At 74.1% G+C, this 54,338-nt stretch carries 58 protein-coding genes and 4 tRNA genes (2 of these 62 cut by a window edge); 47 read left to right on the top strand and 15 right to left on the bottom strand.

Features of this window, described 5'->3' with window-relative positions; genetic code table 11:
* Positions 1-843 carry the 5' portion of a homocysteine S-methyltransferase gene (mmuM, locus tag ACT7CP_RS14485; protein ID WP_445442735.1) on the bottom strand. 60 nt of this gene lie to the left of the window's left edge, so the window shows 843 of its 903 coding nt (coding positions 1-843); its start codon is at positions 841-843; its stop codon lies beyond the left edge, outside the window.
* Positions 844-998: 155 nt separating this feature from the next.
* Between mmuM and ACT7CP_RS14480 the strand changes: the two genes are divergently transcribed.
* Positions 999-1,508 carry a MarR family winged helix-turn-helix transcriptional regulator gene (locus ACT7CP_RS14480; RefSeq protein WP_041464758.1) on the top strand — a complete coding sequence of 170 codons (510 nt, stop codon included), beginning with the start codon at positions 999-1,001 and terminating at the stop codon, positions 1,506-1,508.
* Between the two features lie 64 nt (positions 1,509-1,572).
* Positions 1,573-2,271, top strand: a complete 699-nt coding sequence (locus ACT7CP_RS14475; RefSeq protein WP_445442734.1) for an HAD family hydrolase — start codon at positions 1,573-1,575, stop codon at positions 2,269-2,271.
* A 21-nt stretch (positions 2,272-2,292) separates the two neighbouring features.
* On the opposite strand, the gene ACT7CP_RS14470 is transcribed toward ACT7CP_RS14475, so the two are convergent.
* The 3 genes from ACT7CP_RS14470 to ACT7CP_RS14460 all read right to left on the bottom strand — a co-directional run bounded on the left by ACT7CP_RS14470 (position 2,293) and on the right by ACT7CP_RS14460 (position 4,268).
* Positions 2,293-3,576 (bottom strand): uracil-xanthine permease family protein, encoded by a 1,284-nt coding sequence (locus ACT7CP_RS14470; protein WP_413961695.1) that lies wholly within the window; start codon positions 3,574-3,576, stop codon positions 2,293-2,295.
* 109 nt (positions 3,577-3,685) lie between these two features.
* Positions 3,686-4,087, bottom strand: coding sequence for a hypothetical protein (locus ACT7CP_RS14465; protein ID WP_445442733.1), 402 nt, complete (start codon positions 4,085-4,087; stop codon positions 3,686-3,688).
* Positions 4,071-4,268, bottom strand: a complete 198-nt coding sequence (locus ACT7CP_RS14460) for a helix-turn-helix transcriptional regulator (protein WP_413961693.1) — start codon at positions 4,266-4,268, stop codon at positions 4,071-4,073. Before ACT7CP_RS14460 ends, ACT7CP_RS14465 begins: the two co-directional genes overlap by 17 nt.
* Positions 4,269-4,359: 91 nt before the next feature.
* On the opposite strand from ACT7CP_RS14460, the gene ACT7CP_RS14455 reads away from it, so the two are divergent.
* From ACT7CP_RS14455 to ACT7CP_RS14435, 5 genes are all read left to right on the top strand, one after another.
* Positions 4,360-6,342 carry a M13 family metallopeptidase gene (locus ACT7CP_RS14455; protein ID WP_445442732.1) on the top strand — a complete coding sequence of 661 codons (1,983 nt, stop codon included), beginning with the start codon at positions 4,360-4,362 and terminating at the stop codon, positions 6,340-6,342.
* Between the two features lie 10 nt (positions 6,343-6,352).
* On the top strand, positions 6,353-7,261 hold the full coding sequence (locus tag ACT7CP_RS14450) for a serine hydrolase (RefSeq protein WP_445442731.1): 909 nt from the start codon (positions 6,353-6,355) through the stop codon (positions 7,259-7,261).
* Between the two features lie 71 nt (positions 7,262-7,332).
* The gene (locus ACT7CP_RS14445) at positions 7,333-8,085 is read left to right on the top strand and encodes a histidine phosphatase family protein (protein ID WP_445442730.1); all 753 of its coding nucleotides are present in this window, start codon (positions 7,333-7,335) and stop codon (positions 8,083-8,085) included.
* Between the two features lie 70 nt (positions 8,086-8,155).
* Positions 8,156-9,139, top strand: coding sequence for a 1,4-dihydroxy-2-naphthoate polyprenyltransferase (locus tag ACT7CP_RS14440; protein WP_445442729.1), 984 nt, complete (start codon positions 8,156-8,158; stop codon positions 9,137-9,139).
* A 50-nt stretch (positions 9,140-9,189) separates the two neighbouring features.
* A complete protein-coding gene (locus ACT7CP_RS14435) occupies positions 9,190-9,507 on the top strand; it encodes a hypothetical protein (RefSeq protein WP_445442728.1) in 318 nt (105 codons plus the stop codon).
* A gap of 55 nt (positions 9,508-9,562) precedes the next feature.
* Here the strand turns inward: ACT7CP_RS14435 and ACT7CP_RS14430 are convergent, their stop codons facing one another.
* Entirely contained in the window at positions 9,563-9,844 is a 282-nt protein-coding gene (locus ACT7CP_RS14430) for a DUF1905 domain-containing protein (RefSeq protein ID WP_445442727.1), read from the bottom strand.
* An 89-nt stretch (positions 9,845-9,933) separates the two neighbouring features.
* Positions 9,934-10,299: a DUF4229 domain-containing protein gene (locus tag ACT7CP_RS14425; protein ID WP_445442726.1), complete on the bottom strand. Its 366-nt coding sequence runs from the start codon at positions 10,297-10,299 to the stop codon at positions 9,934-9,936.
* Between the two features lie 137 nt (positions 10,300-10,436).
* Here ACT7CP_RS14425 and ACT7CP_RS14420 point away from each other — a divergent pair, with 137 nt between their 5' ends.
* Both ACT7CP_RS14420 and menD read left to right on the top strand, forming a co-directional pair.
* A complete protein-coding gene (locus ACT7CP_RS14420; RefSeq protein ID WP_413961685.1) occupies positions 10,437-10,853 on the top strand; it encodes a PLD nuclease N-terminal domain-containing protein in 417 nt (138 codons plus the stop codon).
* 6 nt (positions 10,854-10,859) lie between these two features.
* Positions 10,860-12,632 carry a 2-succinyl-5-enolpyruvyl-6-hydroxy-3-cyclohexene-1-carboxylic-acid synthase gene (gene menD, locus ACT7CP_RS14415; protein ID WP_445442725.1) on the top strand — a complete coding sequence of 591 codons (1,773 nt, stop codon included), beginning with the start codon at positions 10,860-10,862 and terminating at the stop codon, positions 12,630-12,632.
* A gap of 43 nt (positions 12,633-12,675) precedes the next feature.
* Here menD and ACT7CP_RS14410 read toward each other — a convergent pair whose 3' ends face one another.
* A complete protein-coding gene (locus ACT7CP_RS14410) occupies positions 12,676-13,950 on the bottom strand; it encodes an isochorismate synthase (protein ID WP_445442724.1) in 1,275 nt (424 codons plus the stop codon).
* Positions 13,951-14,154: 204 nt separating this feature from the next.
* On the opposite strand from ACT7CP_RS14410, the gene ubiE reads away from it, so the two are divergent.
* From ubiE to ACT7CP_RS14385, 5 genes are all read left to right on the top strand, one after another.
* Complete coding sequence (gene ubiE, locus ACT7CP_RS14405) at positions 14,155-14,889, top strand: bifunctional demethylmenaquinone methyltransferase/2-methoxy-6-polyprenyl-1,4-benzoquinol methylase UbiE (RefSeq protein ID WP_413962575.1); 735 nt, start codon at positions 14,155-14,157, stop codon at positions 14,887-14,889.
* Between the two features lie 35 nt (positions 14,890-14,924).
* The gene (locus ACT7CP_RS14400) at positions 14,925-15,998 is read left to right on the top strand and encodes a polyprenyl synthetase family protein (protein WP_413961679.1); all 1,074 of its coding nucleotides are present in this window, start codon (positions 14,925-14,927) and stop codon (positions 15,996-15,998) included.
* Positions 15,999-16,088: 90 nt separating this feature from the next.
* The gene (locus tag ACT7CP_RS14395) at positions 16,089-17,459 is read left to right on the top strand and encodes an FAD-dependent oxidoreductase (RefSeq protein WP_445442723.1); all 1,371 of its coding nucleotides are present in this window, start codon (positions 16,089-16,091) and stop codon (positions 17,457-17,459) included.
* A gap of 123 nt (positions 17,460-17,582) precedes the next feature.
* A complete protein-coding gene (locus ACT7CP_RS14390) occupies positions 17,583-18,266 on the top strand; it encodes a prepilin peptidase (protein WP_445442722.1) in 684 nt (227 codons plus the stop codon).
* Between the two features lie 123 nt (positions 18,267-18,389).
* Positions 18,390-18,878, top strand: a complete 489-nt coding sequence (locus ACT7CP_RS14385; RefSeq protein ID WP_445442721.1) for a MarR family winged helix-turn-helix transcriptional regulator — start codon at positions 18,390-18,392, stop codon at positions 18,876-18,878.
* A gap of 54 nt (positions 18,879-18,932) precedes the next feature.
* Here the strand turns inward: ACT7CP_RS14385 and cls are convergent, their stop codons facing one another.
* Both cls and ACT7CP_RS14375 read right to left on the bottom strand, forming a co-directional pair.
* Positions 18,933-20,402 carry a cardiolipin synthase gene (cls, locus tag ACT7CP_RS14380; RefSeq protein WP_445442720.1) on the bottom strand — a complete coding sequence of 490 codons (1,470 nt, stop codon included), beginning with the start codon at positions 20,400-20,402 and terminating at the stop codon, positions 18,933-18,935.
* 90 nt (positions 20,403-20,492) lie between these two features.
* The gene (locus ACT7CP_RS14375; protein ID WP_413961674.1) at positions 20,493-20,981 is read right to left on the bottom strand and encodes a YajQ family cyclic di-GMP-binding protein; all 489 of its coding nucleotides are present in this window, start codon (positions 20,979-20,981) and stop codon (positions 20,493-20,495) included.
* Positions 20,982-21,161: 180 nt separating this feature from the next.
* Here ACT7CP_RS14375 and ACT7CP_RS14370 point away from each other — a divergent pair.
* The 5 genes from ACT7CP_RS14370 to ACT7CP_RS14350 all read left to right on the top strand — a co-directional run bounded on the left by ACT7CP_RS14370 (position 21,162) and on the right by ACT7CP_RS14350 (position 25,475).
* Positions 21,162-21,243, top strand: a tRNA-Tyr gene (locus ACT7CP_RS14370).
* 112 nt (positions 21,244-21,355) lie between these two features.
* Positions 21,356-22,342, top strand: coding sequence for an aldo/keto reductase (locus ACT7CP_RS14365; RefSeq protein ID WP_413961673.1), 987 nt, complete (start codon positions 21,356-21,358; stop codon positions 22,340-22,342).
* A gap of 79 nt (positions 22,343-22,421) precedes the next feature.
* Positions 22,422-23,168 carry a YoaK family protein gene (locus ACT7CP_RS14360; protein ID WP_445442719.1) on the top strand — a complete coding sequence of 249 codons (747 nt, stop codon included), beginning with the start codon at positions 22,422-22,424 and terminating at the stop codon, positions 23,166-23,168.
* Between the two features lie 62 nt (positions 23,169-23,230).
* Positions 23,231-24,040 carry an inositol monophosphatase family protein gene (locus ACT7CP_RS14355; protein ID WP_413961671.1) on the top strand — a complete coding sequence of 270 codons (810 nt, stop codon included), beginning with the start codon at positions 23,231-23,233 and terminating at the stop codon, positions 24,038-24,040.
* A 226-nt stretch (positions 24,041-24,266) separates the two neighbouring features.
* The gene (locus ACT7CP_RS14350; RefSeq protein ID WP_413961670.1) at positions 24,267-25,475 is read left to right on the top strand and encodes a peptidoglycan DD-metalloendopeptidase family protein; all 1,209 of its coding nucleotides are present in this window, start codon (positions 24,267-24,269) and stop codon (positions 25,473-25,475) included.
* 72 nt (positions 25,476-25,547) lie between these two features.
* Here the strand turns inward: ACT7CP_RS14350 and ACT7CP_RS14345 are convergent, their stop codons facing one another.
* Entirely contained in the window at positions 25,548-27,287 is a 1,740-nt protein-coding gene (locus tag ACT7CP_RS14345; RefSeq protein WP_445442718.1) for a glycoside hydrolase family 13 protein, read from the bottom strand.
* A 156-nt stretch (positions 27,288-27,443) separates the two neighbouring features.
* Here ACT7CP_RS14345 and ACT7CP_RS14340 point away from each other — a divergent pair, with 156 nt between their 5' ends.
* The 7 genes from ACT7CP_RS14340 to ACT7CP_RS14310 all read left to right on the top strand — a co-directional run bounded on the left by ACT7CP_RS14340 (position 27,444) and on the right by ACT7CP_RS14310 (position 31,708).
* Positions 27,444-28,382: an aldo/keto reductase gene (locus ACT7CP_RS14340; protein ID WP_445442717.1), complete on the top strand. Its 939-nt coding sequence runs from the start codon at positions 27,444-27,446 to the stop codon at positions 28,380-28,382.
* Between the two features lie 110 nt (positions 28,383-28,492).
* Positions 28,493-28,564: transfer RNA gene (locus ACT7CP_RS14335), tRNA-Thr, on the top strand.
* Positions 28,565-28,605: 41 nt separating this feature from the next.
* Positions 28,606-28,679 (top strand) — tRNA-Met (locus tag ACT7CP_RS14330).
* Positions 28,680-28,890: 211 nt separating this feature from the next.
* On the top strand, positions 28,891-29,079 hold the full coding sequence (locus tag ACT7CP_RS14325) for a hypothetical protein (protein ID WP_307505856.1): 189 nt from the start codon (positions 28,891-28,893) through the stop codon (positions 29,077-29,079).
* A 586-nt stretch (positions 29,080-29,665) separates the two neighbouring features.
* Positions 29,666-30,115, top strand: a complete 450-nt coding sequence (locus ACT7CP_RS14320) for an FAS1-like dehydratase domain-containing protein (RefSeq protein ID WP_413961667.1) — start codon at positions 29,666-29,668, stop codon at positions 30,113-30,115.
* A complete protein-coding gene (locus ACT7CP_RS14315) occupies positions 30,112-30,546 on the top strand; it encodes a MaoC/PaaZ C-terminal domain-containing protein (protein WP_445442716.1) in 435 nt (144 codons plus the stop codon). Before ACT7CP_RS14320 ends, ACT7CP_RS14315 begins: the two co-directional genes overlap by 4 nt.
* Before the next feature lie 7 nt (positions 30,547-30,553).
* Entirely contained in the window at positions 30,554-31,708 is a 1,155-nt protein-coding gene (locus tag ACT7CP_RS14310; RefSeq protein ID WP_445442715.1) for a UDP-N-acetylmuramate dehydrogenase, read from the top strand.
* A gap of 27 nt (positions 31,709-31,735) precedes the next feature.
* Here the strand turns inward: ACT7CP_RS14310 and ACT7CP_RS14305 are convergent, their stop codons facing one another.
* Positions 31,736-32,953 carry a pyridoxal phosphate-dependent aminotransferase gene (locus ACT7CP_RS14305; RefSeq protein WP_413961664.1) on the bottom strand — a complete coding sequence of 406 codons (1,218 nt, stop codon included), beginning with the start codon at positions 32,951-32,953 and terminating at the stop codon, positions 31,736-31,738.
* A gap of 189 nt (positions 32,954-33,142) precedes the next feature.
* Between ACT7CP_RS14305 and ACT7CP_RS14300 the strand changes: the two genes are divergently transcribed.
* The 6 genes from ACT7CP_RS14300 to ACT7CP_RS14275 all read left to right on the top strand — a co-directional run bounded on the left by ACT7CP_RS14300 (position 33,143) and on the right by ACT7CP_RS14275 (position 36,856).
* Positions 33,143-33,215, top strand: a tRNA-Trp gene (locus tag ACT7CP_RS14300).
* A gap of 86 nt (positions 33,216-33,301) precedes the next feature.
* Positions 33,302-33,574, top strand: coding sequence for a preprotein translocase subunit SecE (gene secE, locus ACT7CP_RS14295; protein WP_012039478.1), 273 nt, complete (start codon positions 33,302-33,304; stop codon positions 33,572-33,574).
* A gap of 195 nt (positions 33,575-33,769) precedes the next feature.
* Positions 33,770-34,792 carry a transcription termination/antitermination protein NusG gene (gene nusG, locus ACT7CP_RS14290; RefSeq protein WP_413961663.1) on the top strand — a complete coding sequence of 341 codons (1,023 nt, stop codon included), beginning with the start codon at positions 33,770-33,772 and terminating at the stop codon, positions 34,790-34,792.
* 53 nt (positions 34,793-34,845) lie between these two features.
* Positions 34,846-35,277 (top strand): 50S ribosomal protein L11, encoded by a 432-nt coding sequence (gene rplK, locus ACT7CP_RS14285; RefSeq protein WP_012039476.1) that lies wholly within the window; start codon positions 34,846-34,848, stop codon positions 35,275-35,277.
* Positions 35,278-35,376: 99 nt separating this feature from the next.
* Positions 35,377-36,063, top strand: coding sequence for a 50S ribosomal protein L1 (gene rplA / locus ACT7CP_RS14280; protein ID WP_413961662.1), 687 nt, complete (start codon positions 35,377-35,379; stop codon positions 36,061-36,063).
* 193 nt (positions 36,064-36,256) lie between these two features.
* Entirely contained in the window at positions 36,257-36,856 is a 600-nt protein-coding gene (locus tag ACT7CP_RS14275) for a GNAT family N-acetyltransferase (protein ID WP_445442714.1), read from the top strand.
* 15 nt (positions 36,857-36,871) lie between these two features.
* On the opposite strand, the gene ACT7CP_RS14270 is transcribed toward ACT7CP_RS14275, so the two are convergent.
* Positions 36,872-37,828, bottom strand: coding sequence for an NADP-dependent oxidoreductase (locus ACT7CP_RS14270; protein WP_445443993.1), 957 nt, complete (start codon positions 37,826-37,828; stop codon positions 36,872-36,874).
* 246 nt (positions 37,829-38,074) lie between these two features.
* Between ACT7CP_RS14270 and ACT7CP_RS14265 the strand changes: the two genes are divergently transcribed.
* Positions 38,075-38,656, top strand: coding sequence for an AAA family ATPase (locus ACT7CP_RS14265; protein ID WP_413961660.1), 582 nt, complete (start codon positions 38,075-38,077; stop codon positions 38,654-38,656).
* Between the two features lie 45 nt (positions 38,657-38,701).
* Here the strand turns inward: ACT7CP_RS14265 and ACT7CP_RS14260 are convergent, their stop codons facing one another.
* Positions 38,702-39,364 (bottom strand): YqaJ viral recombinase family protein, encoded by a 663-nt coding sequence (locus ACT7CP_RS14260; protein ID WP_373425978.1) that lies wholly within the window; start codon positions 39,362-39,364, stop codon positions 38,702-38,704.
* A gap of 183 nt (positions 39,365-39,547) precedes the next feature.
* On the opposite strand from ACT7CP_RS14260, the gene ACT7CP_RS14255 reads away from it, so the two are divergent.
* From ACT7CP_RS14255 to ACT7CP_RS14215, 9 genes are all read left to right on the top strand, one after another.
* A complete protein-coding gene (locus tag ACT7CP_RS14255) occupies positions 39,548-39,802 on the top strand; it encodes a hypothetical protein (RefSeq protein ID WP_445442713.1) in 255 nt (84 codons plus the stop codon).
* A 10-nt stretch (positions 39,803-39,812) separates the two neighbouring features.
* Positions 39,813-40,763: a TOMM precursor leader peptide-binding protein gene (locus tag ACT7CP_RS14250; RefSeq protein WP_445442712.1), complete on the top strand. Its 951-nt coding sequence runs from the start codon at positions 39,813-39,815 to the stop codon at positions 40,761-40,763.
* A complete protein-coding gene (locus ACT7CP_RS14245) occupies positions 40,751-42,022 on the top strand; it encodes a YcaO-like family protein (RefSeq protein WP_445442711.1) in 1,272 nt (423 codons plus the stop codon). The genes ACT7CP_RS14250 and ACT7CP_RS14245 overlap by 13 nt, the downstream gene beginning before the upstream one ends.
* A gap of 76 nt (positions 42,023-42,098) precedes the next feature.
* Positions 42,099-43,094, top strand: coding sequence for a SagB/ThcOx family dehydrogenase (locus ACT7CP_RS14240; protein ID WP_445442710.1), 996 nt, complete (start codon positions 42,099-42,101; stop codon positions 43,092-43,094).
* Positions 43,087-44,064, top strand: coding sequence for an ABC transporter ATP-binding protein (locus tag ACT7CP_RS14235; RefSeq protein ID WP_445442709.1), 978 nt, complete (start codon positions 43,087-43,089; stop codon positions 44,062-44,064). Before ACT7CP_RS14240 ends, ACT7CP_RS14235 begins: the two co-directional genes overlap by 8 nt.
* Positions 44,061-44,843, top strand: coding sequence for an ABC transporter permease (locus tag ACT7CP_RS14230; protein ID WP_445442708.1), 783 nt, complete (start codon positions 44,061-44,063; stop codon positions 44,841-44,843). The genes ACT7CP_RS14235 and ACT7CP_RS14230 overlap by 4 nt, the downstream gene beginning before the upstream one ends.
* Positions 44,844-44,944: 101 nt before the next feature.
* Positions 44,945-46,027, top strand: a complete 1,083-nt coding sequence (locus tag ACT7CP_RS14225; protein WP_445442707.1) for a sugar phosphate isomerase/epimerase family protein — start codon at positions 44,945-44,947, stop codon at positions 46,025-46,027.
* Positions 46,024-46,962, top strand: coding sequence for a TolB family protein (locus ACT7CP_RS14220; protein WP_445442706.1), 939 nt, complete (start codon positions 46,024-46,026; stop codon positions 46,960-46,962). The genes ACT7CP_RS14225 and ACT7CP_RS14220 overlap by 4 nt, the downstream gene beginning before the upstream one ends.
* Positions 46,963-47,174: 212 nt before the next feature.
* Positions 47,175-48,203, top strand: coding sequence for a TerC family protein (locus ACT7CP_RS14215; protein WP_445442705.1), 1,029 nt, complete (start codon positions 47,175-47,177; stop codon positions 48,201-48,203).
* 75 nt (positions 48,204-48,278) lie between these two features.
* Here ACT7CP_RS14215 and ACT7CP_RS14210 read toward each other — a convergent pair whose 3' ends face one another.
* Complete coding sequence (locus ACT7CP_RS14210; RefSeq protein ID WP_445442704.1) at positions 48,279-48,971, bottom strand: ABC transporter ATP-binding protein; 693 nt, start codon at positions 48,969-48,971, stop codon at positions 48,279-48,281.
* A 53-nt stretch (positions 48,972-49,024) separates the two neighbouring features.
* Positions 49,025-50,494, bottom strand: a complete 1,470-nt coding sequence (locus ACT7CP_RS14205) for an ABC transporter permease (RefSeq protein WP_445442703.1) — start codon at positions 50,492-50,494, stop codon at positions 49,025-49,027.
* Between the two features lie 183 nt (positions 50,495-50,677).
* Between ACT7CP_RS14205 and ACT7CP_RS14200 the strand changes: the two genes are divergently transcribed.
* The 5 genes in view from ACT7CP_RS14200 to ACT7CP_RS14180 are tightly spaced (at most 52 nt apart) and all read left to right on the top strand, a layout consistent with a single transcriptional unit that may run on beyond the window.
* On the top strand, positions 50,678-51,448 hold the full coding sequence (locus ACT7CP_RS14200) for a response regulator transcription factor (RefSeq protein ID WP_445442702.1): 771 nt from the start codon (positions 50,678-50,680) through the stop codon (positions 51,446-51,448).
* Between the two features lie 41 nt (positions 51,449-51,489).
* Positions 51,490-53,088 carry a sensor histidine kinase gene (locus ACT7CP_RS14195; protein WP_445442701.1) on the top strand — a complete coding sequence of 533 codons (1,599 nt, stop codon included), beginning with the start codon at positions 51,490-51,492 and terminating at the stop codon, positions 53,086-53,088.
* 1 nt (position 53,089) lies between these two features.
* Positions 53,090-53,365, top strand: coding sequence for a hypothetical protein (locus ACT7CP_RS14190; protein WP_445442700.1), 276 nt, complete (start codon positions 53,090-53,092; stop codon positions 53,363-53,365).
* Between the two features lie 51 nt (positions 53,366-53,416).
* The gene (locus ACT7CP_RS14185) at positions 53,417-53,959 is read left to right on the top strand and encodes an amino-acid N-acetyltransferase (protein ID WP_445442699.1); all 543 of its coding nucleotides are present in this window, start codon (positions 53,417-53,419) and stop codon (positions 53,957-53,959) included.
* A 52-nt stretch (positions 53,960-54,011) separates the two neighbouring features.
* Positions 54,012-54,338, top strand: the 5' portion of a protein-coding gene (locus ACT7CP_RS14180) for a hypothetical protein (RefSeq protein WP_445442698.1). 333 nt of this gene lie beyond the right edge of the window; the window shows 327 of its 660 coding nt (coding positions 1-327); its start codon is at positions 54,012-54,014; its stop codon lies beyond the right edge, outside the window.

Genomic DNA, 54,338 nt, shown 5'->3' with positions numbered 1-54,338 from the left:
GACGAGCGAGGCGCCCGCCCGGATCCACGCCTCGACGGACGGCAGAGCCGGGTCGCCGTGCCAGCCGCGTGCGACCGCGTCCCAGCGCTCGCCGGAGTTCGGGTAGACGACCACGGGTCGGTCGGTCGCGCTCCGGGCCGCGGCGATCGCGGCCGGCACCTCGTCCGGGTGCGCGCAGTTGATCCCCACGGCGACGACCTCGTCCGCCTCCTCCGCCAGCGCGAACCCCTCGCGCATCGGCTCGCCCGAGCGCAGCCGGCCGTCGGCCACCGTGAACGCGAGCCAGACGGCGGTGCCCGAGCCGCGCGCGAGGTCCACCAGGGCGGCGCCCTCGTCGAGGCTCGGGATCGTCTCGCAGGCGAGGAGGTCGGCGCCCGCGTCGGCGAGCACGGCGAACCGGGGCGCGTGCCAGCGGCCGAGCTCCGCGCGCGTGAGGCCCGAGGATCCGCGGTACTCGGACCCGTCGCCGAGCGTCGCGCCGTACGGGCCGACCGACGCGGCGACCCACCGCTCGCGCGGAGTGCCCGCGTCGTCCCGGGCGACCCGGTCCCGGGCCTCCGCGGCGAGCCGCACGCTCGCGCGCAGCAGCTCCTCGGTCGCGGCGGCGTCCAGGCCGCGCTGCGCGAAGGCTGCGAAGCCCACCTGGTACGACGCCGTGATCGCGACGTCCGCGCCTGCCCGGAAGTACTCCTCGTGCGCTGCGCGCACCGCATCGGGCTCGTCAGCGAGCACGCGCGCGCTCCAGAGCGGATCCGACAGGTCGTGCCCGCGCGCCTCGAGCAGCGTGCCGAGGCCGCCGTCGAGCACCAGCGGGCGGTCGGGGAGGGGGAGCGGCCGGGTCATGCGGACATCCTGCCGGAGGGGCGGCCGGATCGGCGGTCCGCGACGTCGCGCGACGCGGCCCCGCCTGCCGCACCGGCCTTCGCGCGTCCTGCGGTCGCCGGCGGGCCCGCGACGCCCCGCTCCCCGGTACCGTGGACGCGACGGTGGGAGTCCCGATGAAGGATGACGACGACGTCGACCTGGTGATCGACGCGTGGGGTGCGGCCATGCCCGACGTCGACTTCGCGCCGCTCGACGTGGTGTCGAGGCTCCGGCGCCTGCTGCCGCAGATGCAGCGGATCCGCGAGGGCGCGTTCGCCGCCGAGGGCCTCACGACGAGCGAGTTCGAGTTCCTCTCCGTGCTGCGTCAGCAGGGCGACGCCGGCCTCACGCGCGCCGGGCTCGCCGAGCGGCTCGGCACCGACACGGGCAGCCTCGTGCACCGGGTGAACCGGCTGACCGCGCGCTCCTTCATCACGCGCGAGGAGGATCCGGCGGGCGGCCGCAGTCGGCTCGTGGTCCTCACGCCGTTCGGCATCGAGCGTGTCGACCGGGCGATGCGCCGCCTCGTGGCCGACGAGGACGAGGTGCTCGCCGACCTCAGCCGCGAGCAGATCGCGACGCTCATCGACAGCCTCCGCGTCATCGCCCGCACCACCGAGCGGGTCCGCGCGCGCCGCTCCTGACCGCCGGTGCGGCCCGGCGTCCACCCCCTGGCCGGCCGGATCCGTGCCGGAGCACGATGGACGCATGGCCGACACCGATCGCATCCCGCCCGCCGTCCTCTTCGACATCGACGAGACCCTCATCCACACGGGCGGCTCCGGCGCCCGCAGCTGGGCGATGGCGTTCCGCGACCTCCACGACGTCGAGGCCGACATCGGCGAGCACTCGTCGGCGGGGGAGACGGATCCGCAGGTCGGCACCGCCACCTTCCGCGGCGTGATGGGCCGGGATCCCCAGCCCGCCGAGCTCGCGCGCCTCTACGCCTCCTACCTCCGGCACCTCGCCGACGACATCCGCGCCTCCGAGGGCTACCGCGTGCTCGACGGCGCGGAGGCGCTGCTCGACCGGCTCGCCGACGCGGGCGTCGTGCTCGGCGTCGTCTCCGGCGCGATGGAGGGCGCGGCCCGCACGAAGATGGAGCCCGCCCGCCTCGGCCGGTTCTTCGTGTTCGGCGCCTACGGATCCGACTCGCCCGACCGGGTCGACGTGGTGCGCCGCGCCATCGCGACCGCCGGCACCCTGCGCGGCGCCGGGCCCGCGCGCGAGGAGGTCCTCGTCGTCGGCGACACCCCGAACGACATCACGTCCGCGCACGACGCGGGCGCCACGGCGGTCGGCGTCGCGAGCGGCCACTACTCGGCCGACGAGCTCCGCGACGCGGGTGCGGACCTCGTGCTCGACTCCCTGGAGGACCCGGCGCTGGAGCGGCTGCTCGGGCTCTGATCGCGGCCGGCCGCGCGGCCGCTAGTCGGTCCCGCGCAGCCGCGCGACCGTGTGCATCACGTGGTAGACGACGATCGCGGCGATGGTGCCGAGCGCGATGCCGTTGAACGAGACGGTGCCGAGCGTGAAGGTGAAGGGCGCGATCGCGACGATGAGCGCGGTCGCCGCCGTGAGCTGGTTGACGGGCTTCGAGAAGTCGACCCGGTTGTCCATCCAGATCTTCACGCCGATGATCCCGATGAGGCCGTAGAGCGCGGTGGTCACGCCGCCGAGCACGCCGGCGGGGATCGTGTTGATGACGGCGCCGACCTTGGGGGAGAGGCCGAGCAGCACCGCGAACGCGCCCGCCACCCAGTACGCGGCGGTCGAGTAGACGCGGGTGGCCGCCATCACGCCGATGTTCTCGCCGTAGGTCGTGGTGCCGGATCCGCCGCCGAGGCCCGCGACCACGGTCGCCAGGCCGTCGGCGAGGAGCGCGCGGCCGGTCAGCTTGTTGACCGACCCGTCGGTCATCTGCGCGACGCCGCGGATGTGGCCGACGTTCTCCGCGACGAGCACCAGCACGACGGGCAGGAACGCGGGCAGCAGCGACCAGAACTGCGGCGTGATCTCCGGTGCGTGGAACTCGGGCAGCCCGATCCACGCGGCGTCGGCGATCGCCGAGAAGTCGACCTCGCCGCGGATCACGGCCACGACGTACCCGATCACCACGCCGAGCACGATGGAGAGCCGGCCGAGGATCCCGCGGAACAGCACGGTCGAGAGGATCACGGCGGCGAGCGTGATGGTCGCCGTCACCGGCGCCACCACGAAGTTGTCGCGGGCCGCGGAGGCGAGGTTGAAGCCGATGAGCGCCACGATCGCGCCGGCGACCACGGGCGGGAGCAGCGCGTCGATCCAGCCGGTGCCCGTGAGCTGCACGATCCCGCCCACCACCGCCAGCAGGATCCCGACCGCCACGATGCCCGCGAGCGCCGCGCCGATGCCGCCGCCGCCCGACGCCGTGGCCGCGTTGGCCGCGAGGATCGGCGCGATGAACGCGAACGACGACCCGAGGTAGCTGGGCAGCCGGTTCTTGGTGATCAGGAGGAAGAGGAGCGTCCCGATCCCGGAGAAGAACAGCGTGGTCGTGGGCGGGAAGCCCGTGAGCACGGGCACGAGGAAGGTCGCGCCGAACATGGCGACCACGTGCTGCATCCCGAGCCCGATGGTGCGCGGCCAGGTGAGGCGCTCGCCGGGGCCGACGACCGCGGAGGCGTCCACCGCCTTGCCGTCGCCGTGGAGGGTCCAGATCTGTCGGGCCATGCTCGCCTGCTTCCGCGCGGGTGTGTGGGGAGACGCCCCGATCCGCGAGCGTACCGACGCCGTGTTGCGGCGGCGTTTCGGCGGGCGGATCCGGCGGCTCGGCGCGCGCTCAGCCCCGGCGGACGGCGATCCGGTTGGCCACGCCCCACACGAGGGCGAGCACGATCATCTGCCCGCCGATCCACCAGTCGATGTCGCCCATCATCGTCCGGACGAGGAAGGCGCCGCACGAGAGGAGGATCGCGGCGACGCCGACGGCGGCGAACCCGCGCTGGGCGAGCTGCCGGTCGCGCTCGTCGCGGTACTCGAGCCCTTCGATGCGCGTTGCGTCACTGGCCTCCGGCTGGGCCGCGACGACGGCCTGGATCAGGCCGACGACGGCGAACGCGGCGAGGAAGATCGCTCGATCCGCGTACCCGGCGATGAGAGCGACGACTGCAGCCAGCAGGAATGCGCCCACGATCACGACGTTCACGCGGGAGATCCCGCGCCGTTCAGTCGACTTCGACATGGAAGACCTCCTCGACGGTCCGGTGGAAGAAGCGGGCCGTCTTCACGGCGAGCCCGAGCGACGGGTCGTAGCGGCCCGTCTCGATCGCGTTGACGGTCTGGCGGGAGACGCCCAGGGCGTCGGCGAGGGCCTGTTGCGAGAGGCCGGCCGCGGTCCGGAGCTCCCTCACCTCGCTGCGCATGGATGACAAGCTAGCTTTACGTGGGAGAGGTGTCAAGCGCGCTTGACACCGCGTCCGGGAGGGCCGCAGCGGGGACGCCTAGGCTGGCCGCATGAGCGCCGAGACACCTCCGACCGGGATCCGCACCGACGAGCTGGACGAGGGGGTCAGGCCCCAGGACGACCTCTACCTCCACGTCAACGGCCGCTGGCTCGACCGCACCGAGATCCCCGACGACAAGGCCCGCTGGGGCTCGTTCCACCAGCTCGCGGAGGCGGCCGAGGAGGCCGTGCGCGTGATCATCGAGGAGGCCGTCGACGCCGCGCCCGGCACCGAGGAGCGCAAGTTCGGCGACCTCTTCACGAGCTTCATGGACGAGGAGCGGGTCGAGTCGCTCGGCGTCGAGCCCATCCGCGACCAGCTCGACGCGGCGGCCGCGGTCACCGACGTGCCGTCCTTCCTCCGCACGCTCGGCGAGCTCGAGCGGACGAACGTGAGTGGCCTCCTCGGCCTCTTCGTCGACAACGACCCGGGCGATCCCGAGCGCTACGTCGTGCAGGTCGAGCAGGGCGGCATCGGCCTCCCCGACGAGAGCTACTACCGCGAGGAGGGCCACGCCGGCATCCGCACGGCCTACCGCGCCTTCGTCGAGCGCATGCTCGGCCTCGCGCAGCTCGACGACCCCGCCGGCCGCGCCGACCGGATCCTCGACCTCGAGACCCGCATCGCCGCCGCCCACTGGGACAACGTCCGCACCCGCGACAGCCAGGCCACCTACAACCTCGTCACGTGGGCAGAGCTCCGCGCGCTCGTCGCGCAGGCGTCCGGCGCCGACCTCGACGTCTGGCGCGACGCCCTCCAGGCCCCCGCAGCCGCGCTCGACGAGGTCGTGCTCCGCGAGCCGAGCTTCGCCGAGGGCCTCGGCGCGCTCCTCACCGCCGACGAGATCCCGGCGCTCCGCGACTGGCTCACCTGGCAGGTCGTCCGCTCGAACGCGGCCCTCCTGCCGAAGGCCTTCTCCGAGGCGTCCTTCGACTTCTACGGCCGCACGCTCACCGGCGCGCCGGAGCAGCGCGTGCGCTGGAAGCGCGGCGTCTCGCTCGTCGAGGGATCCATGGGCGAGGCCATCGGCCGGATCTACGTCGACCGCCACTTCTCCCGCACCGCGAAGGCCGAGATGGACGTGCTCGTCGGGCACCTCGTCGAGGCCTACCGCGACTCCATCTCCGGCCTCGACTGGATGACGGCGGAGACCCGGGGGCGTGCCCTGGAGAAGCTCGACAAGTTCACCCCGAAGATCGGCTTCCCGGACCGCTGGCGCGACTACTCGGCGCTCGAGATCGACCCGACGGACCTCGTGGGCAACGTGCGTGCCACCGCCCGCTTCGAGACGCGCCGTGAGCTCGCCAAGATCGGCGCGCCGCTCGACCGCGACGAGTGGTTCATGACGCCGCAGACCATCAACGCGTACTACAACCCCGGCTTCAACGAGATCGTCTTCCCGGCCGCGATCCTGCAGTTCCCGTTCTTCGACGAGGCGCGCGATCCGGCCGCGAACTACGGCGCGATCGGCGCGGTCATCGGCCACGAGATCGGCCACGGCTTCGACGACCAGGGCTCCCGCTACGACGGCGACGGCCGCCTCACCGACTGGTGGACCCCGGCCGACCGCGCGGCGTTCGAGGAGCGCACGGCGTCGCTGATCCAGCAGTACGACGCGCTCGTGCCCGCGCAGCTGACGGCCGAGGGCGCCCCGCACGTCAACGGCGCGCTCACGATCGGCGAGAACATCGGCGACCTCGGCGGCCTCTCCATCGCGTGGAAGGCGTACCTCCTGTCGCTCGAGGGCGCGGAGCCGCCGGTGATCGACGGCCTCACGGGCGCGGAGCGCTTCTTCCTCTCCTGGGCGCAGGCCTGGCAGCAGAAGGGCCGCGACGCCGAGGTGATGCGCCTGCTCGCCATCGACCCGCACGCGCCGAACGAGTTCCGCTGCAACCAGATCGTCCGCAACATCGACGCGTTCTACGCGACGTTCGACGTGCAGCCGGGCGACGGCCTGTGGCTCGACGAGGAGGCCCGCGTCACCATCTGGTGACGCGCGGAGGATGGCCCCCACCGGCGAGGCTCCGCGGCACCGCCCCCGGCACACCGGGGGCGGCGTCGCGCGCCATCGCGGGCACGAGCCCGCGCCGTCGTTCCGGCCCGCCTTCCGCGCGCTCGGCGGCCTCGCCCTCGACGGGATGCGGGTCGCGGCCCGCGCCACCGACCTCGACTCCGGCGACGTCGTGCTCGCGGTCGACGACCACGTGGCGCTGCCCGCCGCGGGCCTCGGCCGCGTGCTGCTCCTCGTGGAGCTGTCGGCGCGCATGACCTCGGGCGACCTGTCGCCGCTGCACCTCGTCGACCGGCGGCGGGACGACGAGGGCGGCACGGCGGGCCTCTGGCGCCACCTCGTGGTGCCGTCGCTGCCCGTCACCGACCTCGCGTCGCTCGTCGGCGCGACCGGCGACGCCGCCGCGACCAACGCGCTCCTCGGCCTCGTCGGCCTCGACGCGGTGCGCACGCGCGCCGAGTCGCTCGGCCTCCGCCGCACGGCGCTCCTCGACGTGGCGCGCGGCAGCCGCGGGCCGGACGACGCCCCGCAGCTCTCCGTCGGATCCGCCCGCGAGCTCGCCTCGCTCTTCGCCTCGCTCGTGCACGGCGAGGTGGTGGACGAGGAGACGAGCACGCGCGTCGTCGGCTGGCTGGCGCTCAACACGGACCGGTCGATGGTCGCCGCCTCCTTCGGGCTGGACGCGCTCGTCAGCCGCGGCGGCGAGCACGGCATGGCGCTCGTCGACTGCACGGGCGTCGACGCGGGCGTGCGCGCCGAGGCCGGCGTGCTCCGCGGGCCGCGCGGCGCCGTCGCGTACGCCGTCATGGTCCACTTCGACGACGCGGACCTCCGCGCCCGGCTCGCCGTGCGCGACGCCCTGAGCGTCGTGGGGCTGGACCTCCTCGAGCACGTGCACTGAACCCGCGGGATCCGCCGGGCGTAGAGTCGGATGTCGCCCGCCCCCCGCCCGGACGACGGAGGAGACCCCGCATGACCGGCATGAACCCCGCCACCGCCAAGCGCCTCGCCCGCGACGACGTCGCGCCGATGTACGCGGAGGTGGACGCCGCGATCGCCCGCGCGGAGATCCCCGGCACCCCCGAGTGGCAGGAGAAGGTGCGCGGCCGCATCGTCATGGTGCGCCACGGCCAGACCGAGTGGAGCGTCAACGGGCGCCACACCGGCACGACCGACATCCCCCTCACGGAGACCGGCGAGGAGCAGGCGCGGGCCGTCGGCGCGGTGCTCTCGGGCACGGAGTTCGGCCTCGTGCTCGCCAGCCCGCGCTCGCGCGCGCTCCGCACCGCCGAGCTCATCGGCTACCGCGAGCAGGCCGAGGTCGACGACCGGCTCGTCGAGTTCGACTACGGCGCGTACGAGGGCCGCACGACCGCCGACATCCAGTCGGAGCGCGGCCACTGGGACCTGTGGACCGACGGCGTGCCCGCCGGCGACAGCCCGGGCGAGACGTCCCAGCAGGTCCGCGACCGTGTCCTCCAGGTGCTCGAGCGGGTCCTGCCGGTGCTGGAGTCCGGCCAGGACGTGCTGCTCGTCGCGCACGCCCACGTGATCCGCGCGCTCGCCGTCGCCTGGGTCGGCCTGCCCCCGGAGGCCGGCGGGATCCTCACCCTCTCGACCTCGACGCTCAGCGAGCTCGGCTTCGAGCACGGCCGCCACGCGATCATGCGCTGGAACTGCCCCGCCACCGGCTGGGCGCCGTCGCCCGCGGGCGGCAGCCGCTAGCGCTCGGCACCAGCACGGCGGGCCCCGTCGGCGCGGCCGCGCATCGGCCCGCCGCGTAGGATCGCCCCTCGTGGCACAGAAGAAGAAGCGCACCCGCACGGCCCCCTCGTCCTCCGCCCGCACCCGTCCGGGATCCCCGGCGAAGGCGCGCTCGGGGAACCCGGCACAGGTCCGGAAGGCGACGGCGCGCGACTGGATCTCCGGCGCCCGCATCCGCACCCTCCCGCTCGCCGTCGCCCCCGTCGCGATCGGCGCGGGAGCCGCCCGCGCGCTGGGCCCCGACGAGGGCGTCGACCTCCGCCTCGCGCTCCTCTGCCTCGCCGTCGCGGTGCTGCTGCAGGTCGGCGTGAACTACGCCAACGACTACTCCGACGGGATCCGCGGCACGGACGCCGTCCGCGTCGGCCCCGCCCGCCTCACCGGATCCGGCGCCGCGAAGCCCCGCACCGTGCTCACCGTCGCGCTGGCGTTCTTCGGCCTCGCCGCCGTCGCGGGCCTCGTCATCGTGCTGATCACCGGCCACTGGTGGCTCCTCGCGGTGGGCGCCGTCGCGATCGTCGCGGCCTACTTCTACACCGGCGGGAAGAAGCCCTACGGCTACGCCGGCCTCGGCGACGTGGTGGTCTTCGCCTTCTTCGGCCTGGTCGCGACCGCGGGCACGCAGTTCATCCTCATCGGCCGGATCACGGGCGAGGGCTGGCTGGGCGGCGTCGCGGCGGGCGGCTTCGCGTGCGCGGTGCTCATGGTCAACAACATCCGGGACATCGAGCAGGACGGGAAGGTCGGCAAGCGCACCCTCGCGGTGCGGCTCGGCCCGCGCGGGTCGCGCATCGTCTACTGCGTCGAGATCGCGATCGCGTACGCGGTCGTCGTCTTCTTCAGCCTCTTCTACCCGAAGGCGCTGCTCGTGCTGTTCACGCTCGTGCTCGCGCTGCCGGCCGCGATCATCGCCTGCACCGGCCGCACCCCCAAGGAGCTGATCCTCTCGCTGCAGCTCACGAGCATGGCCGCCCTCACGTTCGGCCTCGGCCTCGGGGCGGCGTTCGCGTTCTGAGCGGGGACGCGCCGACCGGGCTGGCGGACGCCCTCGCGGCGACGCACGAGGTGGCGGTCGTCGAAGGCATCGGCCTGATGCTCCGCCCGCGGTCGGGCACCAGCGGGCGGGCCGTGCTGGTGGTGGACGCCCCCTTCACGGCGTGGTGGGGCGCGCTCGTGGTCGCGGATCCCGGCGGCGCGCCTGCCCGGCTGCTGTCGGCGCTCGCCGCTGCCGACGCCGATGCGCGGCCGACGGAGCGCTACCGGGTGCTCGACGGGGACGCGCTGGTGCCGTCGGTCCGGCCGCGCGGCCCGGTGCTCCGCGACACCTCGCCGCCGTCGGCGGGCGGCCGCTGGGTCGCGTACGTGCCACACGACGGCGAGTGAGCGGATCCGGATCGCGACGGTCGGCGCGACGGCGCGGGCGCGGGCCGTCCGGCGATCAGGTCAGGCGCTCGGTCAGGTGGACGGCGACCGGATCCCCGAGGTCCTTGCCGAGCTTCCTCCGCAGCTTCGCGCTGATCGACAGCATGTGACCACCCGTGCCGGTCGGCAGGAGGCCGGCTGTGAGCGGCTCGCCGTCCACGGTCGCGACGACCTTGACCGCCTTGCCCGTGCCGAGGAGCTCGACCGAGCCGGGCACCTCGACGCAGGACCAGAGGTCGCCCTTGACGGTGACGCCGATGGGCGCCGTGAATGCGAGGTCGAGGGGGCCGGGGCTCACGGGTGCGGATCCTCCTCGACGTGGCGGCTGATGCGGGCACGAGCGTACCGGGAGCCGGTGCTTCGGCTCCAGCCCCCGAGGGGGCTGCGTCAGCTGCGCTCGGCCTCGCCGTCGGCGCGCGGGGTAGCGGCACTCGAGGCGCCGGCGTCGCGCGCGGCGGCGTCGGGGGATCCGGCGGCCCGCGCCCGGCGCTCGGCGGCGTCGACCGCGGCGTCCTCGGAGTCGTCGTCCGCGACGGGCTTGCGGCGGCCCGCGGCGACGGCCTCGAGGTCCCGCGCCATGGCCTCGCGCTGGGGGCGCAGGAAGATGTACGACCCGCAGAACGACACCACCGCGCCGATGACGGCGGCCAGGGGCCAGAAGTCCGGGCTCACCGCGACCACGAGGCCGAACGGGACGGCGAACAGGAGGATGCGGACGACGGTGTAGACGAGCCAGTAGCGACGGGAACTCACCGGGTCAGCATAGGTCGGACGGCTGGGCGGAGCCTCGGCCTCCCGCGCGACGCCGCCCAGCCGGAGCCCGGCCCGCGCCCCCTTCCCGCTCGCTGGACGCCCGGCTACCTCCCCGGTTGCGGAGCTACCATCGGGAGATGCCCCGCCTGCTGATCGGTCTCGCCGTCGTGATCGTGTTCTTCACGGTCTTCGTCATCGTGGACACCTCCCTGACGCCGCGGACCCGCATGCGCGGTCTCCCCAAGCCCGCCTGGATCGCGGTGGTCGTCCTCGTGCCCCTCATCGGCGGCATCCTCTGGCTCACCATCGGCAAGGACCGCACGGACCTCGCCCGATCCTCCGGTCGCCGCCTCGGTCCGGACGACGACCCCGACTTCCTCTCCGGCCTCGGCCGCACGCGCTCGGAGGAGGAGCGGATCCGCCGTCTCGAGCAGGAGCTCGCCGACCTCGACAGCGACGGCCCCGACACGCCGCCCGCCCCGGGCGCACCCGGCGGATCCCCGCGCCCCAGCCCGGACGACGACGACCGCGCGCCGGGCCGCCGGGACGCCTGACCGCCGGTGACCACCACCGACTCCCGACCCGCCCGCCCGTCCTCCACCGCACCCCGCACCGGCAACCCGTCCACGGACCGGGCCATCGCGATGATGCTCGCGCTCGTGCGCGAGGGCGTCACTGACGTGGTGCTGTGCCCCGGATCCCGCTCCCAGGCCCTCGCGCTCGTCGCGGCCGAGCTGGAGCGCGTCGAGGGCGTGCGCCTGCACGTCCGCATCGACGAGCGGGCCGCCGGGTTCCTGGCGCTCGGGCTCGGCGTCGAGTCCGGCCGGCCCGCGCCCGTCATCACCACGTCCGGCACCGCCGTCGCGAACCTGCACCCGGCCGTCCTCGAGGCGTGGCACTCGGGGGTCCCGATGCTGCTCCTCACGGCCGACCGGCCCGCCGAGCTCCGCGGCATCGCGAGCAACCAGACCACCCGCCAGCCGGGGATGTTCGGCGACCGCGTCGTCGGCGTCGACGTGCCGGCGCCCGAGGAGACCGACGACGACCTCGCGCGCGACGCCGTCATCGCGCGCGACGCGTACCGCCGGGCGCGCGATGAGCGGACGCCCGTGCACGTGAACGCCGCCTTCCGGGATCCGCTGAGCGTCCGCGTGCCGGACCTGGCCGAGGCCGCCGCGGAGGCCCGCGCCGATGCCGATGCCGACGCCGGTGGTGCCGCCGATGCCGGTGCCGCCTCCGCGCAGGCCGCCGACGTCCTCGACCTCCCGCACGGCCCGCGCACGCTCGTCGTCGCCGGGCACGCCGCGGGCGAGGCCGCCGAGGCGCTCGCGCGCGCCGGAGGCTGGCCGCTCGCCGCCGAGATCTCCAGCGGATCCCACTTCGGCCCGAACCTCGTCGTCTCCTTCCGCGAGCTGCTCGCCCGCCCCGGCTTCGGCGACCGCGTCGAGCGCGTGGTCGTGTTCGGGCACCCCACCCTCACGCGCGAGGTCCCGCTGCTCGTGGGGCGCGACGACGTCGAGGCGATCGTCGTCGGATCCACCGGCGGCGAGGACTACGACCCGCGCCACCGCGTCACCGCCCACCCGGCCGCCGTGCGCGTGGTCGGCGAGCCCGCGGATCCGACGGGGGCCCGCCGCTGGCTCGGCACCTGGGTCACGGAGAGCCGGGCGATCCTCGACGAGGCGACCGACGCCGACGCCGCGCCGCTCGTCCCCGCCGGCATCACGCCCGCCGAGCGCCGCGAGTTCGCGCGCGCGGAGCTCGCCGCGGTGCGCGCCGACGTCACGCGCCGCCACCTCGTGCGCGCCGTGTGGCAGGCCACCTGGCCGCACGACCGCCTCGTGCTCGGGGCGTCGCGCCTCATCCGCGAGGCCGACCGCGCGCTCCCCGGCAAGCGCGTGCGCGTCCACGCCAACCGCGGCCTCGCCGGCATCGACGGCACGATCTCCACCGGCCTCGGCGTCGCGCTCGCCTCGCAGGCAGGACCCGGCACCTCCGCCGCGGGCGTCACGCGCGTGCTCGTGGGCGACCTCACGCTCCTGCACGACGTCGGCTCGCTGCTCCTGGGCACGGGCGAGCGGGTCCCGCGGATCCAGGTCATCGTCGGCAACGACGGCGGCGGCACGATCTTCGACGGCCTCGAGGTGTCGCGCACCGCCGCGCCCGACGCCATCGACCGCGTCATGTTCACGCCCCAGCGGGTGGACCTCGCGTCCCTCGCGCGCGCCTACGGCTGGACCCACCTCCGCGCGGCCACGCACGGTGAGCTGGAGGCGGCGCTCACGACCGTGTCCGACGCGCCGCTCCTCATCGAGGTGCCGCTGGTCCGGTAGCGCGGCGCGCTCGTCACTTCTCGTGCGCCGCCCTGGAGCGGGACTAGCCCAGCGCCTCCACGACGGGCCGGAACTTCATGGCCGTCTCGGCGCGCTCGCGCTCCGGGTCGGATCCCGCGACGATCCCGGCGCCCGCGTGCGCGACGATGGCGCCCGACGGATCCACCTGGGCCCCGCGCAGCGCGATGGCCCACTCGCCGTCGCCGTCGGCCGCGACCCAGCCGACCGGCCCGGCGTACCGGCCGCGGTCGGCGGGCTCGAGCTCCGCGATCAGCTCCAGCGCCGCGGCGGTGGGGTGCCCGGCGACCGCGGCCGTCGGGTGCAGCGCGCCCACGAGGTCGAGCGAGGAGGATCCGTCGCCCAGCGTCCCCGTGACGTCGCTCGCCAGGTGCCACAGGTTGGGCAGCTTGAGCGTGAAGGGCGCGTCGGTCGTCCGGAGGTCGCGGCTGTGCGGGCGGAGGGCGTCGAGGACGCTGTCGCGCGCGAACGCGTGCTCCTCGTTGTCCTTGGGGGAGGCGGCGAGGCCGGCGGCCGCGGCGGCGTCGGCCCGCGCGTCCGTCCCGCGCGAGACCGTGCCCGCGAGCACGCGCGCCCCCACGGTGCCGCCGCCGACGCGCACGAGCGTCTCGGGGCTCGCGCCGATGAGGCCGTCGACCGCGTAGGTCCAGCAGTCCGGGTAGCCGAGCGCGAAGCGGCTGAGGGCGAGGCGGAGGTCCCCGCCGAGGGGGAGGCGGCCCACGAGGTCGCGCGCGAGCACGACCTTCTTCAGGTCGCCGGCTGAGATGGCGGCGACGGCGCGCGCGACGGCGGCCTGGTAGTCGTCGGGGCCCATGGATCCCGGCCGCAGGTGCAGGCGGTACTCGGCGCCGGATCTCTCGGGCACGGGGATCGCGCCGGCGGCGAGCGCGTCGAGGGGGGAGGCGACGTCGTCGTCCTCCTGGTCGGCCAGGCGGATCCGCGTCACCCACGACACCCCGTCGCGCCGGCCGACGACGACGCGCGGCACGACGAGCACGCTCGCGGCCTCCGAGTCGTCCGCGAAGGCGAAGGCGCCGAACGCGATGAGGCCGGTGCCGGGGATCCCGAGCGGATCCGTCACGGTCGCGCCCGCGGCGACCTCGCGCCACGCGGCGGCGGCCTCCCGCACGCGGTCGGGCCCGTGGAACTCGAGCCGGAGCGCCTCGCCGATGCCGCCCATCCCGGATCCGTGCCGCAGCCACAGGAGGGGGTGGCGGGCGTCGAGGAGGGGGACGAGCCGGGCGATGGAGTCGACGGGGGTGGTGTCGACGAGGAGCGCTCGGACGCGGGTGGCGGTCACGGACGCCAGCCTACCGCCGGGGATCCGGGCCTCCCGGGGACGCCCGAGGCACCGCCCGACGCGCCCTGGAGGGCCCGCCGACCGCTCCCCGGGCCGCCCGTCCACCCCGCGCGGCCGCCTCCCGCCCCCGTCCTCTGATCGGCCCCTGGGCATCCGACCGCCGCCCATCGCGTGCCCAGCGCGCCCGAATAGACTGGGTGCGTGATGCGAGCAGACCTCAGCAAGAAGCCCGGCCAGGTGTCGGCCATGTTCGACGAGGTCTCGAGCGCCTACGACCGCACGAACGCCCTCCTCTCGGTCGGCAACGACCAGCTGTGGCGCATCGCGACCACGCGGGCCGTCGCCCCCGTCGCGGGCGAGCGGATCCTCGACCTCGCGGCCGGCACGGGCACCTCGAGCGCCGCGCTCGCCGCCTCCGGCGCCCACGTCGTCGCCGCCGACTTCTCCGAGGGCATGCTCGAGGTCGGCCGCCGCCGGCACGCGGGCAACCCGCGCATCGAGTTCGTGCACGCCGACGCCACCGACCTCCCCTTCGACGACGACGCGTTCGACGCCGTCACCATCTCCTTCGGTCTCCGCAACGTGGTCGAGCCGAGGAAGGGCCTCGACGAGCTCCTCCGCGTGCTCAAGCCCGGCGGCCGCATCGTCATCTGCGAGTTCAGCACGCCGCCCGCGCCCCTCGTGCGCCGCGGCTACGACCTCTACATGAAGACGGTCGCGCCGGCCCTCACGAAGCTCGTGAGCTCCAACGCCAGCGCCTACGAGTACCTCAACGAGTCGATCCAGGCCTGGCCCGACCAGGAGACGCTGAGCTCCTGGCTCCGCGCCGCCGGGTTCGCGTCGGTCGAGCACCGCGACCTCACCGCGGGGATCGTGGCGCTGCACCGCGGCGTCAAGCCCGCCGGCCGTCACGCCGCTCCCCGTCCCGCCGCGTCCTGACCGCGCCTGAACCTCCACAGACAAGGACGCCGATCATGAGTCCGAGCCTCCCGCTCGCCCGGCGCGGCACCTCCGTCGCCTCCCACGCGAGCCTCACCGAGCGCCTCTTCGCGTCCTCGGACGACCGCCGCATGGCCCGCAGCATCGACGACGGCCTCGCGCTCGTCGAGGAGCAGCTCCTCCGCGAGGTGCGCTTCGCCGACGACGTGGCCGACGTCACCACGCGCTACCTGCTCGACGCGGGCGGCAAGCGCGTGCGCCCGATGCTCGCCCTCCTCATCGCCCAGCTCGGCGAGGGGAACACGCAGCAGGTCGTGGACGCGGCGGTCGCCATCGAGATCACGCACCTCGCGTCGCTTTACCACGACGACGTCATGGACGAGGCGGACATGCGCCGCGGCGTCCCGAGCGCGCAGGCCGTGTGGGGCAACTCCGTCGCGATCCTCGCGGGCGACCTCCTGTTCGCGCGCGCCAGCAAGATCGTCGCCGACCTCGGCCCCCGCGCCATCCGCCTCCAGGCCGCCACGTTCGAGCGCCTCGTGCTCGGGCAGCTGCACGAGACCATCGGCCCGCGCGAGGGACAGGATCCCATCGCGCACTACCTCGACGTCCTCGCCGACAAGACCGGATCCCTCATCGCCTGCGCGGCGCAGATGGGCGTCATCTACTCCGGCGCGGACCCCGAGCTCGAGTCCGCCGTGCTGGCGTTCGGCGAGCGCACGGGCGTCGCGTTCCAGCTCGTGGACGACGTGCTCGACCTCGCCGACCAGCCCGAGGAGACCGGCAAGCTCGCCGGCACCGACCTCCGGGCCGGCGTCTCGACGCTCCCGCTCCTCTACCTGACCCGGCTCGCCGCCACCGACCAGGGCGCGGCGACGCTGCTCGCCCGCATCCAGCGGGACGTGGAGCACGAGGAGACGCCGGAGTCCGAGGCCGACCTCACCGCCGCCATCGCCGAGCTCCGCGACCACGAGGTCACGGCGCGCACCATCGCGGAGGCCCACCGCTGGGCCGCCGAGGCGGTCGAGGCCCTGGCCCCCCTCCCGGAGGGGCCGGTCAAGAAGGCGCTCACGCGCTTCGCCGACACCATCGTCGAGCGCACGCGCTAGCTGCCGCTCGTCCCCGCCGGCTCTCGCGGGGATCCGCACCACCACGCCCCCACCGCCGGAACGGGGACGACGACGAACAGAAGGACACCAGTGACCAAGCTCAGGCTGGCCATCGTGGGCGCAGGGCCCGCGGGCATCTACGCGGCCGACATCATCCTGAAGGCCGAGAAGCAGTTCGACGTCTCCATCGACCTCTTCGAGCGCCTCCCCGCGCCGTACGGCCTCGTCCGCTACGGCGTCGCGCCCGACCACCCCCGCATCAAGGGCATCATCGGTGCGCTCCGCGACGTGCTCGACCGCGGCGACATCCGGATCTTCGGCAACGTCGACTACGGCCGCGACATCACCCTCGAGGACCTGCAGCGGCACTACAACGCCGTCATCTTCTCCACGGGCGCGATCCGCGACGCCGAGCTCGACATCCCGGGCATCGACCTGCCGGGCTCGTACGGCGCCGCCGACTTCGTCAACTGGTTCGACGGGCACCCCGACTTCCCGCGCGACTGGCCGCTCGACGCCCGCGAGGTCGCCGTCATCGGCAACGGCAACGTGGCGCTCGACGTGGCGCGCATGCTCTCCAAGCACGCGGACGACCTGCTGCCCACCGAGATCCCGGACAACGTCTACGCGGGCCTCAAGCGCTCGCCCGTCACCGACGTGCACGTCTTCGGCCGCCGCGGTCCCGCGCAGGTCAAGTTCACGCCGCTGGAGCTCCGCGAGCTCGGCGAGGTGCCCGACGTCGACGTCGTCGTGTACGACGAGGACTTCGGCGTGGATCCCGCCGCCGAGGAGGCCGCGAAGACCAACAAGCAGGTCATGGTCATCAGCCGCGTGCTGGAGAAGTGGCGCACGCGCGAGGCCGGCACCGCGTCCCGTCGCCTCCACCTGCACTTCTACTCGCGCCCCGCGGAGGTGCTGGCGTACGACACGGCCGAGCCGCGCGTCGCGGGCCTCCGCATCGAGCGCACGCGTCCCGACGGCCACGGCGGCGTCGAGGGCACGGGCGAGTTCCGCGACGTGCCCGTGCAGGCGATCTACCGGGCGGTCGGCTACTTCGGCTCGCCCGTCGACGGCATCCCGTTCGACGAGCGCCGCGGCGTGATCCCGAACCACGAGGGCCAGGTCCTCGACATGGACAACACACGCATCCCCGGCGTCTACGCCACGGGCTGGATCAAGCGCGGCCCCATCGGCCTCATCGGGCACACCAAGTCCGACGCCATGGAGACCGTCTCGCACGTGCTCAACGACCAGGGCGACTGGTGGACGCCGGAGGCCCCCGAGGAGCAGGCGATCGTCGACCTGCTCAATTCGCGGGGCATCGAGTTCACCGACCTGTCCGGCTGGCACGCGCTCGACCAGCACGAGATCGCCCTCGGCGCCCCGCACGGCCGCGCCCGCATCAAGGTGGTCGAGCGCGACGAGATGCTCACGGCGTCGCGCGCGCGGCAGTCCGTCTGATCCGTCCCTCCTGATCGACGCCGACGGGCGTCCGCGGTCCTCCCGTGGGCGCCCGTCCGTCGTCCGTCCCCAGGTCGCGGCGGCCCGAGCCGGCCGCCGCGGCCGAGCGCCTAGGGTCACCGCGTGATCCCCGCCGCCCCGCCCCTCCTCCTCGCCGCGGCCGGTCTCGCGGGCGCCGCCGTCGGAGCCGGGTCCCCGGCCCTCGCCCGCGTCGCCCTCGCCGGCGGACGCCGGGCGGACGGCCTCGACGCGCGGCCCCTCGGTCCGCTCCCGGGGCTCGGCGCGCCCGCGGCGGTCATCGCCGCGCTCGTCACGGGGATCCTCGCCGCGCTCGTCGTCGCCGAGGCCCCGCCCACGCACCTCGCACCGGCGCTGCTGCTGGTCGCCGTCGGCCCGGTCCTCGTGCTCGCCGACCTCGCCGCGCACCGGCTGCCCGACCGGGCGACGGCCCCCGCGGCCCTCGCGGCCGGCGCCCTCGCCCTGGCCGTCGGCGGATCCGGCCTCCTACTGCAGGCGGTCGCGTGCGGGGCGTCCGCCGTCCTCGTCCTCGCGCTGCTGCAGGCGGCGACGGGCGGCGGCCTCGGCACCGGCGACGTGAAGCTCGCCGGCGTCGTGGGCCTGGTGCTCGGGCAGATCGGGGCCGCGGAGGTCGCGCTGGGGCTCGCGGCCGGCACGCTGCTCGGCGGCGTCGCGGCGACCGTCCTGCTGGTCGGCGGTCGGGCGCGGGCCACGACGGCCGTCCCCTTCGGACCCTGGATCGTGCTCGGCGCGCTCGTGGTGGCGTCGTTCCCCACTACGCTCGCGTGAGCGTGCGGACGACCCCGGCCGATGGTTGCCTGTGCGTACCTCTCCTCATGCTCCGACAGGCGTACGGTGGAGGAAGTGTCCAAGACCCCGGCATCGACGTACTGACGAGCCAGAGGAAAAGACATGGCACAGAGATCCCACGCACTGCTGCACGACGAGACCGGAGTGCTCCTGGCTGCCGCCTCGCGCGCCGTGGTCTCGCTCTACCGGCCGCTGCTGCAGCCGCTCAACCTGACGCACCCGCAGTACCTCGTGCTGCTGGCGCTCGACGAGGAGGAGCCGCAGGCGGTGGTCGACCTCGCCGAGAAGCTCCACCTGACCCCCGGCACCCTGTCGCCGCTGCTGAAGCGCCTCGAGGTGTTCGGCTACGTTACGCGCTTCCGCGACACCACCGACGAGCGCCGCCTCTCGGTCGGCCTCACCGACGCGGGTCGCGACATGCTCCCCGTCATCTGGCGGGTCGGCGACCAGGTCCGCCGCGACATCGCGGTCGACCCCGCCGATGACGCGGGCGACTCGCAGCTTCACGCGCTCCTGCAGGCGGTGCTCGACCGGGCCGTCGCGCACGAGCAGGCGGATCCGCGGGGCGACCGGGCCGCATCCGACGCCTGACCCGGCGCACAGCCGGAGGACGGCCGACCTCGGCGGGTCGGCCGCATCCCGCGGCTACTGCACGCCCGAGGTGAGCCGCGCCAGGTTGTCGAGCACGGTGCTGAACCGCGTGCGGCGGCTCCACTCCTCGAGCGTGAGCTCGCGGCTGCGCGCCCGGTAGCCGTCCTCGATCCGGCGCATCTCGCGCACGAAGCCCGGCCCGCGCACCATCAGCGAGACCTCCATGTTCAGGCTGAACGACCGCATGTCCATGTTGCTGGATCCGATGACGGCCACGTCGTCGTCGATCGTGAAGTGCTTGCTGTGCAGGATGTACGGCGCCCGGTACATCCAGATCCGCACGCCCGCCTTCAGCAGCTCCTCGTAGTAGGAGCGCTGCGCGTGGTACACGACGGGCTGGTCGCCGATCTCGCTCACGAACAGCTCCACCGACAGCCCGCGCTGCACGGCCGTGGTGATCGCGTACCGCATCGAGTCGTCCGGCACGAAGTACGGCGACGTGATCACGATGCGCTCCTGCGCGTAGTAGAGCAGCGCGTTGAACAGGCGCAGGTTGTTCTCGCCGGGGAACCCGGGTCCGGAGGGCACGACCTGGCAGTCGAGCTCCTCGTCGTCCTCCGTCGCCGCGATCTCGATCGGCTCCGTCTCGCGCACGAGCAGCTGGTCGGTCTCCGCGTACCAGTCGGTGATGAAGATCGCGTTCAGGCCGCTGACGATGGGGCCCTCGAGCCGGGTCATGAGGTCCTGCCACGTGAGCCCGCGCTTGCGGTTGACGACCTTGTTGTAGCTGCGATGCACCATGTTCTGCGAGCCCATGAACCCCACGCGCCCGTCGACCACGAGCACCTTGCGGTGGTTGCGGAGGTCCGGCCGCTGGTACCGCCAGCGCAGGGGCTGCACGGGGAGCATGAGCTGCCAGTCCGCGCCGATCGCCGTGAGCTTCCGCGTCGTGCGCCGGTAGCCGGGCGCGCGCAGCGAGGCGATGTGGTCGAGGAGCACGCGCACGGTCACGCCGCGCTGGACGGCGCGCTCGAGCGCGTCGAAGAACGGCGCGCTCGTCACGTCCCAGGCGAGGATGTAGAACTCGACGTGCACGTAGCGCGTCGCCTTCTCGACCTCCGCGGTCATGGCCGCGATGGACTCGTCGTAGTGGCTGTAGAGCTTCGCCCGGTTGCCGCCGACGAGCGGCATGGCGCCGAGGGTGCGGTTGAGCTCCACGACGGAGTCGAGCCAGCCGGGCCAGGAGTGCTCGCGCGTCACGCGCTCGATGCCCTCGGTCGACTCGATGATGAACCGGTTGATCTCCTGCTGCTTCTCCCGGCGCCGCTTCGGCAGCCGCGTCGAGCCGATGAGGAGGAACAGGAGGATGCCGAGGTACGGCAGGAAGAAGATCGCCATGAGCCACGCCATGGCGGTGGACGGCCGGCGGTTCCGGGGGATGACCAGCAGGGCCGTGATGCGCACGATGAAGTCGACGACGACCAGCAGCCCCGCGAGGATGAGGGTGGTCATCGAGGGATCCATCAGCCGGAGTCTATCCGGCGGCCCGCCCGGGTCCGCGGGGCGCGGCGCCCGCGGGACACGCGCCGGGACGCGGCCGCGCGGGCCCCGGGATCAGCGGAAGTTGACGAACTGCAGGTCGAGGTCGACGTCCGCGCCCTTGAGCAGCGCGATGGTCTGCTGCAGGTCGTCGCGGCTCTTGCTCGAGACGCGGAGCTCGTCGCCCTCGACGCGGCTCTTGATGCTCTTCGGGCCCTCGTCGCGGATGATCTTGCCGAGCTTCTTCGCGTTCGCCTGGTCGATGCCCTGCTTGAGGGTGACCTCGATGCGGTACTCCTTGCCGGACGCGAACGGCTCGCCCTCGTCGAGGCTCTTGAGGCCGATGCCGCGCTTGATCATCTTCGACTGCAGCACGTCGAGGATCGCCTTCACGCGCTCCTCGCTCGTGGCCTTCATGAGGATGGTGTCGCCGCTCCACTCGATGGAGGCGCCCACGTTCTTGAAGTCGTAGCGCTGCTCCACCTCCTTCTGGGTCTGGTGGACGGCGTTGTCCGCCTCCATGCGGTCGACCTTGCTGACGACGTCGAACGAGGAATCTGCCATGCCGACCATGTTAAGGGACGGCGGCGGGGGAGCGGCGGGCGACGGGAGGCCGGCGGCCGGGCGGCGGCGGGTGAGCGGTCGGGCCGGCGGGGCGCGCGCGGGCGATTTCGGTTCGCGGGCCGGCGACCGCTATCATCGACGAGCGTCTCCGGTCCGTGATCACACAGGTCGGGTGCGCATGGCGAGTTACCCTAGCGGCCAAAGGGATCTGACTGTAAATCAGACGGCTCAGCCTTCGGGGGTTCGAATCCCTCACTCGCCACCGAACGGAACGGCCCCGCAGTCGCGGGGCCGTTCGTCTGCCCCGACGCGTCCGTCGGGGCCCACCCGCGCCGGCACCGTCGCCCGCGCGCCCGACGACCTGGATCCCATCGATGTTCCCCGCCGCCCCCGGCCCCCGCACGCGCGCGCTCGGCACCTCCGGCGTCGTCGTGTCCACCCTCGGCCTCGGCACGAGCGGCTTCGGCTGGACCGCCGACCGCGACGAGTCCTGGGCGATCCTCGACGCCTACCGCGAGGGCGGCGGCACCTTCGTCGACACGGCGTCGTCGTACTCGCAGTGGGTGCCCGGCCACGCCGGCGGCGAGTCCGAGGCGATCATCGGCGGCTGGCTGGCCGCGCGCGGCTGCCGGGACGACGTGGTGGTCGGCACCAAGGTCGGCAAGAGCCGTGACGCGCCGGGCACCTCGGCCGACTCCATCCGCCGCGGCGTCGACGCGTCGCTCCGCCGGCTCGGCACGACGCACGTCGACATCGTGCACGCGCACCTCGACGACACCCGCACGCCGCTCGAGGAGACCGTCGCGGCGCTCTCCGACCTGGTGACGCAGGGCAAGGCCCGGCTGGTCGGCGTCTCCGGCTTCACCCCGGAGCGGATCGAGCAGGCGCTCGCGCTGGCGCACGGAGCCGGCGACGTGCCCGTGGGCGTGGTGCAGGAGGAGTACAGCCTGCTGGCGCGCGAGCGGACCGAGGGGCGGCTGCAGGCGGTCGTGCGGCAGGAGGGCGTCGGCCTCGTCGCCCACAGCGTGCTCGCCAAGGGCTTCCTCACCGGCAAGTACCTGCCGGGCGCGCCCGCCGTGCCGTCGGCCCGGGCGCTCGATGCGGAGCACTTCATGACGCCGGGCGGGCACGCCACGGTGCGGGCGGCCGAGGAGGTCGCGCGGATGCGCGGCGTCACGGTCGCCGAGGTCGCGATCGCGTGGGTGCTCGGGCGGCCGGGGATCGCGAGCGCGCTGGTCGGCGCGCGCACGGCCCGGCAGATCCGGCAGCTGATGCCCGCCGCGCAGCTCGTCCTCGACGACGACGAGGTCTCCCGGCTCGCGTCCGCCGCGGCCCGCGCGACCCGCGACGAGAGCGCCTGACCCGCGCCCGTCCTCCCCTCCGCCGCGCGCCGCCCGCCGTATCCTGAGGCGACCGCCGCCCGACCCGCGAGGAGTTCCCGTGTCCCGTCCCTGGCCCGAGGGCTCCTACATCGCCGCCCTGCTCGTGATGACCACCGCGACCGGCGCCATCGACGGCGTGAGCTACCTCGCCCTCGACCGCGTCTTCACGGGCAACATGACCGGCAACGTGCTCTTCATCGGCTTCGGCCTCGTGGGCGTCGCCGACATCCCCGTGCTCAACAACGTCGTGGCGCTCCTCGCCTTCATGCTCGGCGCGGTCGTCGCGTCCCGCATCACCCGGCGTGCGCCCACGGACGTGCACCTGCCGCGGTCCTCCGTCTGGATCCTCGTCGCGGGCACCGCGCTCACCCTCGCGCTCGCCGTCGTCTGGCTCGCGGTGGGCGCGCTCGACACCGGCGTGATGATCGCGATCACGGGCGTCCTCGCGCTGCTGCTCGGCGCGCAGGCGGCCGCCGTGAAGAGCATCGGCCTGCGCGACCTCTCGACGGTGGTCGTGACCATGACGATGGTGAACCTCTCCTCGGACAGCCGCGTCGCCGGCGGCTCGGGCGCGGCCTGGGCGCGGCGCGTGGGCGCGATCGTCTGCATGGGGCTCGGCGCCCTGGTGGCCGCGCTCATCACCACGCACGTCGGCGGCGCGTGGGCGCTCCTCGCGGCGGGCGGGCTGATGGTGCTGGGCGTCGCGCTGCTGTGGAACGCGCGGCGCGTGGAGCGGAAGCGCCTCCGCGAGGGCGGCGCCGCGATCCCGGCGGTCGACGAGCGCTCGGGCGTCGCGCCGGCCTGAGCCCCGTTCCCGTTCCCGCGCCCGGCCGCGGCCCGGCCCACCGCCTCTGGCAGGGTGGGAGCATGACCTCCCCCGGTGACACCGCGCTCCTGACCATCGCCCGCGACATCGCCACCCGCGCCGGGGAGCTCGCGCTCCGCCGCCGCCGGGAGGGCGTCGAGGTCGCGGCGTCGAAGTCGAGCCCCGAGGACATCGTCACGCACACGGACCGCGAGACCGAGGACCTCATCCGGCAGGCGCTCCAGGACGTGCGGCCCGACGACGGGTTCCTCGGCGAGGAGTCCGAGGGCACGTCCGGCACCTCGGGCCTCACCTGGGTCGTCGACCCCATCGACGGCACCGTCAACTTCCTCTACGGCATCCCCGCGTGGGCCGTGAGCATCGCCGTGGTCGAGGGCGAGGCGGATCCGCTCACCTGGACGGCGCGCGCCGGCTGCGTCGTGAACCCGACGCTGGGCGAGGTGTACACGGCGACCGCGGGCGGCGGATCCGCGCTCGACGGACGTCCGCTGGCCGTCAACGCGGGCGTGCCGCTGTCCCTCGCGCTCGTCGGCACGGGCTTCTCCTACGGCGCCGAGAAGCGCATGCAGCAGGGCCGCGTCATCACCGACCTGCTCGGCGAGGTGCGCGACATCCGCCGCATCGGCGCCGCGTCGCTCGATCTCTGCAACGTGGCGGCGGGCCGCACGGACGCGTACTTCGAGCGGGGGCTGAAGCCCTGGGACCACGCGGCGGGCGCCCTCATCGCGGCGGAGGCCGGCGCGCGGGTGACCGGGATCGGCGGCGGCCCGGCCTCGGCGGACCTCCTGATCGCGGCGGATCCCGAGCTCGCGCGTGCCCTCGAGGAGCGGCTGGAGCGCCCGCGCGCATAGCCCCTCGAGGCCCCTCCGCGCATCCCCCGGGTGGCGCGAATGCCTTCCTCCGGTTAGCCTTTACCGATCCGTTACATCACGGCCGGGCTCGGACCGGCCGCCCGCGCATGCCCCGACCCCCGTCGGCCGGCACGGCGCAGCCCCCTGTCCCTCGTGCTAGGAGCTCCACGATCCTGTCCGTCGCCCACGCCTCGCGTGCCCCCCAGTCCTCCGTCCGGCGGCCCTCGTGCTGACCCCCGACGAGACCGGCGGTGTCGTCTACCCGACGCGACGCGAGCGACGCGAGGCCGAGCGCCGCGCGGCGGAGGCGCCGACGGGTGCGTCCGCGCCCGAGGTGCACGAGGAGCAGGCATCCGCGCCGACGACGCCCGCCGCCGTGGACGTCGAGCAGGCCGTGGAGGCGCCCGTCGAGGCGGCCCCCGCCCGCGTCCTCCCGGTCGCCGTCGAGGCCCCCGCCGTCCCCACCACGCACCTCCCGGCCGCCGCCGAGACCGCGGTCGCCCCCGACGCCGTCCCGCTGTCGGTGCGCGCCCGCCGCCTCCGCACCGCGACGGCCGCCGCCGCCCCCGAGACGCGCCGCTCCTCCTTCGTGCACGCGAAGCGCGCCAGCGTCCCCGCGGCCGCGCCGCACGTCCGGGTCCGCGGGCGCCGCGTCCCCGCCTCCTCCCGCCCGTCCCTCGCGACCCCGAAGCCCGAGGCGTCCGCCGGCCGCCGCCGCGCGAACGCGTCGCGCGGCCTCACGCTGCTGACGATGGCCTTCGTCGCCACGGTCACCATCGCCACCTCGCTGCCGTCGTCCGCGTTCCTCACGGGCCAGGACATGGCGCAGGCGAACGTCGTCACGGACGCGCCGGCCACCTCGATCCCCAGCCAGAGCATCGCGCTCTCCGCGGCGCCCGAGGCCCGCATGGTCGGCGGCACCGACGATGCGTTCACGGCCACGACGCCCCAGCAGATCATGCTCGCCCAGACGTCGAAGGGCGCGGGCGCGTTCACGAACGACATCAACGGCACGATCCAGTGGCCCTTCGCCGCGGGCGTGCCCATCAGCGGCGTCTTCGGCAAGCGCATCGCGCCCTGCTCCAACGGCTGCTCGAGCAACCACCAGGGCGTCGACTTCGCCCCCGGCATGGGCGCGCCCATCCAGTCGATCGCCGACGGCGTCGTCCGCGAGTCCGTGAACAGCGACACGGGCCTCGGCGTCCACCTCGTCATCGACCACGTGATCGACGGGCAGCTCGTCACGAGCGTCTACGGCCACATGCTGCCGGGCTCCATGCGCGTGAAGGCGGGCGATCCCGTCAAGGTCGGCCAGCAGATCGGGCAGGTCGGCAACACGGGCGCGTCCACCGGCCCGCACCTCCACCTCGAGATCCGCCTCGCGGACGGCACCGCGGTGGATCCCTTCGCCTGGCTCCACGAGCACGCGAACTGACGTTCGCGCGCCCCGCACGACGACGCCCCCTCCGCCTGCAGGCGGAGGGGGCGTCGTCATGACGGCCCAGGCTCAATCGCGGATCAACCACACCGTGGTGTCCACGGGCACGGCGTCACCGTCGAGGGCCTGGCTGGCGAGCAGCACGCGGCCCTCGGGCAGCGGCACGGACGCGGCGCCGAGGTTCGCGATGACCGTGACGCCCGCGCTCTCGAACGACAGGACGTCGTCGCCCTCCGCCGTGATCCACGCGAGCTCGCCGAGCGCGAGGCCGTGCTCGCGCCGGAGCAGCAGCGCCTCCGTGTACAGCGACAGGGTCGACGCGGGATCCGCCTTCTCGGTGTCGCGCGCGAAGCGGTCCCAGTCGTCGGGCTGGGGCAGCCAGCTGGCGTCGCCCGTGCTGAAGCCGTAGGACGGCGTCCCGGCCTCCCACGGGATCGGCACGCGGCAGCCGTCGCGGCCGTAGCGCTCGCCCGCGGTGCGGTGGAAGGTCGGGTCCTGGCGGGCCTCGTCCGGCAGGCGGGTGTCCTCGGGCAGCCCGAGCTCCTCGCCCTGGTAGACGTACGCGCTGCCGGGGAGCGCCAGCATGAGCGCGCTGGCGGCGCGGGCGCGGCGGAGGCCGAGCACCTCGTCCACCGTCACGGTCGACCTCGGCCCGATGCCGACGCCCTGCGGGTTCTCGCCCGAGAGCGCGAGCCGGCTCGCGTGACGCACCACGTCGTGGTTGGAGAGCACCCACGTGCTGGGCGCGCCCACCGAGGTGAAGGTCGCGAGCGACGCGTCGATCGTCCGGCGGAGCGCGGCGGCGTCCCACGGCGTCTCGAGGTAGCTGAAGTTGAAGGCCTGGTGCATCTCGTCCGGGCGCACCCAGTCGGCGAGCTTCGCGAGCGGCTCGACCCACGCCTCGGCGACCATCGCGCGGTCCCCGTCGTAGGAGTCGAAGATCTCGCGCCACTCGCGGTAGATCTCGTGCACGCCCTCCTGCGCGAAGTACGGCGGCGGCGGGGCGGGCTCGTCGTCCACGCCGCCGGCGCCGCCCATGCTGCCCTGGCCCTCGGGGGGCGTGTAGTCGGGGAGGCCGGGCGCCTTGACCATGCCGTGCGCCACATCCACGCGGAAGCCGTCGACACCGCGGTCGAGCCAGAAGCGGAGGATCTCGCGGAAGCGCTCGCGTACCCACGGGTTCGTCCAGTCGAGGTCGGGCTGCGACGAGTCGAAGAGGTGCAGGTACCACTGGCCGGGCGTGCCGTCGGGCTCGGTGAGGCGCGACCAGGCCGACCCGCCGAAGATCGACTCCCAGTTGTTCGGGGGCAGCTCGCCGTCGGCGCCCTTCCCGTCGCGGAACATGTAGCGCGCGCGCTCCTCGCTGCCGGCGGGGGAGGCGACGGCCTCCTGGAACCAGCGGTGCGCGGAGGAGGTGTGGTTGGGGACGATGTCGACGATCACGCGGAGGTCGAGCTCGTGCGCGCGGCGCTGCAGGCGGTCGAAGTCGTCGAGGGTGCCGAACAGCGGATCCACCTCGCAGTAGTCGGCGACGTCGTAGCCCGCGTCGTTCTGCGGCGAGAGGAAGAAGGGGGAGAGCCAGATCGCGTCGACCCCGAGCTCGCGGAGCGCGGGGAGCCGCTCGGTGATGCCGGGGAGGTCGCCGATCCCGTCGCCGTCCGAGTCCGCGAAGGAGCGGGGGTAGATCTGGTAGATCACGGCGGTGCGCCACCACTCGGATCCGGTGCCGTGCGCGTCGTCGCCCTCGGGGCGGGTCAGGATGTCGTCCCGGGCAGCCGGGGCGGGGGCTGTGGGGGATGCCGGAGTCATGCGTCGAGCCTAGGCGACCGGTCCTCGGCCATCCGGCGGGCGCCGACCCTTGCCAAGCCGCCCCGGCACGTGGCAGAGGAATAGGCGGGCGTCCGCTGCGGCTTGACCCTGGGGGCGGCAGCGACCGCCGCCATCACCGGACGAAGGAGATCAGCCATGTCGAACCCCGCACGCGTGCCCCTCGGATCCAGCGGCCTGGAGGTGCTGCCCCTGTCCTTCGGCGGCAACGTCTTCGGCTGGACCGCCGACGAGGCCACCTCGTTCCAGCTGCTCGACGCGTACACCGCGGCAGGCGGCAACTTCATCGACACGGCCGACGTCTACTCCGCGTGGAAGCCCGGCAACTCCGGCGGCGAGTCCGAGGAGATCATCGGCCGCTGGCTCGCCTCGCGCGGCCGCCCGGACGACCTCGTGATCGCCTCCAAGGTGGGGTCGCTCGAGTCGGCGAAGGGCACGTCCCGCGACAGCGTGCGCCGCGGCGTCGAGGCCAGCCTCCGCCGCCTGGGCGTGGACGCCATCGACCTCTACTACGCGCACATCGACGACCAGGGGACCCCGATCGAGGAGACGGTGACCGCGCTCGCCGAGCTCGTGGCCGAGGGCAAGGTCCGCGCGATCGGCGCCTCCAACTTCACGGCCGAGCGCCTGCAGGCCGCGCTCGACGTCTCGGCCCGCGAGGGCATCGCCCGCTTCGAGGTGCTGCAGAACCGCTACAACCTCGTCGCGCGCGACGCCTACGAGGGCGAGCTGGCCGACCTCCTGATCCGCGAGGGCATCGCCTCCGCGCCGTACTCGAGCCTCGCCAGCGGCTTCCTCACCGGCAAGTACCGCGGCGGCGACGTCGACAGCCCGCGCGCCGGCACCGCGTCCGCCTACTACGACGACCACGGCCGCGCCCTCCTCGAGGTGCTCGACCGCGTCGCCGAGGCGCACGGCGTCTCGGTCACGACGGTCTCCCTGGCCTGGCTGCGGGCGCAGCCCTCCGTGACCGCGCCCATCGCGAGCGCCCGCGACCTCACGCAGCTGCCCGACCTCCTCGCCTCCGTCGAGCTCGAGCTGACGGCCGACGAGATCCGGGACCTCTCCGCGGTCTGATCCGCGCCGCGCCCCGCGTGCCCCGGTCCGGGGCCGTCCCGCGTCTCGTGGGCGGTCCCGGACCTGCTATCGTCGTAGGGTTCCAGCGCGTCTCCGACGCGCCTGAGCACGCCCCCATAGCTCATTGGTAGAGCACTTCCTTGGTAAGGAAGAGGTAGTGAGTTCAATCCTCACTGGGGGCTCGATCCCTCGGGGTCCGGCCGCGGTCGGCGACGAGGGTCATGGCGGGGTAGCTCAGGTGGTTAGAGCACACGGCTCATAATCGTGGTGTCGCGGGTTCAAGTCCCGCTCCCGCTACGGAAGCGCGGATCCCTCGAGGGTCCGTCCTCCTCGATAGGCCCCGGACACCTCTCGCCAGGTTCCGGGGCCTTTCCCCTGCCCGGCTGCATCCTCGAGCGGCCGCGTCCTCTGCGCGGCAGCGTCCTCGGCGGCCCGCGTCCCCGCCGCCCCGTGTCCTCCCGCGGCGCGCGTCCTTCCGGTGCCCGCGCGCGCGGCGTAGCCTCCGGGCATGACCCACCACGAATCCGCCGACCACCCCGACCACGCCACGGGCGCCGACCACGACGACGTGCTCTACAAGACCCAGGGCAACCCGGTCCCCGACGCGCACGACGAGGAGCGCCGTGAGGCGCCCGCCGGCGGCGACTACACCGCCAGCGAGTCCGAGGAGGAGAAGGACGCCCGCGAGGGCGCCTGATCCGCATCGCGCACCGAGCGCACGAGGGCCGTCGCGGCACGATCGCGGCGGCCCTCCCGCGTCCCCGGACGGTGCCGGTCGGGCCCCCGCGGAGGCGACACGCCGGGCCCGCGCGCGTCGCCGGATCCATGCCGCGGCCCGGATCCGCATGACGGCGCGGAAGGCCCCGCGACACGCCGAAACACTAGATGTAGTGGAATGACAGGTCTGTAGTTCGGGTTATATAGTGGAGAACCTCACCGCCCCACAGGGTGGCCGAGCACCCCGGACCACCGCCACGGCGGAGATCCGGAGGCCACGGAGCGAAGAGCACCGAGACCTGAGGAGCCGCACCGGCGGCTCCCGACACGACACAACGGGAGGCACCCATGGACTACGACAACAACGACACCGTCGGCGGCTACGCGATCCCCGTCGACCCCATGGAGCTCCTGCAGTGCGACTCCTGCCAGTAGGCAGCTGACGCCGCGGAAGCAGCATCGCGAACCCGAGCCCCGGTCCCCACGAGAAGTGGGGGCCGGGGTTCTCGCATGCCCGGGGCGATCGCCCGCCGGGCTCCCGCGGGCCCGCCGCGTAGGATCGTCCGGTGCCAGTGAATCCAGAGATCCAGGGCCGCGTGCTCCCCGCCGCCGCCCCGTACCTGGTGGGACGCGAGAAGGTGCGCGAGTTCGCCCGTGCCGTCGGCGCCACCCACCCCGTCCACCTCGATCCCGAGGCCGCGCGCGCCGCGGGCCACGCCGACGTGGTCGCGCCGAGCACCTTCCCCGTGGTCGTGCAGGAGGCGACGCTCGCGCAGCTGCTCGCCGAACCCGACGCGGGCATCGACTTCAGCCGGGTCGTCCACGGCGAGCAGGCCTTCACGTACTCGCGTCCCGTCGTCGCGGGCGACGAGCTCACCGCCACGCTCACCGTCACGAAGGTCGCCTCGCTCGGCGGCAACGCCATGGTGACCGCCGAGTCCGCGATGGTGGACGCCGCGGGCGCCCACGTGGTCACGGCCGTCTCCACCCTCGTGGTCCGCGGGGACGACGCGTGAGCGCCGCGGCCGTGCCCGTGCTCGCCGACCTCGCCGTGGGCGACGTCGTGGCCGAGCGCCCGATCCACCTCACGCGCGACTCCCTCGTCCGCTACGCGGGCGCCTCGGGCGACTTCAACCCCATCCACTACCGCGACGACGTGGCCGCGTCGGTCGGCCTGCCGGGCGTCCTCGCGCACGGCATGCTCACCATGGGCCAGGCCGTGCAGCCCGTGGCCGATTGGGCGGGCGACCCCTCCCGCATCGTCTCCTACGGCGTGCGCTTCACGCGGCCCGTGGTCGTGGATCCCGAGGCCGGCCAGGACCTGACGGTGGTCGCCAAGGTCGGCGCGATCGACGCCGAGGCGGGCACCGTCCGCATCGACGTCGCCGTGTCCGTCGACGGGAAGACCGTGCTGGGCCGCGCGCAGGCGCTGGTCCGGCTGGCGTAGGTCCGCCGTGACGATCGAGACCCACCGCGACGCCCCGCTCGCCGACCTCACGACGCTGCGCGTCGGCGGCCCGGCCGAGGAGCTCGTGACCGTGAGCGAGCGCGACGAGCTCGTCGACACGCTGCTCGGCCTCTGGACCGTGGGCGAGGACTGGCACGTCATCGGCGGCGGATCCAACTCCCTCATCTCCGACGAGGGCGTGCCCGGCACGGTGATCCGCATCGCGACCCGCGGCGTCGAGGTCGGCGAGGAGCGCGCGGACGGCACCGTCCTCGTGCGCGTGCAGGCCGGCGAGCCGTGGGACGCGCTCGTCGCGCGCACCGTGGCGGACGGCCTCGCCGGGCTGGAGGCGCTGTCCGGCATCCCCGGATCCACGGGCGCCTCGCCCGTGCAGAACATCGGCGCGTACGGCCAGGAGGTCGCCGACGTCCTCGAGGGCGTGGAGTTCCTGGACTACGAGACCGGCCGGGTCGAGCGCCTGAGCGCGGCGGACCTCGGCCTCGGCTACCGCACGTCGTCGCTCAAGCGCGGCCGCGTGGGCGTCGTGCTGTCCGTGGACTTCGCCCTGACCCGCGGCGAGGGGACCGACGCGCTCGGGCTCCCCGTCGCGTACCCGCAGCTCGCGGGGGCCCTCGGCGTGGAGCTCGGCGACCGCGTCCCCGTCGCCCGCGTGCGCGAGACCGTCCTCGCCCTCCGCGCCTCCAAGGGCATGGTGCTCGACGACGCGGATCCCGACACCTGGAGCGCGGGCTCCTTCTTCACCAACCCGATCGTCAGCGCCGCCTTCGCGCGCACGCTGCCGGCCGACGCCCCGCGCTGGCCTCAGGAGGACCCGCCGCGGGACCTCGTCGTGCCGCTCGGCGACCAGTGGGAGGTGGCCGAGGCCATCGAGCGCGAGGCCGCCGCGCGCCGCCGTCGCGAGCCCCCGGCCGTGAAGCTCAGCGCCGCGTGGCTCATCGAGCACTCGGGCGTGCGTCGCGGGTTCCGGCTGCCGGGATCCGGCGCGGCCATCTCCTCGAAGCACACGCTCGCGCTCACCAACCGCGGCACCGCGACCGCCGAGGACGTCGCCGCCCTCGCGCGCTACGTGCAGGGCCGGGTCATGAGCGAGCACGGCGTGATCCTGCAGCCCGAGCCCGTGCTGGTCGGCCTCACCCTCTAGGGGGGGGCGCGCGGGACGGGCGGCGGATCAGGCGAGCAGGTCGCGGATCCGGCGCACGCCCTCGAGCAGCGCCTCGTCGCCGAGCGCGTAGCTGAAGCGGAGGAAGCCGCTCGGGCCGAACGCCTCGCCGGGCACCGCGGCGACCTCGGCCTTCTCCAGCAGGACGTCGGCCACCTCGAGGGAGGTGGTGGGCGTGACGCCGTCGATGTCGCGGCCGAACAGGCCCGTGACGTCGGGGTAGACGTAGAACGCGCCCTGCGGCGTCGGCGTGACGAAGCCGGGGATCGCGTCGAGCTCCGCGATGATCGTGCGGCGGCGGCGGTCGAACGCCTCGCGCATCCGGTCGACGGTGTCGCGCGGCCCGCGGAGCGCGGCGATGGCGGCGCGCTGCGAGACGTTCGAGACGTTGGAGGACAGGTGCGACTGCAGGTTGCCGGCGGCCTTGATGGCGTCCGCGGGGCCGACCATCCACCCGACGCGCCAGCCGGTCATGGCGTACGTCTTGGCGACGCCGTTGACGAGGATCGTGCGGTCGGCCAGCGCCGGCACGACGTCGACGATGCTGGCGGCCTCGGCGCCGTCGTAGACGAGGTCCTGGTAGATCTCGTCGCTGATGACCCAGAGGCCCTTCGCGTCCGCCCACTCGCCGATCTCGCGGGTCTGCTCCCGCGAGTAGACGGCGCCCGTGGGGTTGGAGGGCGAGACGAACAGCAGCACCTTGGTGCGCGGGGTCCACGCGGCCTCGAGCTGCTCGACCGTGACGAGGTAGCCCTGGTCGGCGCCCGCGAAGACGTCGACCGCGACGCCGCCCGCGAGGCGGATGGCCTCCGGGTACGTGGTCCAGTAGGGCGTGGGCACGAGGACCTCGTCGCCCTGGTCGAGCAGCGTCTGGAACGCCTGGTAGACGGCCTGCTTGCCGCCGTTGGTGACGATGATCCGGTCGATGCCCACGTCGAGCCCCGACGACGTGCGGGTCTTCTCGGCGATCGCCTCGCGGAGGTCAGGGAGGCCGGCCGCCGCCGTGTACCGGTGGTTGCGGGGATCGCGCGCGGCCTCGACCGCGGCCTCGACCACGTAGTCGGGCGTCGGGAAGTCGGGCTCGCCCGCCGCGAAGCTGATGACGGGGCGTCCGGCGGCCTGCAGGGCCTTGGCCTTGCCGTCGACCTTGAGGGTCGCGGACTCGGCGATGGATCCGATGCGGGTGGAGACGCGGCTGAGGGGGACGGTGCTCTGCGGTTCGGCCATGCCCCGAGCATAGGGATCCGCGCCGGGCTCCACGCGGGTGCCGACGGCCGTCGGATGCCCGCCCCGACCGGGCGGGCGCGGATGCTGGTACACTCGTCCGGGTCGGTATCTCCGCCATGCTCTTCCGCGCCTTCTTCCGTCCGTGCTCGCACGGTGGGGGAGCGCAGGGGCAGGCGGGTGTCGACGCAGAGGGTGGTGGCTCAATTGGTAGAGCAGCGGTCTCCAAAACCGCAGGTTGCAGGTTCGAGTCCTGTCCGCCCTGCTAGATGATCCGCGTCCACGGACGCGGCCCATCGCGGCTCGCCCGAACTCCGGGCGGAGCCGAGCAATGCAGGAAGGGACCCACGCGTGGCGCGGAAGATCGTCGACGAGCCGAGCGAGGAGATCGTCGCGCAGGCTCGCGAGCAGCGGGACGCGCGACGCAACCCCTTCGCCCGGCTGGTGCTCTTCATCAAGCAGGTCGTGCAGGAGCTCAAGAAGGTGGTCACCCCCACCCGCAAGGAGCTGCTCACGTTCACGGGAGTGGTCCTGGCCTTCGTCATCGTCATGATGGTGATCGTCTCGCTCCTCGACCAGCTGTTCGGGTACCTCGCCATCGTGGTGTTCGGCAACGGCGCCTAGCACCAGGGCCTCCACCGGAGGCGGCACGGGCCGGACGGCGGGCTGCGCACGGGATCCACGGATCGCAGGCGCCGCGGAGCACGGACGGCCGGAGCGCGGCGGACCCTGTCGGGTCCGCGTCCACGCGGTGCGGCGCCCGGAGCAGCACGGCACGCACACGGCAACGCACGACGAAGAACGAGGGAAGTAGATCCATTGGCTGAGAGCAAGCGCGACGACGTCGACCTCGCCCCCGCGGCGGAGCAGTCCTCCGAGGTGGACGAGGCCCAGGAGGGTTCCGTCACCACCGCATCCGAGGGCAGCTCGGACGCGGCGGAGCACACCGCCCTGCACATCGAGGGCGACGACGTCGAGACCGACCTGACGGCCGCGCTCGACGCGATGGAGTCCGTCGACGACCCCGAGGCCGACGCGATCGTCGAGGACGCGCTCGACGTGGACTCCGCCGACGAGGCCGAGGCCGCCGTGGAGGCGACCGACGACGAGGCCGAGGAGGAGGCAGCCGAGGAGGCGCTGGAGCCCGCCGAGGTCACGCCCGCGACCGCCGAGGACATCGCCGAGGCCGAGGCCGACCTGGTGCCCGACGAGGACGAGTCCGAGGTCGACCCCTACGAGGACTTCCGCAAGGAGCTCCGCTCCAAGCCGGGCAAGTGGTACGTCATCCACTCCTACGCGGGCTTCGAGCGCCGCGTGAAGAGCAACATCGAGAACCGCATGGTGTCGCTCAACATGGAGGACGACATCTACCAGATCGAGGTCCCAATGGAGGACGTCGTCGAGATCAAGAACGGCCAGCGCAAGATGGTCAACCGCGTGCGCATCCCCGGCTACGTGCTGGTGCGCATGGCCCTCAACGAGGACAGCTGGTCGGTCGTCCGCCACACCCCCGGCGTCACGGGCTTCGTGGGCAACGCCCACAACCCCACGCCGCTGCGGTTCGAGGAGGCCTTCTCCATGCTGAAGAGCCTCGTCGAGATCAAGGAGGTGGCGCAGGTCAAGGGCCAGCCCACCAAGGGCGGCCAGGCGCAGCGCGTCATCGCGGCCGAGGTCGACTTCGAGATCGGCGAGACCATCACGATCAAGGAGGGCTCGTTCGCGGGCCTCCCCGGCTCCATCAGCGAGATCAAGCCCGAGAGCGGCAAGCTCACGGTCCTCGTCTCCCTGTTCGAGCGCGAGACCCCGGTCGAGCTCAGCTTCGACCAGGTCACCAAGCTCTAGGCGGTCGGGCCGCGCGGCCCGCTCGATCTAGCAATCAAGGAGAAGGAAGAGAAATGGCACCGAAGAAGAAGGTCACGGGTCTGATCAAGCTGCAGATCAAGGCCGGCGCCGCCAACCCCGCACCGCCCATCGGGCCGGCGCTGGGACAGCACGGCGTCAACATCATGGAGTTCTGCAAGGCGTACAACGCCCAGACCGAGGCTCAGCGCGGGAACGTCATCCCCGTCGAGATCACCGTCTACGAGGACCGGACGTTCACGTTCATCCTCAAGACGCCCCCGGCTGCGGAGCTCATCAAGAAGGCCGCTGGAGTCGCCAAGGGCTCGGGCACGCCGCACACGGTCAAGGTCGCGAAGCTCACGATGGACCAGGTCCGCGAGATCGCCGAGCAGAAGCAGGCCGACCTCAACGCCAACGACATCGACGCCGCGGCGAAGATCATCGCCGGCACCGCCCGCTCCATGGGCATCACGGTCGAGGCCTAGCCTCCACCACCCGCGGATCCCGTCCGGGATCCGCTCCAGCATCACGCGGGAGAGCCAGCCAGGCTCACATCAACCGCACTCTCGAAACAGGAGACACGAATGGCGAAGTCAAAGGCCTACCGGGCCGCAGCCGAGAAGATCGACCTGACGAAGGCGTACACCGCCTCCGAGGCCGTCGAGCTCGCGCGCGAGACCGGATCCAGCAAGTTCGACAGCACCGTCGAGGTCGCGCTCAAGCTCGGCGTCGACCCCCGCAAGGCAGACCAGATGGTCCGCGGCACCGTCATCCTTCCCCACGGTACCGGCAAGACCGCCCGCGTCATCGTCTTCGCGACGGGCCCCGCGGCCGAGGCGGCCCTCGCCGCCGGCGCCGACGAGGTCGGCGGCGACGAGCTCATCGAGAAGGTGGCGGGCGGCTACACGTCGTTCGACTCCGCCGTCTCGACGCCCGAGCTCATGGGCAAGGTCGGACGCCTCGGCAAGGTCCTCGGACCGCGCGGCCTCATGCCCAACCCCAAGACCGGAACGGTCACCCCGGACGTCGCGCGCGCGGTGTCCGACATCAAGGGCGGCAAGATCGAGTTCCGCGTCGACAAGCACGCCAACGTCCACTTCGTGGTCGGCAAGGCGAGCTTCTCGCCCGAGCAGCTCTCCGAGAACGTGGGCGCCGCGCTCGAGGAGATCGTCCGCCTCAAGCCGTCCTCCTCGAAGGGCCGCTACGTGCAGAAGGCCACGGTCTCCACGACCTTCGGCCCCGGCATCCCGGTGGACGTCAACTCCATCTAGCACCGCCGCGCGCGAGCGCACGCACGACCAGCACCACAGGAAGGGCCCGCCTCGGCGGGCCCTTCCGTCGTCTCCGGGAGGGGCGGCTCTCGGGGCTCGGCGCGCCCGCCCGTCGTCTGCGGGAGGGGCGGCTCTCGGGGCTCGGCGCGCCCGCCCGTCGTCTCCGAGGTCCGCGGCTGCCTAGGCTCGGGGGGTGAGCTCCCCGGATCCCGTCGCCGCCCCGTCCGTCCCCTCGTACCGCGTCGCGACGCCCGCGGACGCCGACGAGGTGGCATCCCTCGCCGCCCGCACCTTCGCGCTCGCGTGCCCGCCGTCCACGACGGCGGAGGCGATCGCGGAGCACGTCCGCACCGTCCTCTCGCCCGCGCGCTTCGCGGCGCACCTCGCGGATCCCGCGCGCCGGGTGGTGCTCGCGGAGGTCGACGGCCGGGCGGTCGGCTACACGATGACCGTGGCCGCGCCGCCCGCCGACCCCGACGTGGCCGGCGCGCTCCGGCTGCGGCCCGAGATCGAGCTGAGCAAGGTGTACGTCGAGGCCGGGCAGCACGGCGTCGGGGTCGCACGGCCGCTCATGGCCGAGACGCTGCGGATCGCGCGCGACCTGGCGGGGGCGTCCGGGCGCGACGCGGAGGCGGGGATCTGGCTCGGCGTCAACGAGCACAACGCCCGCGCCATCCGGTTCTACGAGCGCAGCGGCTTCCGCATCGTGGGGACGCGGTCGTTCCGGCTCGCCGACTCCGTGGAGACGGACCACGTGATGGAGCGGCCGCTCACCGCGACCGCGGCGGGCTGATCCCGCGCGCCGCCGTCAGCCGCGGGACACGTTGAGCACGACCTTGCCGCGCGCGTGCCCGCTCTCCATGTGGCGGTGCGCCTCGGCCGCGTCCTCCAGGTCGAAGACCTCGTCGACGTAGACGCGGATGTCGCCCGACTCGAGCAGGCGGGCGATCACGGCGAGCGTCTGGCCGTCCGGCGCCACCTCGTAGTGCGTCGCGCGCACGCCGACGGCGGCGGCGTCCTGCACGAGCGTCGGCCAGCCGCGCGTGGGCGAGCTCACCAGCAGGCCGCCGCGGCGGAGGACCTGGAGGGACCGGGTGCCGGTGTCGTCGGTGCAGTTGCCGACCAGGTCGATCACCACGTCGACGTCGGCGAGCACATCCTCGAAGCGCCCCTGCGTGCGGTCGATGACCTCGTCGGCCCCGAGCTCCGCCAGCCAGTCGACGTTGCGGGGCGATCCCGTGGCGATCACGCGGGCGCCGAAGTGCCGCGCGAACTGCACCGCGAAGTGACCGACCCCGCCGGCCCCCGCGTGCACGAGCACGACCTGGCCCTCGTGCGCCTTGCCGATGTCGACGACCATGCCCCATGCGGTGAGCGCGCTGACGGGCGTCGCGGCGGCCTCGACGTGCGACAGGCGCGCGGGCTTCCGCGCGAGGCTCACGCTCGGGACGGAGATGTAGGGGGCGTAGCTGCCGGCCATGCGGGGCACCATCGCGAGGCCGAAGACCTCGTCGCCGGGGTGCAGCGCGTGGTCCTCGTACGGCGACTCGACGACCACGCCGCTGAAGTCGCGGCCGAGTACCGTGGGCGCGCCGCCGAGCGCGGGACCGCCGGGCTCGCCCGCCCGCAGCCGCAGGTCGATGGGGTTCACGCCGGCGGCGACGACCTTCACGAGCACCTCCGCGTCGAGGCGGCGCGGGATCGGCACGTCCGCGAGGTGCAGCACCTCGGGCCCGCCCGTCTCGGTGACGACGACCGCGCGCATGGTCTCCCCGTGCGGCGCGAGCGCGACGGCCGCAGCCGCCCGATCCCGTTCGGCTGCGGCGGCGACGCCGGCTTTCGACTGGACGACCTGGCTCATCGTGCGACCCTCCTCGGACGCGGCGGCGTGGTGGATCCCACCGCGGCCTCCGCTCCTCCAGTGAAGTCGGCGCGTGAGTCGGGCGTGTTTCCGCGGTGTTCCCCGGGCGAGAAGAATGCGGGCGGGCGCCGGGGCTGGCAGGCTCGCGGGGTGCTCATCTGGATCAACGGGACCTTCGGCGTCGGCAAGACCCAGGCGGCGGCGTCGCTGCGGCGGCGGCTGCCGGGATCGGTCGTGGCGGACCCGGAGCAGGTGGGGTTCGGGATCCACCGGATGCAGCCGCCCGCGCTCCGCGGCGACTTCCAGGACACGCCGTGGTGGGAGCCGACCGTGACGGGGATCCTGCTCGACGTGCTCGCCCGTCACCCGGGCGACGTGATCGTGCCGATGGCGCTCGTGGACGAGGGCCGGCACGAGCGGATCCTCGGGGCGCTCCGCGACGCGGGGCACGACGTGCGGCACGTGACGCTCCTCGCGTCCGACGAGGTCGTGCTCCGGCGCCTGCGCACGCGGCTCGAGGGGCCGGACGGCTGGGCGGCGGCGCAGCTCCCGCGGACGGCGGCGCTCCGCGGGCCGCGCTTCGCCGACCACGTGCGGACGGATGGGCTGACGCACGCGCAGGTGGTGGAGGCCGTGGCGCTCGTGGCCGGCGTGCGGATCGGGCCGGACCCGACGGGGCCGTGGCGGCGGGCGGCCGAGCGGATGCGGGTGCGGATCGGGCACATCCGCTGAGGTGGGCGCCGGCGCCGGCGCGGGCACCGGCGCGGGCCGGGGCGCTCAGGCCAGGCCGCGGGCTCCCGCCGGGGCGTTGGCCATGCGGACGATCAGGGCGATGAGGTCGTTCGCGCGCGTCACGAGCGCCTGGATCTCGGCCTCGTCGCGGTCGATCCACTTCCACTTCGGGATGTCGTGCACGGGCACGAAGTCCACGTGCTGCTCCCACACGATGAGCGAGCGCTCGGCGCCGAGCACGTACTGCTGCCACCAGATCTGCCGGAGGTAGTTGCGCGGGACGCTCCGCCACGGCTTCGCGGTGGTCTTGATCTCGGCGAGCTCGAGGCGGCCGTCGGCGCGCACGCCCACGCCGTCGGGGGTCGCCAGGTGGCGCCGCTGGCCGGGCGCGTGGAAGAGGTGCGCGCTGGGGACGATGCCGTGCTCGGCCTCGACCCAGCGGGCGATCTCGGGCTCGCGCTCGCGGCCGTGGTCGGTGTAGCGGTTGCCGCCGAAGCCGGACCCGTAGAGCTTCTCGAGCGCGACGGCCTGCAGCGAGGCGTCGGTCGCGAGCCGGGCGACGTCCGTGGCGGTGATCCCGAAGCTGCGGGCCCGCAGCCAGGCGACGCGGTCGGACGAGTGGGCGACGATGCGCGCGAGGTGGGGCGGGGGAGGAGGCGGCGCGGGTGCGGCGGGGGCGAGGTCGTCCTCCCAGGGGAAGGCCAGCATCTCGTCCGTCACGGGCTCCAGGGTACGCGCCGTATCCGACGCCCGCGGCCCCGACGCGGGCGGATCATGCGGTGCGACGGCCGGGTTGTCAACAGGTAATGCGTCCGCGCCCAGGGCACGGAGGATCGTGCTAGAAAGGCGTCGTCCCACCCACCCATCACCCGCACGGAGAGAGGAAACGGCATGACCCTGCTCATCGAAGGACCGGCCATCACGGGAGCACCGGCGCTCGCGGAGGCGCCCACGCGCGTCGAGGAGGTCGACGCCGCGCGCGCCGACGCCCTCCTCGCCGACGCGTTCGGCGCCGAGGCGCTCGGCGCCGACGCGTTCGGCTTCACCATCACGCACCGCGGGCGGGAGGCGGAGGTCGTGATGGCCGACGTCACCCTCTGCTGCAGCACGTGCTGCTCGTGCAGCAGCAAGCAGCAGCCTCGCTGACGCATCCGCCATGGACCCGTCGACGACCTACTCGGTGAGTCCCCGCTACGCCGTCGGGGAGGTGGAGGACACCCTCCACCTCCTCGGCGGTCGCGAGCTGGTCTCCCTGCAGCTGCCCTCGGGCGACGCCGTCTCCGCGGTGTCGCGGCTCCTCTCCCGTCCCTTCACGCGCGCGGACGTCGACCGCGCCTTCGGCGTGCACGCCCCGGTCGTGGCCGACCTCGTCGACGAGCTGGTCGTCCGCGACGTGGTCGTGGGCGCGCCCGCGCGGCCCGACGCGGATGCCGGGTCGCCGGATCCGGTGGGCCGCCTCGACGACCCCGACCAGGCCGAGCTCGCGCACGTCCTCGACGAGGCGCGGCGCAACGGCGGCGACCGCACGGGCCTCGGCCGCCCCCGGGATCCGCGCACCCCCGCCCGGGTCGCCCTCGTCGGCGACGCCATCCCGACCCTCCTCGCCTCGCTCGCCGAGGCGCTGCCCTCGGCGGAGCTCACCGACGAGCCCGACGCCGACCTCGTCATCGCGGCCGGCAGCCGCCGGGTCCTCCGGGAGGTGGGCGCCCGGATGCACGCCGCCGGGCGCGCGTGGCTCCCCATCCACCCGTTCGACGGCCGCTTCCAGCTCGTCGGCCCGGTGGTCGTGCCGGACGAGGGACCGTGCCTCGAGTGCGTCGCCCTGCGCTGGGCCTCGACCACGCCCTTCGCCGCGGACCACGCGGCGGCCGCCGACGCGGTCGCGCCGGTCCCGCGGGATCCCGGGCTCGACGCCATCGCGGCCGGCTTCGCCGCGCGCTACGCGGCCCGCTGGGTCTTCGCGCGCGACTGGCTGGTCGCGAGCACGGTGCTCGTGGTCGAGCCGAAGGTGCTGTCGGCGGAGGCGCACCCGGTCTTCCGGGTCGCCCGCTGCGGCACGTGCGGCCCGCGGCCCTACGCGGGGGTGGTGTCGCCGTGGCGCGCCTGAGGACGGCGGGCGCCGACGTGGTGAGCCCGTACACCGGGCTCGTCGCCTACTCCCACCCGATGGCGTTCACCCCGGACGCCATCCCCGACGCGCTGCACTCCGCGCGGACGGCCGACACGGGCTTCCTCACGGGCATCCCCTCGGAGGGGTTCAGCATGGGGCCCGGCGGCAGCGCCGCGGACGCCCGGAGGTCGTGCGTGGGCGAGGCCGTGGAGCGGCTCTCGCTGGCCGGCGCGCGGGGTGCGTTCCGCGCGCCGCTGGGGGCCGACGCCCGGCAGGTGGAGCCGGACGCCTTCCAGCGCTTCCACCCGGCGCAGCGCGAGGATCCGGCCTTCCCGTTCGAGCGCGCCGAGCGCGGCGACCTCCTCACCTGGCTGCCGGCGCGGTCACTGCACGGCGGGAGCGAGGTGCACGTCCCCGCGCAGATGGTGGTCTTCGACGACCCGCACGCGTCCGACGGGCACCGCGAGCGGCACCTGGAGCCGGCCACCTCGTCGGGCGTCGCGGCCGGGCCCACGTTCGGCTTCGCGGCGGGCCGGGCGATCCTGGAGCTCATCGAGCGCGACGCGTTCCAGCGGGCGTGGCTCCGCGGATCCACGCCGCCGGCCTTCGACTGGCGCGCCAGCCCGCGCCTCGCCGACGCGACGCGGCGCGAGCTCGCGCGGCTGGAGGAGCTGTGCGGGCGGTTCGGCGCCGCCTTCTCTCTGCGCGTGCTCGATGCGGCGGCCGACGTGCCGGTGATCCTCGCGGTCATGCGCAGCGACCGCATCGGCGTCGCGGTGGGGTGCGCGGCCGACTTCCGCCTCGACCGCGCCGTGCTCAACGCCGTGCGCGAGGCGGTGCACACGCACAACTGGTGCCTGCGGCTGCTGCCCCGGCCGCCCGTCGTGCCGTCCGCGGTGATCGAGTTCGAGGACCACGTGCGGCTGCACTGCCCGCCCTCCGCCCGGTCGCTGTCCGCCGCGCTCGACGCGTCGGGCGCGCGCGTCGCGTCCGTGGGCGGGCCGTCGAGCTGGGGAGAGGTCGTGGAGGGGCTGCACCGGGAGGGGATCGAGGTGCTGCTGTCCGGGATCACCGCGCCGGAGGTGCGCGCCGCGGGCTACCACGTGGTGCGCGCGCTGAGCCCCGACCTCGTCGCGCTCGACGTGCGGCACGACGCTCGGTTCCTCGGCCATCCGCGGCTCTACCGGCGGTGGCGGGACGGGCCCGCGATCGAAGGCCCGGCGCACCTCGTCCGCGTTCCGCACCCGTTCCCGTGAGGGCGGCCCGCCGCCCCGCATCCACGTCGCCGCGCGCGTGCGCCCCGCATCGCGCCGACACCACCAGGAGGATCCCATGAGCATCACCGACATCGGCACGGCGCCCACGCGCGCGGCGGCGGACGGCTCGGCTGACGCGGACAGGCGGGCCCGCGCGGCCGCCGCGTCCGCGCCCGCGTCGGCCGGCAGCGTCGGCCCGATCTTCAGCGTCGGCGGCGCCGTCGAGCGCGCGGCGGGCGACCTCGCCGAGGACTTCCACGAGGCGTCGAAGATCACCCGCATCACGCACCCGGGCTGGACCGACGTGCGGTACGCGCAGCAGCTCGCGCAGGAGGCGCAGGGCATCGACGCAGGGCCGGGCGGCGCCACGAGCGCGCCGCGCCTCCTCCCGGCGCTCGCCCTCCCGCCCGCGCTGCCGCTCCGGTACGAGCTCGGCACGACGATGGCGGCCCGGCGGTCGGCGGATCCGGCCGAGCTCGCCCCGCCCCTGGCGCTCGCGGAGCTCGCCACGGTACTGCGCCTCGCCTACGGGCCGCGCGGCGACGGCGGCACCGGGCGGTTCGTGCCGTCGGCGGGCGGGCTCTACCCGCTCGACCTGCACGTCGTGGTGCGGGCGGCGGCGGGGATCGCGGCGGGGATCCACCAGCTCGACCCGCTGGAGGAGACGCTCGTCGACGTGTCCGGCCTCGACCGGCAGGGCCGGCTCGCCCGCTTCCGGCGGGCCGCGCCGACGGCCATGGCGCCCCTCGCGGAGCAGGCGGCCGTGACGATCGTGATCACCGGCAGCTTCGAGCGCTCCCGCACGAAGTACGGGCTGCGGGGCTACCGCCTGACGCTGCTCGAGGCGGGGCACGTCGCGCAGAACGCGCTGCTCGTCGCGACGGCGCTCGGGCTGCCGTCGATCGGCTGGGTCGGCTTCGTCGACCACGAGCTCGACGCCGTGCTCGGGCTCGACGGGGTGACGCAGTCGTCGCTGTACGCGATCTCGCTGGGCGGGCGGCCGGATCCGGGCGGTGCCGATTCGGCGCCCGCGCCGGGACACCCCGCCGACGAGGAGGCATCCCATGACTGACGCGGTGGAGCTCGACGGGATCACCCGCACCTTCGGCCGCACGCGCGCCCTCGACGACGCGTCGTTCGCGCTCGCCCCGGGGCTCGTGCACGCGCTGCTCGGGCCGAACGGATCCGGCAAGACCACGGCCATCGACGTGCTCACCGCCACCCGCCGACCGGACGCGGGGCGGGCGCGCGTGCTCGGCCACGACGTCCGCCGCGGCGGACCCACGGCCTCGCTCGTCGCGGTGATGCCGCAGGCGCTCGCGTTCCCCGAGTACCTGACGGTGCGCGAGGTGCTCGCGCTGGCGCTCGTGCCGCACGCGGCCGCCCTCACGCCGGCGGCGGCGATCGACCGCTTCGACCTCGACCGGCTCGCGTCGCGCCAGACCGGCGGGCTCAGCGGCGGCGAGCGAAGGCGCGTCGCGCTCGCGTGCGTGGTGGCCGCGGGCACGCCCGTCGTCGTGCTCGACGAGCCGTCGGCGGCGCTCGACATCCCGGGCCGGGCCGCCGTGCGCGATGCGATCGCCGCGGTCCGCGACTCCGGGCGCACGGTGCTGCTCGCCTCGCACGACATGGAGGAGGTGGCGGCGCTCGCCGACACCGTCGTCTGCCTCGACCACGGCCGCGTGGTCGGGCACTGGACCGCCGCCGACTTCCGCGGGCTCGCGGGGATGCGCCGGGTCGGCTTCCAGGCGACGCGGGACGAGGCGCGCGGCCTGCGCACGTGCGGGGCGCAGCCCGAGTCGGGCGAGGAGCCCCGGGAGGGCGAGCGGATCCGCTGGGTCATCGACACGGACCGCTCCGACGTCGTCGCCGGGCTGGTGCTCGCCGCCGTCCCGCAGCCCGACCTCACGGTGGGGGAGCCCGGGCTCGGCGAGATCGTCGAGCGGGTGCTGGCGGACGACGCAGGCCTGTCGCGCGCCGCCGACCTGCCGCGCGCCGCCGACCTGTCGCGCGCCGCCGACCCCGCCGGATGCGCCCGATGACCGCCGCCGCGGTGCCGGCCCGCCTCACCGCCCGCCGCCGGATGGCGATCTACCGCGCCCACGTCGTCAGCGAGCTCGCGCAGAACGCGCGCATGCCCGCGTTCGTGCTGCCGCTGCTCGCGTACCCGGTGCTCATCTACGTCGTCGTCGGCCTGCCGCAGGGCGGCCCGCCGAGCGCGCGGCTCAGCGTCCTGCTCGGTTACGTGCTCTTCTCCGTGCTCGGCACGGTGACGTTCCAGTTCGGCGTCGGCGTCGCGTCGGCGCGGGAGTCGCCGTGGGAGCGGTGGCTGTTCACGGCGCCGGTGCCCGCGTGGATCCGGCTGGCCGCGAAGCTCACGGTCGCGTGCGTCTTCGGGGTGCTGTTCGTGATCCCCGTGGCCGTCGTGGGGTTCACGGCCGGCGGTGTGCGGGTCGACGTGGCCACGCTCGCCGCCGTCGCGCTCGCCGTGCTGGCCGGCGCCGTCCCGATGGCGCTGCTCGGCCTCGCGATGGGCTACTGGTTCCCGGCCCGGGGCGCGCTCGGCCTCGCCAACCTCGTGTACCTGCCGCTCTCGTTCGCGGGCGGCCTGTTCACGGGCGGCGACACGAGCGGCACGCCGTGGGAGTCCCTCACGGTCCTGCTGCCGACGGGCGCGTGGAGCACGCTCACGAGCGCGGCCGCCCGGCAGGACACGGCCGTGATGGGCCTCCCGCTGATCATCCTCGCGGCGTGGGCGCTGCTCCTCGGCGGCATCACGCTCGCGGGGTACCAGCGCACGCAGTCGGCGAACTTTCGCTGACGCCGACCCGTGATGGCGCGCGGCCCGGTGTGTAGCGTGGATGCCGCGCGCCGTCCTCCGGCCGCCACGCCGCCATCCGTCACCGTCGACGAGAGGGAACCATGCCCCAGATCACCAACCCCGTCGCCCTGTTCACCGGCCAGTGGGCCGACCTGCCGCTGGAGGAGGTGGCCCGGCTCGCGAGCGGCTGGGGGTTCGACGCCCTCGAGATCGCCTGCTCCGCGGAGCACCTCGACGTGTGGCGGGCCGCTGAGGACCCGGCGTACCTCCGCGGCCGCCTCGAGATCCTCGAGCGCCACGGCCTCCAGGTGCACGCGCTCTCGCAGCACCTCACCGGCCAGGCCGTGTGCGACGACCCCATCGACTTCCGGCACCAGGCGATCCTCCGCTCGAAGGTGTGGGGCGACGGCCAGGCCGAGGGCGTGCGCCAGCGCGCGGCCGAGGAGCTGAAGCTCACGGCCAAGGCCGCCGCGGGCCTCGGCGTCACGCGCGTGACGGGCTTCACCGGATCCCGCATCTGGCCGTACGTCGCCATGTTCCCGCCGGTCCCCGAGTCGGTCATCGACGCCGGCTACCAGGACTTCGCGGACCGCTGGAACCCGATCATCGACGTGTTCGACGACGAGGGCGTGCGGTACGCGCTGGAGGTGCACCCGAGCGAGATCGCCTACGACTACTGGACCACCCGCCGCACCCTCGAGGCCATCGGGCACCGCCCCGGCTTCGGGCTCAACTGGGACCCGAGCCACATGATGTGGCAGGACATCGACCCGGTGGGCTTCCTCCTCGACTTCGCGGACCGGATCTACCACGTGCACGCCAAGGACACGAAGGTGAGCACGTCCGACGGGCGCGGAGGGCGACTCGGCTCGCACCTCGGTTGGGGCAACCCGCGCCGCGGCTGGGACTTCGTCTCGGTCGGCCACGGCGACGTCCCGTTCGAGCGCGCCTTCCGGGCGCTCCGGAGCATCGGCTACGACGGCCCCGTCTCGGTGGAGTGGGAGGATGCGGGCATGGACCGACTCCACGGCGCCCCCGACGCCCTCGCGCAGGTGCGCTCCCTCCTCTGGCCGACGCCCGACAGCCTCTTCGACTCGGCGTTCGCGAACAACCGCGACGACGCGCCCGCGACGGGCGACACCGGCACCACCGGCTCCACCGGCTCCACCGGATCGGCCGCGTGACGCTGCGCGACGGCCAGCTGGCCCGTCTCCTCGTCGTCGACGTGGAGACGGGCGCCGAGCGCATGGTCGCCGAGTCGGCCGTGCTGCACATCGAGGCGCCGAACTGGACGCCCGACGGCCGCTGGCTCGTCGTGAACGCGGAGGGCGGTCTGTGGCGGTTGCCCGCGCCCGACGCCGAGGACCCGGATCCGGATCTCCCCGAGCCCGCGGTCGACTTCCAGGCCGTGGACCTCGGCGGGGTCCCGCCCATCAACAACGACCACGTCATCTCGCCCGACGGCGAGCACGTCTACGTCTCCGGCCGCGACGGCCACCTGTACGACATCCCCTGGAACGGCGGCGCGGGCGGCGCGGGCCGGCGCATCACGGTCGATCGGGATCCGGCGCTCCGGTCCAAGAACTACCTGCACGGCGTCTCGCCCGACGGCACGACGCTCAGCGTGATCGGCGGCCAGGTCGACGCGCGCGGCGAGTGGACCACGAACATCCACCTCGTGCCCGTCGACGGCGGCCCCACCACGCAGCTCACCGACGACGGCTTCCCCGACGACGGCGCCGAGTTCTCGCCCGACGGCGGCTGGCTCTACTACAACTCCGAGCGCGGATCCGACCTGCCGGGCCACGCGCAGCTGTTCACGATGCGCGTCGACGGCACCGACGTCCACCAGTTCACCTCCGACGAGCGCGTCAACTGGTTCCCGCACCCGTCGCCCGACGGCGAGCACATCGTCTACGTGAGCTTCCCGCCCGGCACGCTCGGGCACCCGGCCGACCGGGACGTGATCCTCCGCGTCATCGACCGGCAGAGCCACCGCACCCGGGACCTCGCGGCGTTCCCCGGCGGCCAGGGCACCATCAACGTCACGAGCTGGGCGCCGGACTCGCGCCGCTTCGCGTACGTCGCGTACCCGTTCTCGGCGCCGAGCCTCACCTGACGTCGGTCGCCGGACCGCATCCGGCGTGCGGCACGACGGCGGTGCCGCGCCGAGCGGGCATCGGTGACGGGACCCGGACGGAGGCCCCGCCGCGAGCCGGGAAGCGTAGGCGCAGCCATTTCCCCGGATAGGGGAGATCCGGCGTGGGATCATGGGGGCCCGCGCCACCTCGCCGTCCCGATATCCCGTCGGCCTCACTCCCGGAGACCCCCGTGAACATCACCCCCACGACCTGGCTCATCACGATCGCGGTCACCATCGCGTTCTTCGTCTACGAGTTCTTCACCCACGTGCGGAAGCCGCACGAGCCCACCATCGGCGAGTCCGCCCGCTGGTCGGCCTTCTACATCGGCCTCGCGCTCGCGTTCGGCGTCGGCATCGGCCTCACCAGCGGCTGGGGCTTCGGCGGCGAGTACTTCGCCGGCTACCTCACCGAGAAGGCCCTGTCGATCGACAACCTCTTCGTGTTCCTGCTGATCATGACGGGGTTCGCGGTGCCGCGGAAGTACCAGCAGAAGGTGCTGATGATCGGCATCGTGATCGCGCTGATCATGCGCGCCGGCTTCATCGCCCTCGGCGCCGCGCTCATCGAGAACTTCTCCTGGGTCTTCTACATCTTCGGCGCGCTGCTGTTCGTCCTCGCGTACCAGCAGCTGAAGGGCGACCACGGCGGCAACGCGGCGGACAACATGTTCGTGCGGATCGCGCGTCGGATCCTGCCCGTCCACGACGACTTCGTCGGCGACCGCTTCACCACCAAGATCGACGGCAAGCGCTTCGTGACGCCGCTCCTGCTCTGCGTCATCGCGATCGGCTTCGTCGACCTGGTGTTCGCGCTCGACTCGATCCCCGCGATCTACGGCCTCACGAACGAGGCCTACATCGTCTTCACCGCGAACGCCTTCGCGCTGATGGGCCTCCGCCAGCTGTACTTCCTCATCGGCGGCCTGCTCGAGCGCCTCGTGTACCTGTCGCAGGGCCTCGCGGTCATCCTCGCGTTCATCGGCGCGAAGCTCGTGCTGCACGCGATGCACGTCAACGAGCTGCCCTTCATCAACGGCGGCGAGCACATCGAGTGGGCGCCCGAGATCCCGATCTGGTTCTCGCTGCTGTTCATCGGCGCGACCATCACGGTCGCCACCGTCGCGAGCCTCGCGAAGACCCGCGGCGACAAGGAGAAGAAGGACCGCGCGAAGGTGGACGGCGAGACCGTCACCCGCGCGACGGACGAGGGGCACTAGGCCTCCCGCACGACCCCGCATCCCCGACGGGCCCGGCGCATCACGCGCCGGGCCCGTCGTCGTGCATGGGGGCGGTCAGCGCGACAGCAGCCTGGCCGCCTGCACCTCGGTGACGCGTCCGCGCGCGATGTGCAGGCGTCGCTCCGCGCGGCGGGCCACCTCGGAGTCGTGGGTGACGAGCACGAGGGTGAGCCCGCGATCCCGCCACAGCCCCTCGAGCAGGCCCATGATGTCGTCGCGCGTCTCCTCGTCGAGGTTGCCGGTGGGCTCGTCGGCGAGGAGCACGGTCGGCTCCTTCACGAGCGCGCGGGCGATGGCGACGCGCTGCTGCTGCCCGCCGGAGAGCTGCGACGGCAGGTGGTCGGCGCGATCGCCCAGCCCGACGAGCTCGAGCGCCGCCGTCGCGCGCGCCCGGCGCTCGGGAGTCGCGACGCGCAGCGGCTCGAGCGCGGTCTCGACGTTCTCGCGGGCGCTGAGCGTGGGGATCAGGTTGAAGCCCTGGAACACGAAGCCGATCTGCGTGGCCCGCACCTCGGCGAGCCGGCGGTCGCCCGCGGTGGAGAGGTCGTCGCCGCCGAGCGTGACGGTGCCGGAGGTGGGGCGGTCGAGCGCGCCGAGCATCTGCAGCAGCGTCGACTTGCCGCCGCCGGTCGGGCCCTGGATGGCGACGAGCTGCCCGTCGGGGATCTCGAGGGTCACCCCCTCGAGCGCGGTGACGTGCTTCGAGCCCTGCCGGTAGGTCTTGCGGACGTCCTGGAGCGTGTACATGGTGGTCCTCTCGGGTGCGGTGGGTGGTGCGTGACGGGTGATGGAGGGGTGGATCAGGCGATCGAGCGGAGCGCCTCGGCGGGCCGGAGCCGCGCCGCGCGCCAGCCGCCGAACGCGCCGGCGAGCAGGCCGCCGAGCACGGACAGGCCGACGGCGACGAGGATCACGCCGACCGTCACGGGCGCCTGCAGCACCACGTCCGTGGTCGCTGCGGCGGCCTGCTGACCGCCGAAGCCGTCGCCCGCGCCGCCGCCGGGCATCCCGCCGCCGGGGCCGCCGGTGGTGGCCGCCGCGGATCCGGCCGAGAGCGTCGGCGCGATGAGGTTCACCACGAGGGTCGCGCCGAGCCCCATGACGACGCCGAGCGCGCCGCCGATCAGCCCCTGCACGAGCGACTCGCCCGCGACCTGGCGCACGATGCGCCGGTCGCTCCAGCCGATGGCCTTCAAGGTCCCGAACTCGCGGGTGCGGCGGGAGACGCCGGAGACCGTCAGCAGGATCGCGATCGCGAAGGCCGCGGCGAGCACCAGCAGGGAGAGCCAGGTGCCGAGGCTCGCGATGAGCGAGGACGCGGTGGAGAGAGATCCCGAGACGCTCGAGGCGAGGTCCTCCTGCGTGCTCACGGTCGCGTCCGGCAGTGCGCCCTCGATGGCCGCCTTCACGGCGGGGATGACGGTCGATGACGCGGCGGTCACCGAGACGGTGGAGATCTGCCCGTCGAGCCCGGCGAGCGCCTGGGCGACGTCGAGCGGGATGTAGGCGTTCGACGCGGTCTCGGCGTCGGACCCGGTGGGCGCGACGATCCCGACGATCTCGAAGTCGGTGCCCGCGATGGCGAGCGTGCCGCCGACGGCGAGGTCGGTGCCGGTCGCGTAGGTCTCGTCCAGCACGACCACGTCGGATCCGGCGTCGTCGGCGGTGAGCGCGCGGCCGTCCACGAGGGTCGTGGCGGTGAGGGGGCCGACGGCGTCGGCGCCGGGATCCACGCCCGTCACCCCGAACGAGTCGACGGAGAAGGCGCTGCCGCCCGCGCCGTCCGCGCCGCCGGTGGGGGGAGTCGCGCCCGCGCCGGGAGCGGCGCCGCCGGTGCCGCCCTGGCCGGGGATCCGCCCGCTGAACGAGGTGTTGGTGAGCGTGAGGGTGCCGGCCGCCGCGGAGACGCCGTCGAGGCCGGCGACCGTGTCGACGCTGGCCGCGTCGAAGGTCGACGTGCCGCGTCCGGCGACGAGTCGCGCGGTGCTGACGTCGGTGCTGCCGTCGGACGTGGTGCCGTCCTCCGCGCCGAACTGGAAGTCCTGGCCGGGGCCGCTGCCCTCGGTCGGCGGCTCGGCGGCCTGCGTCACGGTGATGTCGGTGCCGACGCCGTAGACGGAGGAGAGCACCTGCGACTGCGCGGCCCGCACCCCTCCCGACACGGCGTCGACGACGATGACGAGGGCGATGGCGAGCGCCATCCCGATCGCGATGATGACTGTCTGCTTCCGGCGCTGCGTGAGCTCGCGCCGGAGGTACGTTCCGAACATGGGTCCTCCTGGTGGGTGTCCTCGGACGCTAGGGACGCCTTCCAAGCGGATGCCCAGCTGGATCTGCGAGTCCGCCCGCGCTCGCCATGAGGACGCCATGAGCCGAGCGCCGGCTCGCGTGCGGGGTCAACGCTGTGCCCGCCCATGGCCGCCTCATGGCCGGCTCATAGGAACTTCCGCAGAATGGATCCCGTGACCACGACCTCGCCCTCCGGCTTCCAGCCCGCCGCCGCCCCGCAGCCCCGCCTCACCCGCGCCGACGGGTCGCCCATCCGGGTGCTCGTCGTCGACGACGAGGCGTCCCTCACCGACCTGCTGCAGATGGCGCTCCGCTACGAGGGGTGGCAGATCCGCACGGCCGAGGACGGGCACCAGGCGCTCGCCGCCGCGCGCGAGTTCAAGCCCGACGCCGTGGTGCTCGACATCATGCTGCCGGACCTCGACGGGCTCCAGGTCCTGTCGCGGCTGCGGGCCGACGCCGAGGACATCCCGGTCCTCTTCCTCACCGCGAAGGACTCGCTCGACGACCGGCTCGCCGGCCTCACCGCGGGCGGCGACGACTACGTCACCAAGCCGTTCAGCCTGGAGGAGGTAGTCGCCCGGCTGCGCGGGCTCATCCGCCGCTCGACGCTCGTGGTCAGCGACAGCGTCGACCCGGTGCTCCGCGTGGGCGACCTCGCGCTCGACGAGGACAGCCACGAGGTCAGCCGTGCCGGCGATCCCATCGAGCTCACCGCCACCGAGTTCGAGCTGCTGCGCTACCTGATGCGGAACCCGCGCCGCGTGCTCAGCAAGCTGCAGATCCTCGACCGGGTGTGGAGCTACGACTTCGGCGGCAAGTCGAGCGTGGTCGAGATCTACATCTCCTACCTCCGCCGCAAGATCGACGCCGGCCGGAACCCCATGATCCACACGGTGCGCGGCAGCGGCTACATGCTCAAGGCCGCGGAGTGATCGACCGGCTGCGGACCCGGCTGGCCGCGGCGGCGGGAGGCATGACCCTGCGCCGCCGCCTCGTCCTCAGCGTCGTGGGGCTGCTGGCGCTCGCGAGCATCCTCATCGGCGCGGTCAGCATCCTCGCCCTGCAGGCGTCGCTCGTGCAGCAGGTCGACGAGCAGCTGCGCGCCACCGCGTCGCGCTCCCAGAGCTTCGTGGACCGGGATCCGGACGACTACGGCAGCTTCCCCGGCGCCCCTCCCGGCGGCCTCGGCGCGTTCGGGCAGCAGGTCGGCACGATCAGCGCGACCATCGTCGGCGGCGTGGTCACGGGCGGCTACATCGCCGACCGCGACGCGGCCGAGGGCGAGCCGGGCGGCGCGGGCGCGGTGGCGCTCACCGAGCGCCAGAGCCAGCTGCTGCAGAGCGTGCCCACCGACGAGTTGCCGCGGACGGTCGACCTCGGCGGGGCGCTCGGCCGGTACCGGCTCGTCGGCGACACCTCCTCGACGGGCGCGACCCTCGTCACGGGACTGCCGCTGAAGCCCGCCGACGACGTGGTCGAGCAGCTCGTCGTCGTGATCACGGTGGTCGCCGCGATCACGCTCGCGCTCGCGGCGTTCGTGGGCGCGCTCATCGTGCGCCGGGCGCTGCGTCCGCTCGACCGGGTCGTCGACACGGCGACCCACGTGGCCGCGCTGGAGCTCGATCGCGGCGACGTCGCCCTCGAGGCGCGCGTGCCCGCGTCCGACACCGACGAGCGCACCGAGGTCGGTCGCGTGGGCGCCGCGCTCAACGGCCTGCTCGGGCACGTCGCGGCGGCGCTGTCGTCGCGGCAGGCCAGCGAGGCGAAGGTGCGGCGCTTCGTGTCGGACGCGAGCCACGAGCTGCGCACGCCGCTCGCCTCCATCCGCGGCTACGCCGAGCTCACCCGGCGCGGGCCGCACCAGCTGCCCGAGGACGTCACGCACTCGCTGTCCCGCATCGAGTCCGAGTCGGTGCGGATGACGACCATCGTCGAGGACCTGCTGCTCCTCGCGCGCCTCGACGAGGGGCGGGAGCTGGAGTCGGACCCGGTCGACGTGACGCGGATCCTGCTCGACACAGTCGGCGACGCGAGCGCGGCCGGCCCCGACCACGGCTGGGACCTCGACCTGCCCGAGGAGCCCGTGACCGTCCCCGGCGACGACGCGCGGCTCCGCCAGGTGGTCGTCAACCTCCTCGCGAACGCGCGGACGCACACGCCGGCGGGCACGCGCGTCGTGGCGTCGCTCGCGGTCGAGGGATCCGGGTCGGACGCGCACGCCGTGATCCGCGTCACCGACGACGGCCCCGGCATCCCGCCCGCCCTGCAGGACACCCTGTTCGAGCGCTTCGTGCGCGGCGACGGATCCCGCGCCCGGTCGACGGGTGGCACGGGCCTCGGTCTCGCGATCGCGCAGGCCATCGTGTCGGCGCACCAGGGCGCCCTCTGGGTCGAGTCGGAGCCGGGCCGCACCGTCTTCGGGGTGCGGCTGCCGGTGGTGCGGCGGGCCGCGGAGGCGCGGGCCGCGTCGGGTGCGCCCGCCGCTTCCCTGCCGACCGGTGCCCCGCATCGCTGGGCCGCGCCGACGGGCGCGCCCCTCGCAGACCGTCCCGGCCCGCGGTCGGCCGACTGACGTGGATCCCGTCCGCCGCCTCATGTTCTGGCTGCGCGTGCCGTTCGTCGCGGACGCCGCGCTCGTGGTCATCGGGGTCGCGCTGCTCGTCGGCGGCGACGGGGTCGGCTGGTGGGTGCTCGCGTTCGCGGGGCTGCGCGCGGTCGTCGGCGTGGTGGCGATCGTGTGGATCGCGCCGCGGATGATCGCCCGGCTCGCCCCGGCGCCCGAGGCGTCCGGCACCCGTCCGGCAGGCTCCGAGCCGCCCGCCCCCGACCCCGGAACCGCCCGTCGCTAGGCTGGACCCCTGATCCGGGCGCCCGAGCCGCGGGTCGAGAGGGTCGTCATCGTGAGCGCAGAGCCAGTCGTCGTCGAGTCCGCGGAGCCCACCGGCGGCATCCGCGTGCGACGCGCGCGCACCGGCGACGTGCCGCGGATCCAGCAGCTCGTCGAGCCGCTCGTGATGGACGGGATCCTCCTCGGCAAGGACCTCGTCGTCCTGTACGAGAACGTGCAGGAGTTCCGGGTCGCGGTCGACGCGTCCGGCGAGGTCGTCGGCTGCGGCGCCCTGCACGTCATGTGGGAGGACCTCGGCGAGATCCGCACCCTCGCCGCCGCCCCGCACACGCGCGGCACCGGGGTCGGCCACGCGCTGCTCGAGCGCCTCGAGGACGACGCCCGCGAGCTCGGCCTCAGCCGCCTGTTCTGCCTGACCTTCGAGGTCGGCTTCTTCACGCGGCACGGGTACCACGAGGTCGCGGAGTCGATCATCGCGCAGGAGATCTACTACGAGATGCTCCGCTCGCACGACGAGGGCATCGCCGAGTTCCTCGACCTCTCCCGCGTGAAGCCGAACACCCTCGGCAACACCCGGATGCTCAAGGCGCTCTGACCGGCGGGCGCGCCGACCCGGCCCGGCGCGCGGGCGACCGTAGCCTGTCGTCATGTCCTCGACCTCGCCCGGAGGCCGCCCGTCCGCGGCCGTGTACCGCCGTCGCCGTCTGCTCGCGCTGCTCGTCGTGGTGGCCGTGATCGCCGTCGTCGTGATCATCGTCTCGAACCTCGGGCGCGGCACGGCCGACACCGCGGCGCCGGGCGCGACCCCGAGCGCGGAGGCCGCGGACGGCGGCTCGGGTGATGCCGACGCGGCCCCCGCGCCCACGCCGAGCGCGAGCACCGGCACCGCGACGAACGCCGACGGATCCTGCGCCGCGGGCCAGCTGACCGTGACGCCCGTGACGGACGCCGCGTCCTACAAGGCGGGCGTGCTG

This window comes from Clavibacter rahimiani, assembly GCF_052654495.1.
The sequence above is the reverse complement of the archived record's forward strand: the minus strand, read 5'-3'. Positions and strand labels throughout refer to the sequence as shown.

Excerpts from the sequence above, each read along its gene's own strand:
- ACT7CP_RS14480 (WP_041464758.1), top strand. The coding sequence starts at position 999 with ATGAAGGATGACGACGACGTCGACCTGGTGATCGACGCGTGGGGTGCG.
- ACT7CP_RS14475 (WP_445442734.1), top strand. The coding sequence starts at position 1,573 with ATGGCCGACACCGATCGCATCCCGCCCGCCGTCCTCTTCGACATCGAC.
- ACT7CP_RS14470 (WP_413961695.1), bottom strand. The coding sequence starts at position 3,576 with ATGGCCCGACAGATCTGGACCCTCCACGGCGACGGCAAGGCGGTGGAC.
- ACT7CP_RS14465 (WP_445442733.1), bottom strand. The coding sequence starts at position 4,087 with ATGTCGAAGTCGACTGAACGGCGCGGGATCTCCCGCGTGAACGTCGTG.
- ACT7CP_RS14460 (WP_413961693.1), bottom strand. The coding sequence starts at position 4,268 with ATGCGCAGCGAGGTGAGGGAGCTCCGGACCGCGGCCGGCCTCTCGCAA.
- ACT7CP_RS14455 (WP_445442732.1), top strand. The coding sequence starts at position 4,360 with ATGAGCGCCGAGACACCTCCGACCGGGATCCGCACCGACGAGCTGGAC.
- ACT7CP_RS14450 (WP_445442731.1), top strand. The coding sequence starts at position 6,353 with ATGGCCCCCACCGGCGAGGCTCCGCGGCACCGCCCCCGGCACACCGGG.
- ACT7CP_RS14445 (WP_445442730.1), top strand. The coding sequence starts at position 7,333 with ATGACCGGCATGAACCCCGCCACCGCCAAGCGCCTCGCCCGCGACGAC.
- ACT7CP_RS14420 (WP_413961685.1), top strand. The coding sequence starts at position 10,437 with ATGCCCCGCCTGCTGATCGGTCTCGCCGTCGTGATCGTGTTCTTCACG.
- ubiE (WP_413962575.1), top strand. The coding sequence starts at position 14,155 with ATGCGAGCAGACCTCAGCAAGAAGCCCGGCCAGGTGTCGGCCATGTTC.
- ACT7CP_RS14400 (WP_413961679.1), top strand. The coding sequence starts at position 14,925 with ATGAGTCCGAGCCTCCCGCTCGCCCGGCGCGGCACCTCCGTCGCCTCC.
- ACT7CP_RS14385 (WP_445442721.1), top strand. The coding sequence starts at position 18,390 with ATGGCACAGAGATCCCACGCACTGCTGCACGACGAGACCGGAGTGCTC.
- cls (WP_445442720.1), bottom strand. The coding sequence starts at position 20,402 with ATGGATCCCTCGATGACCACCCTCATCCTCGCGGGGCTGCTGGTCGTC.
- ACT7CP_RS14375 (WP_413961674.1), bottom strand. The coding sequence starts at position 20,981 with ATGGCAGATTCCTCGTTCGACGTCGTCAGCAAGGTCGACCGCATGGAG.
- ACT7CP_RS14365 (WP_413961673.1), top strand. The coding sequence starts at position 21,356 with ATGTTCCCCGCCGCCCCCGGCCCCCGCACGCGCGCGCTCGGCACCTCC.
- ACT7CP_RS14355 (WP_413961671.1), top strand. The coding sequence starts at position 23,231 with ATGACCTCCCCCGGTGACACCGCGCTCCTGACCATCGCCCGCGACATC.
- ACT7CP_RS14345 (WP_445442718.1), bottom strand. The coding sequence starts at position 27,287 with ATGACTCCGGCATCCCCCACAGCCCCCGCCCCGGCTGCCCGGGACGAC.
- ACT7CP_RS14340 (WP_445442717.1), top strand. The coding sequence starts at position 27,444 with ATGTCGAACCCCGCACGCGTGCCCCTCGGATCCAGCGGCCTGGAGGTG.
- ACT7CP_RS14325 (WP_307505856.1), top strand. The coding sequence starts at position 28,891 with ATGACCCACCACGAATCCGCCGACCACCCCGACCACGCCACGGGCGCC.
- ACT7CP_RS14305 (WP_413961664.1), bottom strand. The coding sequence starts at position 32,953 with ATGGCCGAACCGCAGAGCACCGTCCCCCTCAGCCGCGTCTCCACCCGC.
- rplK (WP_012039476.1), top strand. The coding sequence starts at position 34,846 with ATGGCACCGAAGAAGAAGGTCACGGGTCTGATCAAGCTGCAGATCAAG.
- rplA (WP_413961662.1), top strand. The coding sequence starts at position 35,377 with ATGGCGAAGTCAAAGGCCTACCGGGCCGCAGCCGAGAAGATCGACCTG.
- ACT7CP_RS14270 (WP_445443993.1), bottom strand. The coding sequence starts at position 37,828 with ATGCGCGCGGTCGTCGTCACCGAGACGGGCGGGCCCGAGGTGCTGCAC.
- ACT7CP_RS14260 (WP_373425978.1), bottom strand. The coding sequence starts at position 39,364 with ATGCTGGCCTTCCCCTGGGAGGACGACCTCGCCCCCGCCGCACCCGCG.
- ACT7CP_RS14255 (WP_445442713.1), top strand. The coding sequence starts at position 39,548 with ATGACCCTGCTCATCGAAGGACCGGCCATCACGGGAGCACCGGCGCTC.
- ACT7CP_RS14250 (WP_445442712.1), top strand. The coding sequence starts at position 39,813 with ATGGACCCGTCGACGACCTACTCGGTGAGTCCCCGCTACGCCGTCGGG.
- ACT7CP_RS14240 (WP_445442710.1), top strand. The coding sequence starts at position 42,099 with ATGAGCATCACCGACATCGGCACGGCGCCCACGCGCGCGGCGGCGGAC.
- ACT7CP_RS14235 (WP_445442709.1), top strand. The coding sequence starts at position 43,087 with ATGACTGACGCGGTGGAGCTCGACGGGATCACCCGCACCTTCGGCCGC.
- ACT7CP_RS14230 (WP_445442708.1), top strand. The coding sequence starts at position 44,061 with ATGACCGCCGCCGCGGTGCCGGCCCGCCTCACCGCCCGCCGCCGGATG.
- ACT7CP_RS14225 (WP_445442707.1), top strand. The coding sequence starts at position 44,945 with ATGCCCCAGATCACCAACCCCGTCGCCCTGTTCACCGGCCAGTGGGCC.
- ACT7CP_RS14210 (WP_445442704.1), bottom strand. The coding sequence starts at position 48,971 with ATGTACACGCTCCAGGACGTCCGCAAGACCTACCGGCAGGGCTCGAAG.
- ACT7CP_RS14205 (WP_445442703.1), bottom strand. The coding sequence starts at position 50,494 with ATGTTCGGAACGTACCTCCGGCGCGAGCTCACGCAGCGCCGGAAGCAG.
- ACT7CP_RS14200 (WP_445442702.1), top strand. The coding sequence starts at position 50,678 with ATGGATCCCGTGACCACGACCTCGCCCTCCGGCTTCCAGCCCGCCGCC.
- ACT7CP_RS14195 (WP_445442701.1), top strand. The coding sequence starts at position 51,490 with ATGACCCTGCGCCGCCGCCTCGTCCTCAGCGTCGTGGGGCTGCTGGCG.